At 39.3% G+C, this 57,671-nt stretch carries 55 protein-coding genes (2 of these 55 only partly in view); 32 read left to right on the plus strand and 23 right to left on the minus strand.

The genetic code is table 11. The features are described from left to right. Positions 1–1,575, minus strand: partial view of a coiled-coil domain-containing protein gene (locus tag CC99x_RS00965; protein WP_057623295.1) — the 5' portion only. It extends 1,641 nt beyond the left edge of the window; only the first 1,575 of its 3,216 coding nucleotides appear in the window; the start codon lies at positions 1,573–1,575; its stop codon lies beyond the left edge, outside the window. 219 nt (positions 1,576–1,794) lie between these two features. On the opposite strand from CC99x_RS00965, the gene CC99x_RS00970 reads away from it, so the two are divergent. Next, positions 1,795–2,559, plus strand: coding sequence for a glucose 1-dehydrogenase (locus CC99x_RS00970; protein ID WP_057623296.1), 765 nt, complete (start codon positions 1,795–1,797; stop codon positions 2,557–2,559). Between the two features lie 319 nt (positions 2,560–2,878). Here the strand turns inward: CC99x_RS00970 and CC99x_RS00975 are convergent, their stop codons facing one another. From CC99x_RS00975 to CC99x_RS01000, 6 genes are all read right to left on the minus strand, one after another. Further along, positions 2,879–3,769, minus strand: coding sequence for a hypothetical protein (locus tag CC99x_RS00975; protein WP_057623298.1), 891 nt, complete (start codon positions 3,767–3,769; stop codon positions 2,879–2,881). 176 nt (positions 3,770–3,945) lie between these two features. After that, positions 3,946–4,590 (minus strand): SCO family protein, encoded by a 645-nt coding sequence (locus CC99x_RS00980; protein ID WP_057623300.1) that lies wholly within the window; start codon positions 4,588–4,590, stop codon positions 3,946–3,948. 4 nt (positions 4,591–4,594) lie between these two features. Beyond that, positions 4,595–5,500 carry a heme o synthase gene (cyoE, locus tag CC99x_RS00985; protein WP_235528046.1) on the minus strand — a complete coding sequence of 302 codons (906 nt, stop codon included), beginning with the start codon at positions 5,498–5,500 and terminating at the stop codon, positions 4,595–4,597. 1 nt (position 5,501) lies between these two features. After that, complete coding sequence (locus CC99x_RS00990) at positions 5,502–6,518, minus strand: COX15/CtaA family protein (protein ID WP_057623304.1); 1,017 nt, start codon at positions 6,516–6,518, stop codon at positions 5,502–5,504. Positions 6,519–6,560: 42 nt separating this feature from the next. Further along, positions 6,561–7,184: a redox-active disulfide-containing membrane protein gene (locus tag CC99x_RS00995; protein WP_057623306.1), complete on the minus strand. Its 624-nt coding sequence runs from the start codon at positions 7,182–7,184 to the stop codon at positions 6,561–6,563. Beyond that, positions 7,181–7,849 (minus strand): SURF1 family protein, encoded by a 669-nt coding sequence (locus tag CC99x_RS01000; protein ID WP_057623308.1) that lies wholly within the window; start codon positions 7,847–7,849, stop codon positions 7,181–7,183. The genes CC99x_RS00995 and CC99x_RS01000 overlap by 4 nt, the downstream gene beginning before the upstream one ends. Positions 7,850–7,918: 69 nt before the next feature. On the opposite strand from CC99x_RS01000, the gene CC99x_RS13015 reads away from it, so the two are divergent. Continuing rightward, the gene (locus CC99x_RS13015; protein ID WP_077065334.1) at positions 7,919–8,248 is read left to right on the plus strand and encodes a DUF2909 domain-containing protein; all 330 of its coding nucleotides are present in this window, start codon (positions 7,919–7,921) and stop codon (positions 8,246–8,248) included. Here CC99x_RS13015 and CC99x_RS01005 read toward each other — a convergent pair. The 10 genes from CC99x_RS01005 to CC99x_RS01050 all read right to left on the minus strand — a co-directional run bounded on the left by CC99x_RS01005 (position 8,133) and on the right by CC99x_RS01050 (position 19,860). Continuing rightward, entirely contained in the window at positions 8,133–9,014 is an 882-nt protein-coding gene (locus CC99x_RS01005) for a cytochrome c oxidase subunit 3 (protein ID WP_057623309.1), read from the minus strand. The two genes, CC99x_RS13015 and CC99x_RS01005, sit on opposite strands and share 116 nt — an antisense overlap. Beyond that, the gene (locus tag CC99x_RS01010; protein WP_057623311.1) at positions 9,001–9,543 is read right to left on the minus strand and encodes a cytochrome c oxidase assembly protein; all 543 of its coding nucleotides are present in this window, start codon (positions 9,541–9,543) and stop codon (positions 9,001–9,003) included. The genes CC99x_RS01005 and CC99x_RS01010 overlap by 14 nt, the downstream gene beginning before the upstream one ends. 7 nt (positions 9,544–9,550) lie before the next feature. After that, positions 9,551–11,149 carry a cytochrome c oxidase subunit I gene (ctaD, locus tag CC99x_RS01015; RefSeq protein ID WP_057623314.1) on the minus strand — a complete coding sequence of 533 codons (1,599 nt, stop codon included), beginning with the start codon at positions 11,147–11,149 and terminating at the stop codon, positions 9,551–9,553. A 114-nt stretch (positions 11,150–11,263) separates the two neighbouring features. Next, positions 11,264–12,406, minus strand: coding sequence for a cytochrome c oxidase subunit II (coxB, locus tag CC99x_RS01020; protein WP_057623316.1), 1,143 nt, complete (start codon positions 12,404–12,406; stop codon positions 11,264–11,266). A 293-nt stretch (positions 12,407–12,699) separates the two neighbouring features. After that, a complete protein-coding gene (locus CC99x_RS01025) occupies positions 12,700–13,509 on the minus strand; it encodes a symmetrical bis(5'-nucleosyl)-tetraphosphatase (protein WP_057623318.1) in 810 nt (269 codons plus the stop codon). A 3-nt stretch (positions 13,510–13,512) separates the two neighbouring features. After that, positions 13,513–13,890, minus strand: coding sequence for a Co2+/Mg2+ efflux facilitator ApaG/CorD (gene apaG / locus CC99x_RS01030; RefSeq protein WP_057623320.1), 378 nt, complete (start codon positions 13,888–13,890; stop codon positions 13,513–13,515). A 282-nt stretch (positions 13,891–14,172) separates the two neighbouring features. Then, positions 14,173–14,946 carry a 16S rRNA (adenine(1518)-N(6)/adenine(1519)-N(6))-dimethyltransferase RsmA gene (gene rsmA, locus CC99x_RS01035; RefSeq protein WP_057623322.1) on the minus strand — a complete coding sequence of 258 codons (774 nt, stop codon included), beginning with the start codon at positions 14,944–14,946 and terminating at the stop codon, positions 14,173–14,175. 5 nt (positions 14,947–14,951) lie between these two features. Beyond that, positions 14,952–15,938: a 4-hydroxythreonine-4-phosphate dehydrogenase PdxA gene (pdxA, locus tag CC99x_RS01040; RefSeq protein WP_057623324.1), complete on the minus strand. Its 987-nt coding sequence runs from the start codon at positions 15,936–15,938 to the stop codon at positions 14,952–14,954. 6 nt (positions 15,939–15,944) lie between these two features. Then, positions 15,945–17,225 carry a peptidylprolyl isomerase gene (locus CC99x_RS01045; RefSeq protein ID WP_057623326.1) on the minus strand — a complete coding sequence of 427 codons (1,281 nt, stop codon included), beginning with the start codon at positions 17,223–17,225 and terminating at the stop codon, positions 15,945–15,947. An 88-nt stretch (positions 17,226–17,313) separates the two neighbouring features. Next, entirely contained in the window at positions 17,314–19,860 is a 2,547-nt protein-coding gene (locus tag CC99x_RS01050; protein WP_158003189.1) for an LPS-assembly protein LptD, read from the minus strand. Between the two features lie 182 nt (positions 19,861–20,042). Here CC99x_RS01050 and CC99x_RS01055 point away from each other — a divergent pair, with 182 nt between their 5' ends. The 3 genes from CC99x_RS01055 to djlA are packed head-to-tail and all read left to right on the plus strand — an operon-like array spanning position 20,043 to position 22,593. Then, positions 20,043–21,101, plus strand: coding sequence for an aminoglycoside phosphotransferase family protein (locus tag CC99x_RS01055; protein WP_057623331.1), 1,059 nt, complete (start codon positions 20,043–20,045; stop codon positions 21,099–21,101). Positions 21,102–21,104: 3 nt separating this feature from the next. Further along, a complete protein-coding gene (gene murU, locus CC99x_RS01060; protein WP_057623332.1) occupies positions 21,105–21,797 on the plus strand; it encodes an N-acetylmuramate alpha-1-phosphate uridylyltransferase MurU in 693 nt (230 codons plus the stop codon). Positions 21,798–21,807: 10 nt separating this feature from the next. Further along, complete coding sequence (gene djlA / locus CC99x_RS01065; protein WP_057623333.1) at positions 21,808–22,593, plus strand: co-chaperone DjlA; 786 nt, start codon at positions 21,808–21,810, stop codon at positions 22,591–22,593. A gap of 88 nt (positions 22,594–22,681) precedes the next feature. Here djlA and CC99x_RS01070 read toward each other — a convergent pair whose 3' ends face one another. Continuing rightward, positions 22,682–23,248 carry a TetR/AcrR family transcriptional regulator gene (locus tag CC99x_RS01070; protein ID WP_057623334.1) on the minus strand — a complete coding sequence of 189 codons (567 nt, stop codon included), beginning with the start codon at positions 23,246–23,248 and terminating at the stop codon, positions 22,682–22,684. A gap of 247 nt (positions 23,249–23,495) precedes the next feature. On the opposite strand from CC99x_RS01070, the gene CC99x_RS01075 reads away from it, so the two are divergent. From CC99x_RS01075 to CC99x_RS01095, 5 genes are all read left to right on the plus strand, one after another. Continuing rightward, positions 23,496–24,065: an acyloxyacyl hydrolase gene (locus CC99x_RS01075; protein WP_057623336.1), complete on the plus strand. Its 570-nt coding sequence runs from the start codon at positions 23,496–23,498 to the stop codon at positions 24,063–24,065. 114 nt (positions 24,066–24,179) lie between these two features. Next, entirely contained in the window at positions 24,180–24,854 is a 675-nt protein-coding gene (rpe, locus tag CC99x_RS01080; RefSeq protein ID WP_057623338.1) for a ribulose-phosphate 3-epimerase, read from the plus strand. A 36-nt stretch (positions 24,855–24,890) separates the two neighbouring features. Then, complete coding sequence (locus tag CC99x_RS01085) at positions 24,891–27,119, plus strand: thiamine pyrophosphate-dependent enzyme (protein WP_057623341.1); 2,229 nt, start codon at positions 24,891–24,893, stop codon at positions 27,117–27,119. After that, positions 27,112–28,272, plus strand: a complete 1,161-nt coding sequence (locus CC99x_RS01090; protein WP_057623343.1) for an acyl-CoA dehydrogenase family protein — start codon at positions 27,112–27,114, stop codon at positions 28,270–28,272. Before CC99x_RS01085 ends, CC99x_RS01090 begins: the two co-directional genes overlap by 8 nt. A gap of 99 nt (positions 28,273–28,371) precedes the next feature. Beyond that, positions 28,372–28,608, plus strand: coding sequence for a hypothetical protein (locus CC99x_RS01095; protein ID WP_057623345.1), 237 nt, complete (start codon positions 28,372–28,374; stop codon positions 28,606–28,608). A gap of 70 nt (positions 28,609–28,678) precedes the next feature. On the opposite strand, the gene CC99x_RS01100 is transcribed toward CC99x_RS01095, so the two are convergent. Both CC99x_RS01100 and CC99x_RS01105 read right to left on the minus strand, forming a co-directional pair. After that, positions 28,679–29,524 carry a hypothetical protein gene (locus tag CC99x_RS01100; RefSeq protein WP_057623347.1) on the minus strand — a complete coding sequence of 282 codons (846 nt, stop codon included), beginning with the start codon at positions 29,522–29,524 and terminating at the stop codon, positions 28,679–28,681. A gap of 181 nt (positions 29,525–29,705) precedes the next feature. Continuing rightward, complete coding sequence (locus tag CC99x_RS01105) at positions 29,706–30,905, minus strand: trypsin-like peptidase domain-containing protein (RefSeq protein ID WP_200953409.1); 1,200 nt, start codon at positions 30,903–30,905, stop codon at positions 29,706–29,708. 621 nt (positions 30,906–31,526) lie between these two features. Here CC99x_RS01105 and ccoN point away from each other — a divergent pair. The 11 genes from ccoN to speD all read left to right on the plus strand — a co-directional run bounded on the left by ccoN (position 31,527) and on the right by speD (position 41,895). Beyond that, positions 31,527–32,966: a cytochrome-c oxidase, cbb3-type subunit I gene (gene ccoN / locus CC99x_RS01110; protein WP_057623349.1), complete on the plus strand. Its 1,440-nt coding sequence runs from the start codon at positions 31,527–31,529 to the stop codon at positions 32,964–32,966. Between the two features lie 10 nt (positions 32,967–32,976). Next, on the plus strand, positions 32,977–33,588 hold the full coding sequence (gene ccoO, locus CC99x_RS01115; RefSeq protein ID WP_057623351.1) for a cytochrome-c oxidase, cbb3-type subunit II: 612 nt from the start codon (positions 32,977–32,979) through the stop codon (positions 33,586–33,588). After that, the gene (locus tag CC99x_RS01120; RefSeq protein ID WP_077065335.1) at positions 33,588–33,764 is read left to right on the plus strand and encodes a cbb3-type cytochrome oxidase subunit 3; all 177 of its coding nucleotides are present in this window, start codon (positions 33,588–33,590) and stop codon (positions 33,762–33,764) included. The genes ccoO and CC99x_RS01120 overlap by 1 nt, the downstream gene beginning before the upstream one ends. Continuing rightward, entirely contained in the window at positions 33,761–34,663 is a 903-nt protein-coding gene (ccoP, locus tag CC99x_RS01125) for a cytochrome-c oxidase, cbb3-type subunit III (RefSeq protein ID WP_057623353.1), read from the plus strand. Before CC99x_RS01120 ends, ccoP begins: the two co-directional genes overlap by 4 nt. Before the next feature lie 5 nt (positions 34,664–34,668). Continuing rightward, the gene (gene ccoG / locus CC99x_RS01130) at positions 34,669–36,078 is read left to right on the plus strand and encodes a cytochrome c oxidase accessory protein CcoG (RefSeq protein WP_057623356.1); all 1,410 of its coding nucleotides are present in this window, start codon (positions 34,669–34,671) and stop codon (positions 36,076–36,078) included. 5 nt (positions 36,079–36,083) lie between these two features. Next, positions 36,084–36,293 (plus strand): FixH family protein, encoded by a 210-nt coding sequence (locus tag CC99x_RS01135; protein ID WP_057623358.1) that lies wholly within the window; start codon positions 36,084–36,086, stop codon positions 36,291–36,293. Beyond that, complete coding sequence (locus CC99x_RS01140) at positions 36,290–38,713, plus strand: heavy metal translocating P-type ATPase (RefSeq protein ID WP_057623360.1); 2,424 nt, start codon at positions 36,290–36,292, stop codon at positions 38,711–38,713. The genes CC99x_RS01135 and CC99x_RS01140 overlap by 4 nt, the downstream gene beginning before the upstream one ends. A 19-nt stretch (positions 38,714–38,732) precedes the next feature. Then, positions 38,733–38,909, plus strand: coding sequence for a cbb3-type cytochrome oxidase assembly protein CcoS (ccoS, locus tag CC99x_RS01145; RefSeq protein WP_077065336.1), 177 nt, complete (start codon positions 38,733–38,735; stop codon positions 38,907–38,909). Next, positions 38,902–39,603, plus strand: coding sequence for a sulfite exporter TauE/SafE family protein (locus CC99x_RS01150; protein WP_057623362.1), 702 nt, complete (start codon positions 38,902–38,904; stop codon positions 39,601–39,603). The genes ccoS and CC99x_RS01150 overlap by 8 nt, the downstream gene beginning before the upstream one ends. A gap of 84 nt (positions 39,604–39,687) precedes the next feature. Further along, entirely contained in the window at positions 39,688–40,704 is a 1,017-nt protein-coding gene (locus CC99x_RS01155; RefSeq protein WP_057623364.1) for a hypothetical protein, read from the plus strand. Between the two features lie 384 nt (positions 40,705–41,088). Beyond that, positions 41,089–41,895 carry an adenosylmethionine decarboxylase gene (gene speD, locus CC99x_RS01160; protein WP_057623366.1) on the plus strand — a complete coding sequence of 269 codons (807 nt, stop codon included), beginning with the start codon at positions 41,089–41,091 and terminating at the stop codon, positions 41,893–41,895. Here the strand turns inward: speD and CC99x_RS01165 are convergent. Then, positions 41,892–43,058, minus strand: a complete 1,167-nt coding sequence (locus tag CC99x_RS01165; protein WP_057623368.1) for a PilT/PilU family type 4a pilus ATPase — start codon at positions 43,056–43,058, stop codon at positions 41,892–41,894. The genes speD and CC99x_RS01165 overlap by 4 nt on opposite strands. Before the next feature lie 167 nt (positions 43,059–43,225). Here CC99x_RS01165 and CC99x_RS01170 point away from each other — a divergent pair, with 167 nt between their 5' ends. Genes CC99x_RS01170 through glnE form a run of 3 tightly spaced genes read left to right on the plus strand, consistent with a single transcriptional unit; the run spans position 43,226 to position 47,450 of the window. Next, positions 43,226–44,146, plus strand: coding sequence for an SPFH domain-containing protein (locus CC99x_RS01170; RefSeq protein ID WP_057623370.1), 921 nt, complete (start codon positions 43,226–43,228; stop codon positions 44,144–44,146). A 4-nt stretch (positions 44,147–44,150) separates the two neighbouring features. Continuing rightward, positions 44,151–44,603 carry an NfeD family protein gene (locus tag CC99x_RS01175; RefSeq protein ID WP_057623372.1) on the plus strand — a complete coding sequence of 151 codons (453 nt, stop codon included), beginning with the start codon at positions 44,151–44,153 and terminating at the stop codon, positions 44,601–44,603. Further along, complete coding sequence (gene glnE / locus CC99x_RS01180) at positions 44,604–47,450, plus strand: bifunctional [glutamate--ammonia ligase]-adenylyl-L-tyrosine phosphorylase/[glutamate--ammonia-ligase] adenylyltransferase (RefSeq protein ID WP_057623374.1); 2,847 nt, start codon at positions 44,604–44,606, stop codon at positions 47,448–47,450. Here the strand turns inward: glnE and CC99x_RS01185 are convergent. Together CC99x_RS01185 and CC99x_RS01190 are read right to left on the minus strand one after the other, a co-directional pair. Beyond that, complete coding sequence (locus CC99x_RS01185; protein ID WP_057623375.1) at positions 47,447–49,825, minus strand: protein kinase domain-containing protein; 2,379 nt, start codon at positions 49,823–49,825, stop codon at positions 47,447–47,449. The genes glnE and CC99x_RS01185 overlap by 4 nt on opposite strands. A gap of 241 nt (positions 49,826–50,066) precedes the next feature. Next, positions 50,067–51,083 carry a hypothetical protein gene (locus CC99x_RS01190; protein ID WP_057623377.1) on the minus strand — a complete coding sequence of 339 codons (1,017 nt, stop codon included), beginning with the start codon at positions 51,081–51,083 and terminating at the stop codon, positions 50,067–50,069. A 233-nt stretch (positions 51,084–51,316) separates the two neighbouring features. Between CC99x_RS01190 and CC99x_RS01195 the strand changes: the two genes are divergently transcribed. The 8 genes from CC99x_RS01195 to hldE form a co-directional block, all read left to right on the plus strand. After that, positions 51,317–52,237, plus strand: a complete 921-nt coding sequence (locus CC99x_RS01195) for a branched-chain amino acid transaminase (protein ID WP_057623378.1) — start codon at positions 51,317–51,319, stop codon at positions 52,235–52,237. A gap of 148 nt (positions 52,238–52,385) precedes the next feature. Next, positions 52,386–52,595 (plus strand): zinc-finger domain-containing protein, encoded by a 210-nt coding sequence (locus CC99x_RS01200; RefSeq protein WP_057623381.1) that lies wholly within the window; start codon positions 52,386–52,388, stop codon positions 52,593–52,595. A gap of 30 nt (positions 52,596–52,625) precedes the next feature. Continuing rightward, positions 52,626–53,645, plus strand: a complete 1,020-nt coding sequence (gene waaF, locus CC99x_RS01205) for a lipopolysaccharide heptosyltransferase II (RefSeq protein WP_445971459.1) — start codon at positions 52,626–52,628, stop codon at positions 53,643–53,645. 2 nt (positions 53,646–53,647) lie between these two features. Continuing rightward, complete coding sequence (gene waaC / locus CC99x_RS01210; RefSeq protein WP_057623383.1) at positions 53,648–54,703, plus strand: lipopolysaccharide heptosyltransferase I; 1,056 nt, start codon at positions 53,648–53,650, stop codon at positions 54,701–54,703. Further along, entirely contained in the window at positions 54,696–55,943 is a 1,248-nt protein-coding gene (locus CC99x_RS01215; protein ID WP_057623385.1) for an O-antigen ligase family protein, read from the plus strand. The genes waaC and CC99x_RS01215 overlap by 8 nt, the downstream gene beginning before the upstream one ends. Next, complete coding sequence (locus CC99x_RS01220; protein ID WP_057623387.1) at positions 55,940–56,764, plus strand: glycosyltransferase family 2 protein; 825 nt, start codon at positions 55,940–55,942, stop codon at positions 56,762–56,764. The genes CC99x_RS01215 and CC99x_RS01220 overlap by 4 nt, the downstream gene beginning before the upstream one ends. Then, positions 56,761–57,456: a lipopolysaccharide kinase InaA family protein gene (locus tag CC99x_RS01225; protein WP_057623389.1), complete on the plus strand. Its 696-nt coding sequence runs from the start codon at positions 56,761–56,763 to the stop codon at positions 57,454–57,456. Before CC99x_RS01220 ends, CC99x_RS01225 begins: the two co-directional genes overlap by 4 nt. Positions 57,457–57,480: 24 nt before the next feature. Then, positions 57,481–57,671 carry the start of a bifunctional D-glycero-beta-D-manno-heptose-7-phosphate kinase/D-glycero-beta-D-manno-heptose 1-phosphate adenylyltransferase HldE gene (gene hldE, locus CC99x_RS01230; protein ID WP_057623747.1) on the plus strand. 1,258 nt of this gene lie beyond the right edge of the window, so 191 of the gene's 1,449 nt are visible here — the first part of the coding sequence; its start codon is at positions 57,481–57,483; the stop codon falls past the right edge of the window.

Raw genomic sequence — 57,671 nt, forward strand, 5'->3', positions numbered from 1 at the left:
AAGCTCATCATCTTTAAAATCTTTATGAAGGGTATAAAGATTATATTGAGCTTCTAAAGCGGCATAATTAGGATGTACGCTATCGTTTGTGGTAATATTTTTTAAGAGCTCGTTTGCGCTAAATCCAGCCCAGGTGCCTTTTTGGCGTTTGATCCTACCCTCTGCAATATCCATGAGCATGGTGAAATTGAGTTCTTCCACGAAACTAAGTTTCCCATCAATCGCAGTCATGAGTGCACGTTGTTGTTCGCGATTGGTGGGAAGTAATTCTTGTACATCCTTTGCTTCTGCTGCAAAAAAATAAGCAAGCCTTGCTTGTTGTGTGGCAGATAAAAAACGTATATTAAAGCTGCGATTTTTGCCATCAATTTCCATACAGCGAATGAACTCTGGATCTTCATTTGCAGAAACCTTCTGTTCATCCATTTTTGCGCCGATCTTCATGTTTTGGATAGATTTCCAGCTGCTTGGTTCTTCAAGCAAAGAGCGAATGGCTAATTTTTCTTTCACTTTTTGGTAACTATCTTTATATTTTTGTTCTGCTGCATCAATATTAGATTTTTGTTCTGCAGTTGCAGCGATTGCTTCTTGTAATTTTTCTTGTGCTGCAAGGAGCTCTATACCTAATGCGTCTACTTCTTCTTGTATCATACCGTTTGGATCTAAAATAGCATTCCCTGCATTTTTAGATTTTTGCGCTATCTCTGCATTGATACGATCAATTTCTTTCTGTGCATTTTGTTCCGCTGCTTTTAATACACCATAGCTTTGATTAAAACTTGCCTGATTTGAGTCTAAGCCTGCTTTGCTAACCACTATCTTTTTTTGTATGCTCTTTAATTGATCTACTTTTTCTTGCATTTGCGCTCTGAGCATTGCTAATTGCTCAAAAGCGCTAGCTTGTTCGTCGCCTGTTAAGAGCTTGGTTTGTTCTTTTATGTCTTGAAACTCTGTAAGTAGTGTTGCATATTCGTTTTGTAATTGTTTAGCGTTTTCTTTCGTTTGTAGGTAGTTTGGATTTTTTTCTGAATCTAGTTTTAAAAGACAATTCCATTTATATAAGCTATGATAGGCATTGATAAGTCCTCTGCTGTCTTTGTATCCTTTTAATTCTTTTTCTATCTCTGCTTTATAGGGATCCAATCTTTTTGGTGGATATCCATAGGCTTGATTGAGTAACTTCAATACTTCTGCTTGGTAGTATGCTTGGCTGGGCTGCTTGTGCTGTGCATTAGCAATCGTTTTTGATTGCATTGTTATGGTATTTGAAAATCCTAAATCTACTAATGTTCTTGCATCATCAGGATAAATATCATTGAATTTTAATTGATTTACCCAGGTCTTTCGTTCCGCTTCATTCATCTCGGCTAATGCTTTGTCAGCAATGGCTTTGGCACCTAATTTTCCAAGGGGACCCTTACCACCAGGAGGAGGTGGAATGTTCCCAGGCGGTGGCGGAGGAATCTTGCCAGGAGGTGGAGGAGGAGGTGGTGGTGGGCCACCTTGAGGACCATCATTCTGTAAATAGAGCGGGAAAATATTTGCATGAGATGGGGGCACTGGTTCTAAATGCATATGTGGATCCTATTTAAGTTATCGCTATACTACTTTACTCGGTTAGAGTATTTAAAACTTAAAAAGTTTCTTCTTGTAAAAGTGAGACGGCGATGATAGTAACGCTATGATTTGTATAGTGATTATGCAATAAAATAACTTAGACTGGTTTTGTTCTCTATGAAAGTGCTACGCTTACTAGACAGACCCTCTTTCTTTGGCGAGGCGTATAGAACTTTTATGGCCGAACAAGAAATGAAAAATCGTGTCATTTTTATCACTGGTGGTAATTCAGGCATCGGTTTGGAAACTGCTTTGCGTTTTGCAGAGGAGGGTGCGCATATTGCAATTTTTTCCAGACGAGAAAAACAAAATATGATTGCGCGTAATCAAATCATACCCTATGGGGTAGAATGTTTAACTTTTAGTGGTAATGTAACGAGAGAAGGTGAAGTAAAACTAGCTATTCAAAAAACCGTTGATAAGTTAGGACGTTTAGATTATGCCTTTAATAATGCGGGCTTAGAACAATTTCCCACTCCTATTTTTCAGCAATCAGAAAAAGAATTTCAAACCATTATGGATGTAAACTTAAAAGGTGTTTGGTTGTGCATGAAGCATGAGCTACCTTATATTGTGCAATCCGGTGGTGGTGTTATTGTCAATAATGCATCAGTGACAGGTATTGTTGCGACGGATATGGTTGCCGCTTTTGTTGCTGCCAAGCATGGTGTTGTGGGCTTGAGCAAAGCGGCTGCTTTGGAATATATTGCTGCCAATGTGAGAGTGAATGCAATATGCCCAGCGGGCGTTGAAACTCCTATGTTGGATAGACTCTTGGTAAAAAATCCTGATGCTAGAAAAGAGATCGATGCTTATCATCCCATAGGGCGATGTGCAACAGCGCGTGAAATTGCAGAAGCGGTATATTGGCTCTGTTCGCCTAAGTCGAGCTTTATCACGGGGCATGCTTTGGTGATTGATGGTGGTGCTTCTATCCGCTGATACCCTTCCTATTTTGACCTTATGCGTCGTTGGCTGCGATATCTCATTGCAGTCATGTATTGTTCATACACTCCTGCAATTCGAGTCTTGCCTGCCTTGCTTAAGGCCAAACTAGTTTGAGTATCTGATTTTTACAGTTTGGTTTAAGGCGTTGTTGCTTTCGCTCATTTGCAATCTTCATTTACTTGTGTCTTTATGACGTGTATTCCATACGCTTTGTGGTAGCGACCGGCCCTGAGTGCTCTCAACGCATTAGGAATTTGTCGTTGCGAGCAAAAGACGCAGGGAAAAGGTGAAATAAAGAATTTTCTCTGATCAATTATATATTTCTTAAACTATGCTGCTTAGCCTCTACCACTTGTTCAGCATGCTCAAGTATCTTTGCTTCTTCAAGCAATAAATCATACATTAATACAAGCGTAGCTTGATCAGGAATATGTGCATCTTCAACGAGGTTAAACTCATAAATAGCTTTATTTCTATCTTGTTCAGCAGGCTCTAATTGCATAGCTTTTTGTTGTAAGGCACGCTGCATGTGTTTTAATTCTCGATAAAAATCACGAGGAGCAATCGCTGCCTGTGCTATCTCTTCTATGGTATGCTCTACAGCGGGCAGAGGATTATGCCTATGTGTGTAGGCACCATCAACTTTACCATTATAGTGCGTCAAGATAATAGAATCTTTGCGGTGTTTAAAGTGTTGCATAAATTCGTGTGAAACATGGGCATCAAAATGATTGTTATTTGAGTGTTTGATCGTCAATCTTGGTCCTGGTTGTGGCCCTAGAATATCATAATGATCTTCAACACCATGATCTGTTTCTAGATCTAAATTAAAACCGAATTGATCGCATAACCATGTAAGTGCAGTAGACGTTTCGCAAATATGTCTGCGCATGGGGAGTTGTTCTAAAGCATCTTTTAATGCAATGCCGTTGTGGGTATGTTCATACCAAACACGTAACACAGGACTGATGAGCAATTCTATATCACGAACACTATTGCAATATTGATTGAGCCAACGCTTTAAATTTTCAATGGTTGTGGGCTTAAAATTAGGGTGAAAAGATGCAAAGTGCTGAAGAAAAGCATCAAAGCCTTCCTTTTTTTCATCTAATGCCAAAGTATCATTGAATAAAGCTTCATACAATGAGACAGATATAGTATGAAATAAGCAGGTTCCATCACCTGTGTTCTTTAGTAAGGGCATAAAATTCTCAATATTGCTTGTTAGCGTATTAACACTATAAGGGCACTTTTGAGAATTTAAATGAGAATGAGATAGTAGGCTTAATATTTAGGATGAGTGGCGATGCTCTCTTTTTATTTTTTTAGGCATTGTTGTTTTCGCACACTCATAATTCTCATGTGATTTTTATTCAAAGTCTAACTTCGTGCATAAACACTCATCAAGTCTTTAAAATCATGTGCAATGCGATGTGGGTTCTCTGCTGTTGTGAAGAGGGCAGAGAGTTCACCTTTGGGATTAACCAGCAAGATAGTACCGCTATGGCCAATATGTTCTATATTAATCCCTGTTTCATCAGCAATATAAATGCCTAATTGATTGGCAAGCGCTACAATATTTTTGTTTTCACCTGTTAAGCCAATAAACCGAGTTAGTTTGAATTGATCTTGCGCAAAAAAGGTTTTTAACTTTTCTGGGGTATCGATTTCGGGTGTAATAGAAACAAATAAATATTGCACCATTGGATTAGGGCCAACTCGTTGTGACACATTATTGAGTGCACCTAAGATTCTGGGACATTGTTCTGGGCATTGGGTATAGCCGAAGAATACAAAACTCCAATGATCTTTTAATTGCGCATTGTTAAAAGCGTGATTATCTTGGTCAATAAATTCAAAAGGGGGGAGTGCTTTGCTTTCAGGTAAGGCCGTGCCTGTGAGGAGCTGGGTTTCTTTGGGCGTAGTAGATACTTTATTGTTATGGCGTATGTGTGATTCGCGCCACATACCAATGCCAATGGCAAGTGTAATGACGATGGTAATGAAAATAGTATGTTTCTTCATTGGATTATCCTAAGCTTCTCATAAAATAGATTAAGTAATGTTCTATCAGCAAAATGATAAACAGCGCAAATAAATACACAATCGAGTACTGAAACAAACACCATGCAATGATAGCTTCGGAACTTGTAAACACTTTATAGGCGTAATATAAGAATCCGGCATTAAGGCCAATCATACAAACGGTATAGGTTGTGCCTGCTAAATGAAGTACAGGCAGTAAAAAGGTGACAAGGACAAGTAAAAAAGTGTATAGCAAAATGGATAATTTCGTGAAAGCGACACCATGCGTAATAGGCAGCATGGGGAGCTTGGCATTTTCGTAATCTTTAATTCTAAATAAGGCAAGCGCCCAGAAATGAGGGGGTGTCCACGTGAAGATAATTAAAGCCAGCATTAAGCCTAGTGCTTCGACTTGCCCTGTGATTGCAGTTTGCCCTAAGAGTGGTGGCAATGCCCCTGTTATGCCACCAATCACAATATTTTGTGGCGTTGCTTTTTTGAGGTACATCGTATAGATGAAAGCATATCCTATTAAACTTCCTAAGGTTAACCAAGCCGTTAAACTGTTCACATATAAGATGAGAATGGCTAGTCCAAGAACGGCAAGTACAAAAGAAAAGCGCATGGCTTGGTAGACGGTTACTTTACCAACCACTAGGGGTCGATACTGTGTTCGTTGCATTTTTTCATCGATATGGCGATCGACCAGATGGTTAATCGCTGCTGCGCTGCCTGCGCATAATGCAATACCGATGGATGCACAGAGAATGGTTTTAAATGGGAAAACATTTGGTGCACAGGCGAGTAACATACCAACCCAAGCTGTGATCATCATTAAAGCGACTACTTTGGCTTTGCACAGCGTTAAATAGTCTCGCCAAGGAAATTTGCTTAGTACCGCTGTGTTCATGTTATCTCCGAGCATGATAAAGCGTGAAATTGATAGTGATTAAAGTAATCAGTAGTAAAGCAGCAACGCCGTTATGTAAGACAGCAATGCTGATCGGCAACAAGGCCAATACATTAGTAATACCCAATGATACTTGGGTGATTAATAAAATAAATAGAACCAAAGCTAAGCGCTTTAACCAGCGTTTTGCCCGAGGATCGTAGGTTGTGGCGCTTTGCTTATAGATACAAAAAGAAAGTGAGGTTAATAGTATAAATGTAATGAGTGCACCCAAACGATGGAACATCTGTATGGCCATTCTGGCGTCTAAGCTCAGATTATCTGGCACTCGATGCAGATCCCAAAAAGGAAAGGCGCTGGCAAGGGAGGTTTCTGGCATCCAGCTACCTTGGCAAGACGGAAAATCTGGACAGATAAGCGCTGAGTAGTTTGTGCTCACCCAACCCCCTAAAATGATTTGTAAGATTAAAATGAAGAGTGAAACAAGACTCAGTATACTCAGCCCAGAATTAAAAAATAAAAAAGGTGCCGGTTTTTTGCGCATGTAGAGCCAACAGATCCACAATAATGAAAGCGTTGAAAAGCCACCTAATAAATGCAGAAGTACAATGCTTGGATTGAGGCGCATGGTCACCGTATACATGCCTAGCAGTGCTTGGCATGTAACAAGACCGATTAGGATAAAGGGTAATATAATAGGAAGTGGAATCATTTTCCTTGCTCTAAAAGAGAGAAAACCAACAGCCAAGATCAATAACCCTAAAGTACCGGCAAAATAACGATGCAGCATTTCTGTTTGTGCTTTATGTACTTCAACGGTTAGATGAGGAAAGGCACTGTTTGCTTTCGAAAGCGCAGCTTCACTGTTCGGCGCAATGAGTTGTCCATAGCAGCCCGGCCAATCGGGGCAGCCCAAACCGGCATCTTTTAGTCGTGTATAAGCGCCAAGCAGGATAACAACTAAACTCAAAATAAGGCTGATTTGTAAGAGTCGATTTAGCCAGAATGCATCGTTCATATTATTTTTATTTTTCCTACACTACTACACTGCCGCTATTTTCTACCCAATTTGAGAAACTTTGAGTAATCGCTTGAGGTCTTTTAAAATATATTGATGATTGATTTCCCCTGAATATCGCATCATCACAAAGCCACGTGGATCAGAAATATAGATCTCACCCACACGTTCTCTATCCAATTGCTCAGTGACGCCATCGAAAAAAGTATTAAAAGCTTTGCTATCCATATGTGCTTGCTTCATGGTTGGATAGTGTTCAAGGACGTAGTTTTCACAAGCTTGTACTTGGCAATCGGGTAAGCTTACAAATAAGGTAGAGACACGTTCACTGTCTTTACCTAGGGCTGTAATCATTTGCTTAATGTTATATAAGTTATCATGGCATTCTTGTTGGCATCTATTAGGGCTTACATACCATATCCACCAGCTACCTTTTAATTCACTGCCTAAGAATTGGGCTTCATTACTTGGATCTACCAGCGCTATATTTTTGATATCTCTGGCGGGGCGAATCAATTCACCGTGATTAACCAATTTAAATTCACGCACATCTTTACTTTGGTAGTAGTACCAAGCGAGTCCAAAAGGAACAATAAACAACAGAGCCAGGAGCAGCACAGTCCATGAAGACGGTTTGCGTGCAGACGGAGTTGTTGAGGTATTCATAGTTTTTTGGATCTCCAAAAAGTGATTAAAGTAAGCAACAATAATAGACCAGCTAAACTATACCACTGAAAAGCATAGCCAAAGTGTCGCTCTGGGCTAAGCCATTCGCCACTTTGAGGGATTGCTGAAAATATTCCTTCAGAGGGTGCTTCCAGCATCACAATGGCTGGTAGCACCGAAGTATTTAAAAGTTTATTAAACAACTCAAAATCTAGTGTTTGTATTCTTAAAGGCCAATGTATATCTGGCGTTTCTATAGCACTAGAAATGAGAGGGTTAACATATCCTTTTTCTATCCGGCCTTCAATTGTAAACACACCTTCTAAATGAAGAATCTCTGGTAGTGTTTGGCGTGATGTTCCCAGTGGAACCCATCCTCTATTGACGAGTATAAAAGTCTGCGGGTTGATTTCAAAAGGTGTAAGGACATGATAGCCTATTCTGCCATTATATGTTTGGTTATCTAACAGAAAGTTTTTTTCATTAAGAAAGCTGCCTTCTAGTTGTATTTTTCGATAGCGAATCCTATCAATGGTATTGTTTGCTAAGGTAGCTTCTGTAATAAATCCAGAATGCGAGGCATTATTTTGAGCCGCAATGAGTTGCTGTTTTTGATAACCACGCTTAAGCTGCCATGTACCTAAGACGCATAAGAATGTAGTCATGGCTAAAATGATGAATGCCAGTACTACAGACCGAAGCGACCATGATGAAATTTTAAAATAAGTTGGCAGATGAACACGCATTTCATTTTTCAGATATTAATTTATTTGTTTTTACTGAGTATCGCGATTACTTTGGTTACAGGATTATATTACATCGTTAATCCATCTAAGAGGCCTGAACGGGTAGCACAAGCACTCACTACCCGTATTAGTATGTCAATAGGCTTATTATTGATTATTAGCTTTGCTATTTTCATGGGCTGGTTTCAGCCCATGAGTTTGCTTACGATGCCCAAGGTCCCGTTGGAATCAAATATACAAACACAAAGAGACCTAACCAAACAAAATCTACAAAATGCCAGTACCAGGCCACAGCTTCAAAACCAAAATGATGCTTAGGACTAAAATGACCCTTGCGACTTCTTAAGAAGATAATGATTAACATAATGGTGCCGATGGTCACATGTGCGCCATGAAAACCTGTCAACATAAAGAAGGTTGAGCCATATATACCAGACGCAAGCGTAAGGTGTAAATCTTCGTATGCTTCAACATATTCAATGGCTTGGCATGCTATAAATGCTATCCCTAAAGCAATGGTTAAAAACAAACCTAATGTTAAATGGCCACGTTTGTTTTTTAGTAACCCCCAATGCGCCCATGTAAGTGTTGCGCCACTGGTGAGTAAAAGTGCGGTATTAATAAAGGGTAAAGGCCACCATCCCATTGGGTGCTTAGGGCCAGTAAATAGTTTTGGATCAGGATTATTTAAAAGAGGCCAATGTTGCTGGAAATTTGGCCATATTTGTTGATGTGTTTCTCCAGAAGATAACCACGGAATGGCTAGTTGTGTTGCATAAAACAAGGCGCCAAAAAAGGCACCAAAGAACATGACCTCAGAGAAAATAAACCAGATCATGCCCCAGCGGTATGATTTATCCATTTGTGCGTTATGAAGTCCAGTTAAACTTTCTTTTACAACGTCACTAAACCAGCCATACATTGTCCACGCAATCATGAGTGAACCCAAGAGAAAAAAATAATGACCAAATGTATTATCATGTAATAAATTTGCTATCCCTATAAACATTAACGCAAGGCCAATTGATGTCTTAATAGGCCAAGCGCTCCCTTCTGGGACATAATATTGATCAGCCTCTTTCATTCTTTTCCTCTTTGTCGGTAATATCAAATAAAGTATATGCCAAGCTCAATTGATTAATTTTATGAGACAAGGCCGGATCAATTGTAAACTTTAAGCTTAATTCAACTTCTTCATTTGCCGCTAAATATTGTTTTTGAAAGCAAAAGCATTCAATCTTTTTGATGTGGTTGGCAGCAATATTAGGGCTTACGCTGGGAATTGCCTGGACAACCATTGGACGACTGGTTAGATTTTTAACTCTAAAATGTGTTTGAACATATTCACCAGGATGGAGCGTAAATTTCTTATCGCCTGGTTCAAATTCTGCTGCTGTATTTTGATTTGTCATGCTGAGCAATTCAATCGTTACATTTCTGTTTTGATCAACGGTGCGAATCAACGGCTGCGGTTTATCAGTAGTCTTACCGTTTAAGCCTGTGACTTGGCAAAATACATTGTATAAAGGAACCAATGCATAGCAAAAAGCAAACATGGCGATCACTGCGAACGCCATGATGATAAGATGCTTGCGTAATTTTTTTGTTATCATAAAGCTGCTATTTCACTACAGGTGGTGTTGTAAAAGTATGGTAGGGTGCAGGAGAAGGCAGTGTCCATTCTAGACCATGTGCATTTTCCCATACTTGATCCGTTGCCTTTTTGCCGTTGCGAATAGTTTTGATAACGATGTATAAGAAGAATACTTGACTTGCTCCAAATACAAAGGCACCAATGCTTGCAATTTGGTTAAAGTTTGCAAATTGCAAAGCATAATCTGGGATTCTACGAGGCATGCCTGCTAACCCTAAGAAATGCATTGGGAAGAAAGTTACATTCATTGAAATGACAGACAACCAAAAGTGGGTTTTGCCTAATATTTCGCTGTAGTAGTGGCCAGTCCATTTAGGGAGCCAGTAGTAGACTGCGGCGAAAATAGAGAATAGGGCGCCTGGCACAAGGACATAATGGAAATGTGCCACTACAAAGTAAGTATCATGATATTGGAAATCTGCTGGCGTAATCGAGAGCATCATCCCTGAGAACCCGCCTAATGTGAATAAGAAAATAAAGGCAAGTGCAAAGAGCATGGGAGTTTCAAAAGAAAGAGAGCCTCGATACATGGTTGCTGCCCAGTTAAATACTTTTACACCTGTTGGTACAGCAATGAGCATAGTCGCATACATAAAGAATAATTCACCTGCCAAAGGCATACCAACGGTGAACATATGATGGGCCCATACTGTAAAGGAAAGTAATGCAATAGCACATGTTGCATAGACCATTGAAGCATAACCGAATAAAGGTTTTCGACTGAAGGTTGGTAATATTTGAGAAATAATACCAAAAGCAGGCAAAATCATAATATATACTTCTGGGTGACCAAAGAACCAGAAAATATGTTGGAACATGATGGGATCACCACCACCGCCTGCACTGAAGAAACTGGTGCCAAAATGCCTGTCGGTTAACATCATGGTCACAGCGCCGGCTAATACTGGCATAACGGCAATGAGCAAGAAAGCCGTAATTAACCAAGTCCAGCAGAAAATAGGCATTTTCATGAGTGTCATACCTGGTGCACGCATATTTAAAATGGTAGCAATAACATTAATCGCACCCATGATCGATGAAATACCCATCATATGTATAGCAAAGATAAAGAAATCGGTACTGGGAGGGCCGTATTCTGTTGATAAGGGCGCATAAAAAGTCCAACCAAAATTGGGGGCAGAACCTTCCATAAATAAAGTGCTGAGTAACATGCTGAAAGCAAAAGGCAGAATCCAAAAGCTCCAGTTGTTTAAGCGTGGGAGCGCCATATCTGGGGCACCTAACATGATGGGGAGTAGCCAATTTGCCAAACCTACAAAAGCGGGCATGATGGCACCGAATACCATGATTAAACCATGCAAAGTGGTAAGCTGATTAAAAAATTCAGGATTTACCAATTGCATACCGGGTTTAAAAAGCTCCATCCGAATCAATAAAGCAAGTACACCACCAATTAAGAAGCTTGCAAAACTGAGCCACAAATAGAGTGTACCGATGTCTTTATGATTTGTTGTTAAAACCCATCGCATTAGGCCTTTTCGGGGGCCATGATGATGATCATGATCATCTTTAGTATGTAGGTGGGATGCCGTGCTCGCACTCATCGTCGTTCCTTCTCTTTAATGCTAATTAATATGCAATCGCAAGACTATGTGCATTGCTCCCTCTTTGTTTAAAAGTTGGGGCAATGCACGTAAAATTCATCTGAGAATTTGACCTTAGCCTTTTTGTCTTTGTTCTTTGACTTCCTGTGGTTGAACCATTTCTTTGGTTTCGTGTCCCCAGGCATTACGTTCATAGGTAATGATGGCAGCAATTTGCACATCTGATAATTGCTCGCCAAATGCAGGCATTGCATTTTTACCATAAAGAACGTTTCTAATATGGTGTATCCGCTGATCTTTTGTTCTAACAATCGGACTATCCACCAGCGATGGGAAGGTGGGGGGAAGACCTTTACCACTGGCTTGGTGGCACATTGCACAAACCATGTTGTATTCCTTTTCACCTTTGACCATTAATTCGTCATAACTCCATTCTTTATCTTCATCTGCAGATGCTGCGGCTTGTTTTTGCTTTTGTTCTTCAAGCCATTTGACATATTCATCATAAGGTTTGGCTTCTACCACAATAGGCATGTAACCATGCTTTGCGCCACATAGTTCGGCGCATTGCCCTCTGTAAATACCCGGTTTATCAACATCAATTTGAGTCCAAATTTGTCTGATAAAACCTGGAATAGCATCTTTTTTTACCCCAAAGGCAGGAACCCACCAAGAGTGAATCACATCTTTAGAGCCAATGAGGAAACGAATTTTTTTACCAACTGGGACAACTAAATGATTATCTACCTCTAACAAATAGTGCTCGCCCTTCGGTACGAGGTTATATACTTGATCATCGGGGGTCGTTAATCGGCTAAAGAAACTAATATCTTCGTCTAGATAATCATAGTGCCAATACCAGCGGTAGCCTGTCACTTTAATGGTAAGATCAGAGTCAGACACATCTTCCATGTCAAAGAGTGTTGATGTGGCAGGTATCGCCATAGCAATCAAGATAAAGAAGGGAATGATGGTCCAGATAATTTCTACTGTGGTGCTTTCATGGAATTCTGCGGCTTTGTAGCCTCGTGATTTGCGATGGCGGATGATTGAATAGATCATAACGCTATATACCAGGATAGCAATGATGGTGCAGATCCAAAAAATGATCATATGCAAATCATAAATGCGCGCGCTTACGGATGATACACCTTGGGTCATATTCAAGGTGTAGTCAGCCCAGGTGCTACTGGAAAAGCCAAACGATAAAACTGCGCCCAAAAATACTTTTAAGGATTTCGTCCAAGTTAAGGACATGCCACGTTACTCCATTAGTGATGAATGCGCCTACAGCCATTATTATGACTGACTACAAGATTGATGCGCGTACTTTACCTTGCTTTAGGTCAAATCGGAATAGGCTATCATGAACTGGCGACTCTTTTAAGAGCTACGATAAAATCCAATCTACTAACTATTTCTGTTTGCCTTGCGATATGAATGCACCCACACAATCAGAGTGGAAAGTATACCAGCTAATCACATGCTGAATAGTATTCATGTTTTTTAAGAGTGAGGGATAATTTGAATGTAATCTAGCTATACATTACTTATAAAGTGCATTCCACAGAAATCTTTTCTTTGCTTTCCAAACAGAAAGCAGTAAGCGCATTGCCCCATACACAACCAGAATCTAGCGCATAGATATTGTTAACGGGACATTGGCCTTGTAAGGCAGCCCAATGTCCAAAGAGTATTTTTTCTTGAATGGGAATGCGTTGTGGCAAAGAGAACCAAGGCAGGAGTGAGGATAAAGGACTCATGCTAGATTCTTTGAGAGAAAAATCTAAGCCCCCGTTTGTATCACAAAATCGCATGCGCGTGAAAGCATTAATGATAAAACGAATTCTGTCCCACCCGGTCAGATCTTCATACCAGTAGGAAGGTTCATTACCATACATGTGCGCTAAAAGCGCAATTAGATTATTTTGTAAACAATCTTCAACTTCTCGTGCACAAGCTTTGGCTCTATTTAAATCCCATAGTGGATAAACACCGGCATGACACAAAATATAGCCTTGTGTTTCATCATGAAAAAGTAAAGGCTTTTTGCTTAGCCATTCGATTAATTCCTTTGCATTGGGTGCCTTGAGTATTTCTGCATAGGTATCCCCTGGTTTAGGTTGGATGATGTCGTAATAGGCAGCTAAGAGGGTGAGATCATGGTTGCCTAATACACAAACGGTATTTTCAGGTAAGGATTTTATGAATTCTAAAGTTGCAAGTGATTCATTGCCCCTATTAATGAGATCGCCTGTAAACCAAAGCCTATCGTGTTGGGGGTGATAATTAATTTTTGCGAGTAATTGCATGAGTGGAGAAAGACAGCCTTGTACGTCTCCAATTGCATAGGTTGCCATATTTTAATGCACAAGTTCTGGCATAGCGAGACGAAAAGGCTGGATGATTGCATCAAAAGTGACGCCATCTTCTGTGATCATCTCATAGCTGCCTTGCATGGTGCCAACGGGGGTTGAGAGCAAGGTGCCACTGGTATAGCGAAAGAAGCGCCCAGGTTGTATGAGAGGTTGTTCGCCAATAACGCCTTTACCATGTACTTCTTGTACTTTGCCATTTGCATCCGTGATAATCCAATGTCTAGTAAGTAATCTTGCTGGGACATTACCACGATTGCTGATCGTGATTGTGTAGCTAAATGCAAAGCGTGCTTGGCTTGCATCAGAATGTTCTGATAGAAACTCTGCAAGTGCAGTAACTTGGATGATATGAGAAGTTGGCATATGTGATGTAACTATATTGAATTTATTTTCCTCAGGATACGATTTAGGTTGCTCTTTTGCAACACGCTTTATTTATAGTATTTATCAGGACAGCCAAGATAAGTTAATTGTCTTATATTTTTTAGATTAAATGATTGTTTACGAATAGCGCTATTTAGCTATGATTTAGCTTCATGCGATCACCTAAGCAATCACCTAAGAATTCGTTGTCTTTGCTGTCGCTTCTTGTCTGGTATTTTATTGTCACTCTAATGAATATTGATGGTTGGGTAGCCTGAATATTTATAGAATTAGATTACTGATACGCACATAATCTTCGACAGAAAGTGTTTCTGCTCTTTGTTGTGGATCGATCTCTATGGCAATTAATTGAGATTTAGAGATAAACGCATGCAAGGCATTGCTGATGGTTTTACGGCGTTGCTGAAAAGCTGCATTTACAATATTTTTAAAAGCACTGTAATTAAGTGCAATATCATCGCGTTGATAAGGTGTTAATCTTACAACTGAAGAATTTACTTTAGGTGGTGGCGTGAAAGCACTGGGTGGAATGTGAAAAAGAGACTGTACTTTGCAGTGATATTGTACCATAACAGAGAGACGACCATAGGTTTTATCACCGGGGGGCGCTGCCATTCTGTCTACCACTTCTGTTTGTAATAAGAACAACATATCTTGGACATGGTCTTTGAATTCTAAAAAATGAAAAATAAGCGGAGTAGAAATATTGTAGGGCAAATTACCAAAAATTCTTATTTTTCTTTCGTCTCTAATCAGGTTGTTAAAATCAAAATCTAAAGCGCTTTGGCCATGAACCGTTAATTTATGTGTTTCAAAATTGAGTGTTAAATATTCAATAAAACGCTTGTCGATTTCCACTACGTGTAAATGATTGCAATGTGGCAGAACGACTTTGGTTAAAGCGCCCATGCCTGGTCCCACTTCTACAAGTAGATCGTTCTCTTGAGGTGCTAAAGCATTTAAGATCTTCTCAAGATAGTGAATATTGTTTAATAAATGTTGACCAAAATGTTTAAGGGGGCGATAAGAAGACATAAAAATTACTTAATAAGTTGATGAGTTAATTCAAGCGCACGCAATAGACTATTGGGGCGTGCTTTTCCGCTACCAGCCAAGGAAAGTGCTGTTCCGTGATCGACGGAAGTTCTTAAAAAAGGTAAGCCAAAAGTAATGTTGACCAGCTCTTCAAAATAAAGTGCTTTCATGGGAGTTAAGCCTTGATCGTGGTACATGGCAACATAGGCATCAAAATACTGGCGATTTTCCTGAGAGAAAGCAGTGTCAGCCGATAAAGGGCCGGTTAAAGCAAGACCTTGTTGTTTCAATTTTTCGATAACAGGCAGCATGAGATCTTGCTCTTCATGGCCGATATTGCCATTTTCACCTGCATGTGGGTTTAGACCTAAAATAGCGATATTGGGTTTAGCTTTTTGAAAATGGCTTTGCATGCCAGTGTGCAATTGTAAAATAACCTTTTCTAATCGCTGCGGCGTGATATGAGCAGCCACTTTATTCAAAGGGAGGTGCGTGGTTACGAGTGCCATTAAACAATCCGCACTATGAAAGACCATTAAGGTATCTTTGACTTGGCTGCATTGGCCTAAATATTCTGTGTGCCCTGAAAAAGGTTGACCGCTTTCATTTAACAGTGCTTTATGCACAGGTGCGGTAACCATGGCTTGAACCTTTTTTTCCAAACAGAGATCGGCTGCGCGTTTTAGCATCTCTAATACATAAGGTGCATTATGGATATTCAAGCTTCCAGCAACACAGTTATCGCGCAGTGAGATAGGGTAGATCGCAATGTGACCATTGCCGTTTGCCCTGCTAGCAGTGGTATTGTCTAGATTAGTTTTGTAAAAGCTAAGATCTAAGTTGAGTTGTGTTGCTCGAGCTTTCAATAAATCTTCATCGCCCATCAAGATAACTTCAATGGGCAGGCGATGAAAGGCTGCATGCAACGCAACATCAGGTCCAATACCGGCAGGTTCGCCGGTTGTAATGATAATTCGGGGGCAATCCTGCATGGATAATTACAAATACACTTTAACAAAGGCTTCATCGCGCAACTGGTTTTGCCAGGCTTGCAATTTTTCTTCAAATTTTCTTTGTTGTAGCATTTCTCGTGCTCTCATTTTGAGCGCGTTGTCACTGTCATTCACCGTCTTTTTATCTAAGACTTGTAAAATATGCCATCCGAAAGGACTTTGAAAAGGTTCACTGATTTCTGCGAGTGGCATGTTTTCCATGACTTTGCTGAATTCAGGCACTAATACATCTTTGGTAACCCAGCCGAGGTTTCCGCCTTTCATGCTAGAGGCTAAATCATTAGAATGGGTTTTAGCCAATGCTTCAAAATCATCGCCAGCTTGGATTTGCTGTTTGATAACGTTGAGTTTCGTTTTAGCTTCTTTATCAGAAACATAATCATTGGTTTGCACTAAAATATGGCGTACCTGATATTTGGTTACATGTATTATCGCGTCATTAGATTGACGTTTATCTAAGAGCTTAATGATATGAAATCCACTGGGGCTTTTTATGGGATTGGCCAATTCGCCTTGTTTTAAGCTTGGTACAATATTCACAAATAAGGTGGGTAGTTCACCTTGTTTGCGCCACCCTAAATCACCACCTTTAAGTGCCAGTTCGCCTCTGGAAGTTTTGAGTGCCAGATCGTGAAAGTCCGCGCCTTCTTTGAGTTTGGTCATGACATCTGTAGCGTTGCGTTCTGCTTCATCTAGCTCTTCGGGGGAAGGATTTTCTGACACGGGGATTAGGATATGTCCCAAATGGTATTCATAAGACATAGCACCCAAACCATTGGGGGCATTTAAAAATTGTTGTAATTCTTGATCAGAGATTTGAATACCTTGGTAAATATCACGTTGTTGCAGTTGCTGTATCGTAAGTTGGCGTCGAATGGTTTGGCGATATAGTTCGTATTCGATACCTTCTTCTTCTAATTTATGGCTAAATTCAGAGAGTGTTAAATGATTGTCTTTAGCAATGTTGCTAATGATTTGGCTTAACATAGGCTCATCGATTTGTATGCCAGAACGTTCAGCCATCTGTAATTGGATTTCTTGTAAAATAAGGTGTTCAAGTACTTGTTTGGTCAGTGCGGCTTGGTCTTGAGGATGTTGTCCTTGTGCCATTAAATTTTGATGAAATAATTTGACTTGCTTGGTGAGCTCGCTTTGCGTAATGATTTTGTCATTGACAACAGCCGCAACCTTATCCAATGGTGCGACAGACGCGGTGCTGGGTGTTGCAAAAGCAAGCATACAAAGAAGGCAAACAATCTTACGCATTTTTATGTCCTACAAAATAAAACCTGAAAATTATAATACAAATACCATAAAAACAAAAAATTTTGCCCCACTGGAGGGCGCTCAAAACTTAAAAGTCGATGGGTCTATCAGTCTGTTGTGAGTCACCCAACTTTCTTTTGCTTTGGTTGACCTGTGGTAAGCTAACGCGTTCTGATAGAGGCACAAAGCCAGGTATTTTCTGCTTTAATTTGCGATCAGGTTGGTTAAATCCAACACTACTTAAGCCCTTAAAGACGAATTGTAGCATGATTTGGTTCGCATATTCTCGCCCTAAGAGCGCATTACCGAGTTGACGATATCGGCTCATGACGAGCTGAGTGGCAAAACAGCAGCTATTGTATTCAAGCCCGCCCAAAAGCTCCACGAATTGATCAAATTGAAAATCATAGTGAAAGCGGGTTAATAAATTAAATTGATAAGAAAGTGGAATCAATAGTGAGATATCGCCTTGATTTAATTTACCTAAAGTGTCTGCTCTTAAGTCTAAGTTTTTATTATCTTTACGGGTAAAGTAATAATTTAGATTAAAGAGCGCGTTATCACTGATTTTTGATTGAAAGAAAAGCGAGGCTTGCTGAATAAATTCAGCATTCATTCCCCATTCTATAAAAGCCCCTGATTGCCAGTTTTGTGGAGAAGAGAACACAATTTCACTCAATAAGTTTGAATGTCTTACGGATGTGCGATTGATATCAGATTGACTGCAAAATTGAGAAGGGGAAATACCATCACAGATTTCAACTTTTTCATCTTTAAAGTAGAAAATTTCACCGATCCCAAAACGAAGCCATTCAAAATTATTCTGTTTGTCTAAAATGCTGGAGTTCACGCTCAGAGAAAGTTGATTGGCTTCATTTAAGCGATCTTTACCACTAAAGCGATTGTATCTGAACAATTGCGCATAGCTAAATTGAATGACGCCACTATCAAAATTGGGAAAGTAATTTTGATTTCGATAAGGGATATAAACATAAAAGGCGCGTGGTGTTAATGTTTGTATAAAATCAAAATGATGTAGTTGTAATGGACGCTCAAAATAGAGCTTTCCATCTATGGTATAAATAGGTGCAATGCGATTTGGATTATGGTTAAAACTATTACCATTTTCAAAGGTTTCTGATGGTAATTTCAAATCATAGGATAAAAGATCGAGATAGACGCTGGGATTAAGCTCTCCCCAAGCGCGTCGAATAGGATAGCTTAAAGAAGGTTGTAGATAATAACGTTTGCCTTCTGCTTTGCTTTGAGAAGAAGCAGGAGCGCTTGGATAGATAAATTGCACTGCTTCACCAGATAAGTTGAAATACAAAGATTTCCAAATATTTGGATATAGCGCTTCAAATAACCATTGTGGCTGCCTGCGATAAATTTCTTCTACAATGCCACCTTTATAGGCTTGTAATACTTGATACTCTTCTGTTCTAAAGGTATGGATCCAATGTTGTCCTTCATACAGTAATTGTACACGTTGCGGTAAATGTAAAGTGCTGGTTGTATGAATGTCATTTCCAAGGTCAACAAAAAAATTATCATCACTGACGCGGTGGTAATTAATATCCGCCGACCAAGATGTGCCTATTTGTAGGTGATGATTAAAGCCTAAACCTAGCCTATAGTTATGATCTTGTATGCCCTTAATACGTGGATCGATGGTCGTATAGCCACTGGGAATGGTTTGTAAGGTTTCTTCACGAAAAATTCTATAAGCGTTATCGTTTGGTAAATAATCTAAATAAAACTCACCATTTGTGCGTTTACTTAGATAGCGAAGATGAGATTGTAGCCCTGCGCCTCGTTTGGCAAAACCTTGTATGCCAAGCGTGAGATCATAATTAGGTGCCAAGTTAAAGTAGTAAGGAATCGTAAATGACAGACCTGATTGGCTAGAGCTTGAATAAGAGGGAAATAAAAAGCCACTGTGGCGTTGGTTATCAATTGGATAATTCAGATAGGGCCAGTAAAAAATAGGCACATTTTTAGATTTTAAATAGATGTGCTTTGCCTTGGCTCGACCTTGCCTAGGATAAAGTGCAATCTCGCGTGCATTGAGCTGCCAGCTTTGGTGAGTGGGTGGGCAGGTTGTGAAGTTAGAATGGTGCAAGACTACTTTTTTCTGCCCAAATATTTCAATAGATTGCGCTTGGGCGCGTGCATGTCGTGGATACCATCTAAAGTCACCACAGCTTAATTGCAAGTATTCATCTTCATTGTTATAAAAAGCCTTGTCTGCCCATATGCCCATATTAGGTTGATGAAAACTAAGGTGTCCATCAGCAAGAACCGACCAATTCGTTGGGCTGCGTTTTAGGGTAAGCTTATCTGCGTGTAGCCAGCGTTGTCCTTGCTCTAAACTGACACCGTGTAAATAAGATTGGCCTTCCCAGAGAATATCACCCTTATCAAATTCAATATTAACAGGCATATTGGTTGGTTGGCTAAAATTTGTAATGGGTGGGTAAAAAGGTTTATAGTGCCCGCCACAGAGGTTGAATGGCTCTGTGCTTATTTCCCAGTCAGTTGGCGTAAGATTAAATTGGCAGCTTGAGGATCCATGTACAACGTGAAGCCAGCATTGTAAAAGAAACGCTAGTAAGTATATTAGCTTTTTTTGCAATCGAGCGCCTACTTCCATTATTTGTTTATCATTGGCTAGTTTAAGAGGGTGAAAGAAAGCCTAGCCTCTTTCAATGACATCAAGTACATAAGGTGGGTATATTTGCATAGTGACTCCTAGCTGTAAACTCAAATACACTCTAACATGTAGGTTAGGGCATTTAATCAAAAAAGATTAATACGATGAATGAAACAGATGATAAAACTAACATATTAAATAGTTGGCTTTTTAACTACTTGAAAGATGAACCAAAGAAGGTCTTTCCTTTAAAAGGTGATGCAAGCTTTAGGCAATATTATCGCGTGCAATCTGTGCATGGCAATTTAATTGCGATGGCCTCACCCAGTCTTTCTGAGCCCATTTTACCCTTTGTCTCTATTGCGAATAGTTGGTATAAGCAAGGTATCGCAGTTCCAAAAGTATTGCATTATAACTTGAAATTGGGTTTTGCACTGTTAAGTGATTTTGGTGATGTCCTCTTACAAGATACATTAGATAAGAGCACTGTCGATGCCTATTATAAAAATGCATTAGAATTGTTGCCTGCGATTCAAGCCTCTTCACGTACCAAAGATTATAATTATCCCTTATTTGATGAAAAGCATATTCATTTGGAGCTAAGCTATTTTAAAGAATGGTTTATCACTAAACTATTAGGGCTGGAAATGAGTGCCGCAGAGAGCAAAATGTTGGACGTATTTTTTGCGCAATTGGTTGATGCTTGCCTTCAACAACCACAAGTAGTGATACATCGTGATTATCATTCTCGAAATTTAATGGTCTTAGAAAATAATGCGCTTGGTATTTTAGATTTTCAAGATGCCATGTTAGGACCCATTACCTATGATGCTGTTTCTTTATTAAGAGATTGTTATATTGATTGGCCGCTCGCTTCCGTGTATCGATGGCTCACGCATTTTTATGAAGTGTATTATGAATCACAGCTTGAAAAGCATTCTTTTCAGCAATTCCAAGAATGGTTTGATAAAGTCGGTTTGCAGCGTCACATTAAAGTATTAGGCATTTTTTCAAGACTTAAAATTCGAGATGGCAAAGCAGGTTATTTGAAGGATATCCCTAGAATATTAAATTATGTTTTGCAAGTAACAGCACAGTATCCAGCGTTGCAGCACTTTGAACAGTGGTTTATCACACGCATTATTCCATGTTGGGAAGAATATTTTGTAAGCATGACGGCATCCTCACAGGATTTGGCATATCAGCAAGCAGGGAGCGCTTAAATCATGAAAGCAATGATTCTTGCTGCTGGTCGTGGTTCAAGATTACGCCCCTTAACAGATAGTTGTCCCAAGCCTTTAATTAAGGTGCTTGCTAAGCCACTCATTGCCTATCATATTGAAAATCTTGCTGCTGTTGGCATTACAGATATCGTTATTAATCTGTCTTATTTAGGAGAGCAGATTATTGATTATGTTGGTACGGGGGAAAAATGGGGCGTGCATGTTTCCTACTCCAGAGAAGAACGGCTCTTAGAAGTGGGAGGAGGGATCTTTAATGCTTTGCCTTTATTAGGTCAAAAACCTTTTCTCGTTGTAAATGCAGATATCTGGACAGACTATGATTTCACAACGCTTCCCAAAGAGCCTGGTGGTCTTGCACATTTAGTGCTCGTTAAAAATCCTGCCCATCATTTGAATGGCGATTTTAGTCTAAGAGCAGATGGTATGATTGTTGCTGATCCCGCATTGTCTAAATATACCTATGCGGGCATCAGTGTGTTGCGTCCTGAGTTATTCTATGGTTGTCAGCCAGGTGGCATTTTCCCTCTAGCGCCCTTATTGGTGAATGCAATGAAAGAAGGCACCTTGGTGGGTGAATATTATGCAGGTATTTGGAATGATGTCGGCACGCTCGATCGCTTGCAAAATTTAGAAGCCGCATTGAATTATCACACAACGCTTAGAAAAATATCATAAGTCACCCTACATGCGAATTATTGGAAAATTATCAGGTGCACTGATTGGAGGCGTTGTTTCAGGCCCGATAGGTGCTGTGCTTGGTTTATTGCTTGGACATTTCTTTGATCTTGGGCGCGCAGAAAATAAAGCCATTCAGAATGACAGCCGGATACGCCAATCAAGAAAAGTTTTTTTCCAAACTACCTTTGCGGTGATGGGGTATTTGGCAAAGGTGGATGGCCGTGTGAGCGAAAAAGAGATTGCTGCGGCTCGAGAGGTTATGCGTAGGTTAGGGCTTTCTGAAAAGCAAAAATTATTGGCAATCGAATACTTTAATTTTGGAAAATCCACACAATTTAATTTTGACAGACAAATAGGTCTTTTTTTTGATTATTGTGGTAATAATCCCTACCTGGTGCGTTTGTTTGTTGAGATCCAGATTAAAAATGCAGCTGCAGAGCATTTTGATAATCGCTATAAGCAGTATGCCTTAGAGCGTATTTGCAATCGATTAAAAGTGCCTAAAGATTTGATTGATAGTATAAAATATCAATTAAATTCTGAGCGAGAATCCGTACGTGCTAAAAGAACCCCGGAAGATGAACTGTCTCATGCTTATTTAGTATTGGGTATTTCAAAAGATGTTGATAACGCAGCGGTTAAAAAAGCATATAAGAAATTAGTGAGTCAGAATCATCCGGATAAATTAGTAGCAAAGGGGTTACCAGAAGAAATGATTAAACTAGCAACGGAGAAAATGCAATCCATTCAAAAAGCTTATGAATTGATTGCAGCAGTTAGAGGTATTAAATAAAATTGGGCGCTTTTTAGGTGAAGGATTTTCAAAAAGATTTAAAGTGGGATTCTTCCCCTGCAAGCAAGGGAAGAACACATTCTTGAATTTATACTGCCTGTAACCAGTCTTCTAAATTGACAGACTGACGTTGTAAGTATTCTGGTGAGTTGAAGGTGACAGACAATAAGGTCATGCCTTGGACATTAGACAAAAAGAATTCTGCCAATTGTCTAGAGCGATCGCCTTTACCCATTTGTGCAAACTGAGTTTCCAACCATTTGAGAATGTCGTTGAGTAAGGTTGATGCTGCTTGAGCAATGGCGCCACCTTGTTTGCCAAGTTCTTGGCATAGGCTGCCGATCATGCAACCAAAACGGCATAAGGTGTCAGATTGTTCAAGATGGTGTTTAAGCATAGCAACCAATCGTTGCTTGGTGTCTGGAATTTGTTCCCACTGTTGGAATAGGACACGCCATTCGCTGGCTCTTTTATGTAGGACCGCGTCCATAATTGCTTCTTTGGTTTTGAAGTAATAATAAACATTACCAAGCGGAACATCCGCAACTTTCGCAATATCTGCTAAAGTCGTGGTATGGAATGTTTGTTCATAAATAAGTTTATCAGCTGCCTGAATTAAGCGCTCTCTTTTATCATTTCTTGGTGTTCTTGTCATGGTGCAACCCCCGCATAGCTGAATTGACTTGTTGTTGTTGTGACTTAGTTACTCAATAAAGGCTGGAATCTTAACATAGGTTGGCTTACTTGTCATAGCAAGGAGAAGAAATTTTCTGGTAATTTAGCTAGTTATTTTTTTGCTTGTAACGCGTTATAACATAAAGGAAGAATGCATGCATCTTGCTGATAACTAGGGCTAAGTTCTTAACTAAACTTTAATATATGTGCTTATGATAGAATACAATATGTCAGTTAAAAAACAAATTATTGCGCTTTTTATAAGCTCTACTTTTTTATCTATCCCACCGCTACAGGCTGCTAATATAGGCTTGGCCTTTAGTAGTGGAGATGGCATCCTAGATATTTCTCCTTATCGCTTCGCAATGTCTTTGGATTTTGGCAATATCTGGCGAGAAAATTACGATTGGGGCTTAAATTTTATTTGGGAATCAAGCGTAGGTTATTGGCAAGGACGACGTGATTATGCGGTTGGCACCCCAAATAGATTGGATGTGGTGACTTCTGGCCCCCTGTTTCGCTGGCAACGACAATCTCCGCTTTATCCTTTTCATATGACACCTTATGTTGAGTTGGGCGTAGGTGCTTCTTGGCTATCAGAGACAGAAATAGGCGGTAGGCAATTATCTTTGCATTTTCAATTTGAAGACAAACTTGGATTGGGTACGCGCTTTGGTAAAAAGCAACAATATGATGTTGCGCTTCGAGGTATTCATTATTCTAATGCGTCTATCAAACGACCCAATAGCGGTGTAAATTTGCTTATGGTTAGCGTAGGAATGTGGTTTGTTGATTAAGGTCTAATCAAATTTTTCTCATTGCTCATGCTTATTGCTCATCCTGAGCAACTCAAGTACATTGCAATCCCATGCATTTTTGCTCACACATCCAAATAATTTATTAAGTTAACTATGAAAAATAAACCCCTTATTGCGCCTTCTATTCTTTCTGCGGACTTCGCTCGTTTAGGTGATGAAGTGAATGCTGTTTTGAGTGCGGGCGCAGATATTATTCACTTTGATGTCATGGATAATCATTACGTGCCTAACTTAACTATTGGGCCACTGGTTTGCCAAGCACTCAGAAAACACGGTATTACAGCCCCCATTGATGTGCATTTAATGGTTGAGCCTGTTGATGATCTCATTCAGTTATTTGCCCAAAGTGGAGCAGATTATATTTCCTTTCATCCTGAAGCCAGCCGGCATGTAGATAGAAGTTTGCAATTGATTAAAGATTTGGGTGCTAAAGCAGGCCTTGCTTTGAATCCTGCAACCCCCTTATCCTCATTGAGTTATGTCTTGGATAAATTGGATTATGTTTTACTCATGTCTGTGAATCCGGGCTTTGGTGGACAATCCTTTATTCCCAGCGTGTATGAAAAAATTAAAGAAACTAGGATTTTACTGGATAAGGTGAATCCACAAATTCGCTTAGAAGTAGATGGTGGGATTAAAATAGATAATATTGCTAAAGTTGCTGCTTTAGGCGCTGATATGTTTGTTGCAGGCTCTGCCATTTTTAATAGCACTGATTACGCTAAAACCATTCAGGCGATGAGAGAGGCAATTAAAGCGGCAATGTGATTATGACTTAGGCTATGGTTCAGGCAAGGAATACAGATGGATCTCAATCGTGCCAAAATTATTGATGAACAATGGATACATTGCCTAAAAAATGCAGTGTATCCCGCATTAACCAGTCATGTGCTACCTGATTCTGTTGGTTTAACGAAAGATGTATTTCTGGATTTATTTCATTCCCAATGTGTCAGCCGACACTTAGATTTAATTGCCAGAACACTCAAAGAAGGGGGCAAAACTTTTTATACCATTGGTAGTAGTGGTCATGAAGGTAACGCTGCTCTTGGTTATATTTTTCGTTTGGATGATACTGCCTTTTTGCATTATCGAAGTGGTGCTTTTATGGCACAACGCGCGAAAAAACTTCCTGAGATAAATTATATTTACGATCAATTATTGTCATTGATGGCCTCAAGAGAAGATCCCATCTCTGGTGGTCGTCATAAAGTCTTTGGTAGTTTTTCCTTAAACGTGCCTCCACAGACATCGACCATTGCTTCACATTTACCTAAAGCATTGGGCGCAGCATTGTCTCTCGTCCTGTCAAAAAAATTAAAAATTTCAAATTCTTTTACAAAATTAAAAGAAGATGGTGTTGTGCTTTGTAGTTTTGGCGATGCTTCTTCGAATCATTCAACAGCGCAAGGTGCTTTTAATGCCATTGCATGGATGTTGCATCAAGGACTCAAATTGCCTTTAATACTTATTTGTGAAGATAATGGTTGGGGTATCTCAGTGCCAACACCGTCGGATTGGATTGAGAAAGTATTCAGTTCTAAACAATCTCTTCATTATATTGCCTGTGATGGTCGCAATTTATCGGATGTCTATCAAGCTGGGTTAAAAGCGCAAGCAATAGCGCGGCGTAAGCAAGAGCCTGTGTTTTTACATATGAAAACAGTTCGTTTAATGGGGCATGCGGGTTCTGATATCGAAGCACACTATAGACTGCAAAAAGAGGTAGAAAACACAGAAAAAGAAGATCCTTTATTGCATTCTGCTCATATCATAAGATTACATGATTGGCTCACAGAACCCGAATTAATAGACATTTATGAGTCAGTCCGTGAGAGCGTCAGAGTACAAAGCCAAGCGGCTTTACTAAGGCCTAAACTCAGTTCTTTGGCAGACATTCAGTCCAGCATTGTGCCCCCCAAACGTAGTTCACGGAAAATCTCCCTAACAGAAGAAGCTCGTAAAAGGGCGCTTGGTAAAAATTATCAATGGTTAAATGAAGACAGAAATATGGCTCAACATATTAATTTAGCATTAACAGATTTGATGATTGAATATCCACATTTAATGTTGTTTGGAGAAGATGTTGCTAAAAAAGGCGGGGTTTATCGAGTAACGCAGGATTTGCAGGCTCGATTTGGACAGCAACGTGTTTTTGATACACTCTTAGATGAACAAACTATCTTAGGCATTGCTCTTGGTTTTGCACAAAATGGTTTGATCCCCATGCCTGAGATACAATTTCTTGCTTACACGCATAATGCGGTAGATCAAATCAGAGGAGAGGCAGCGACGCTTTCTTTCTTTTCAAAAGGACAATACAGCAATCCCATGGTGATTCGTATTCCTGCTTTGGCGTATCAAAAAGGCTTTGGAGGACATTTTCATAATGACAATGCCTTTGCCTTTCTAAGAGAGATCCCAGGGATTATTGTTGTTACCCCCAGCCAAGCTAAAGATGCAGCACTCCTCTTAAAAGAGAGTGTGCGATTGGCGGAAGAAGAGCAACGGGTGGTTGTTTTCTTAGAGCCGATTGCTTTATATATGACCAAAGATCGCTATCAAGAAAATGATCACTTGGCTTTGCAACATTATCCCATGATGGATGAGTGTCTTGCTTACCCGGAGATTGGTGTTGAAGGAAATGTGCACTCAGACATTGTGATTATGAGTTATGCGAATGGAATGCATCTTTCTCGACAGGCTGCGTTTATTCTGAAAGCACACTATAATTTAGAGGTATTATTATTAGATTTGCGTTGGCTGCATCCGATCTCTTTTGACAAAATACAGCCATGGGTGAATTGCAAGAGAATAGTGTTGGTTGTAGACGAGAGTAGACAGACGGGTAGCCTCAGTGAAGAGATATTTACTTGGTTTGTTGAAAATGTGCAGCCTTTACCCACCTTATCACGATTGTGCGCAGCAGATTGTTTTATTCCATTAGGCGATGCTTTTGAAAAAGTATTGCCTTCCAAAGAAATGATTGTTAACCGAATATTATCGCTTTTACAGGGAAAAAATTATGCATGATCTATTTCAAGTCGATGACTTGCTTGATGCAGAAGAAAAGATTATCAGAGAGGCTGTCACTAAATTTGTTCAAGCAGATGTGTTACCTATCATTGAAAAACATTATGAAAACGCCAGCTTTCCAGCAGAGTTGCTGTCTAAGATAGCAGATTTAGGTATTTTGGGAATGACTTTGCCAGAAGAATATGGTGGATCGAATGCTTCCCATGTTGCCTATGGTTTGGTGTGTCAAGAATTAGAGAAAGGAGATAGTGGATTAAGAAGCTTTGTTTCTGTACAGAGTTCACTCTGTATGTATCCTATTTTTGCTTACGGTTCTGAGACACAAAAGAAGAAATATTTACCGGCCATGAGTACGGCGAAGAAAATAGCTTGTTTTGGCTTAACAGAGCCGAATTCTGGTTCTGATCCTGCCAGCATGAAAACAAAGGCGGTTAAAACAGAAGGTGGGTGGCTATTAAATGGTTCAAAATTATGGATCACCAATGCAACTGTTGCAGATTTGGCCATTGTGTGGGCAAAAATTGATGATACGCAAGTGCGAGGCTTTATTGTAGAAAAATCTTTTCCTGGATTTTCTACACATGAAATTAAAAATAAATTGTCGTTAAGAGCCTCTACAACCGGCGAAATCAGTTTGCAAAATTGTTTTGTTCCTGATGAAAATTATTTGCCAGGGAGTGAAAAAGGTTTAAGTGCTGCTTTAGGCTGCTTAACCAAAGCGCGCTATGGTATTGCATGGGGGGCAATGGGTGCTGCACAAGCCTGCTTTGATGCTGCACTTTCTTATACCAAAGCAAGAAATCAATTTGGAAAGCCCTTAGCTTCTTTTCAATTGATTCAGAAAAGCTTAGCTGATATGTATACAGAAATTGTAAAGGCGCAAACCTTAAATTTACAATTAGGTCGGCTTATGGATAAAAATAAAGCAGATTATGTCAATGTGTCATTAGCAAAGATGAATGCATGCCGAGAAGCGTTAAAAATTGCGCGGGAAGCAAGAAATTTATTAGGCGCAAATGGTATTAGTTTAGAATATCATGTCATGAGACACATGAATAACTTAGAATCTGTCTTTACTTATGAAGGCACAGATAATATGCATCATTTGATTGTCGGGCGTTATCTTACGGGATTGAATGCTTTTAGTTGATGTATTTGCCATTGCTCAAAACAAGATGTCCTTATTTACAAATATTATCAAGTGTGACAGGATGGCTTGCCTTGTAGTAACTTTAAGGAAGAAATCAAAATGAGAGAATTACATTCTGTTGAAGCAAGCCAAGTATCCGGTGGTTGGTATGCATCAGCTATTTTAGAAGAAGCAAGTTTTGGAGCTTTGGTTGGTCTTTTAGCGGCAGCAACAATACCTGAATTAGCGCTTGCAACAGGTATGAGCTACGGTGCTGCAATTGGTGCTGGCGTTGGATTAACCTATGCAGTCGCCTTTGAATTAGATTACTATTTGTGGACTAATTACCCACTTTAGTCTTTTCTATAAACGGGCAAGCATTATCATAAAAATGTTTGCCCGTTTTTCTATCAGCTCACTTTTTTATCTATCTCTTTAATACTGCTTTTGTCTGATGTGTCATTGACGCGTCTTCGCTTTCGTCTATCTTTTGTGTTTCTTCTGGTACTAAGCTAATACTATAAGGTAAAAAGCCTAGTGGTTGCGGTACTAATAAGCTGGGGGTATCACTGGCTGAAGGTAAAAAACCTGCGAGCTTTTCTACCCATGCATCAGAGGCTTCAATATTATGTTGAACCATAGGTTCAAAGACAGAATGCATGAGTAGGCGCCAACCTGGGACATAAGTTTCTAAGGCAGTATTTATTTGGCTTGCGCGAGAGGGTTCAGCTTTTGTTATTAGCTTGTGTGCTTGTAAGGGGATTTGATCAAGTGCTTCTTCCTCTTCTGGAAGTGCACTGAAATCCCATTCAGACACATTAGATTTTTTAGGAGGGATGTGTGTTGCCTGCTCTGATTCAGTCACAGTGTGTGATGCTTTTTCAGGATCCGGTAGGCTAGATGCTGTTGTTAAGGTTGGTATGAGCACTGGCGCAGATAGCGAGGAAACTGTTTTTGTTTGCGGATGGTGTGGACTGGATTTTTCTGATGTCTGTGATGTAGTAAGTGGAAGAGGAGAGCTTATTATCTGTTCCATTTCAAGTGGGTGTTCTGCCATCAACATGCTGGCTGTTGGTTTTATAGGAGGTGGTGTTATCCGCTGTATTGTGTGAGAAGCTAAATGAGAAGGCGCTGTATGCGTTGTAGTTTTCTCCGATTTTTTTTTGTGTTTTTTATGTCCTAACCCCATGATTTTATTTTTTATTATTTTAAAAGGGTTATGTGTCTTTTTTTTCTTTTTTTCTGTTTCGTCTGTTGTGTGTGTATGTGGCATAAACGCTCCTAAGTTTATCGTTTTGCTGAATCTATAGTATAGTCACAGCACATGAATTTTAGGGGCATCTATAGTCTTCACATTCGATATGAGTTGTAGTGGTTTTAGGTGCAGTGCTGATCGGTGAATAAAAAAAGCCGAAGTTGTGGCTTCGGCTTTCTTAGGGAGCTTTTAATTAGGCCTATTTTTTAGTATCAGGTTGTGCTGTGGGTTTTTGCGTTTCTAGTGTTGGACGTTTACCCACCTCAATTCTAAAATCATGCGTATCACCATTGCGTACCACGGCAATACTATGTGCTGTGTCTGGTTTGAGCCTGGATGCAAACTGTAAAACATCGTTTGGGTCGACAATATTTTTGTCATCAAGGCTGATTACAATATCACCTGAACGTATACCGGCTTTAAAAGCAGGGCCACCACGGATAACGCTCGCAATGACTGCACCATCGCCCTTAGGATAATTCAGCGACTTGCGTAAATCATCTGTTAACTTATGTACGGTAATGCCTAACCAGCCACGTGTAACATGACCTTTATCAATTAATTGACCCATGATGTCTTGAGCCATTTCAACAGGAATAGCAAAACCAATACCTTGATAGCCACCCGTACGTGTATAAATCGCATTATTGATACCGATTAAATTTCCATGCGCATCAATGAGTGCGCCACCTGAATTGCCTGGATTAATGGCCGCATCGGTTTGAATGAAGTTTTCAAAGGTATTGATGCCTAATTCAGTACGATGGGTTGCACTGACAATGCCTTGCGTAACGGTTACGCCCACATTGAAAGGATTGCCAATCGCAAAAACGACATCGCCTACTCGAACATTTTCTGAACTACCTAAGGCAACAACGGGTAAATTATCAAGATCAACTTTTAAGATGGCCAGATCGGTATCTAAATCAGCGCCCACCACTTTGGCGATGCCGGCTCGTCCATCGGCTAAGCTGATTTTGATTTCATCTGCGCCAGCAATAACGTGGTTGTTGGTTAATATATAGCCATCTGCTGTAACAATGACGCCTGAACCTATGCCAGATTGTAGTTCTTGTGGCATTTGGCCACCGCCACGCATGTCGCCAAAAAATTGTCTAAAGAAAGGATCTTTGAAGATAGGATGCATTTCTTGCGGTATTTGTTTAGTTGAATGAATACTGACGACGCCAGGTGAAGCGCGCGAGATGGCTTCGGCATAAGAGAGCGGGGCACCTTGGTATTGTATAGGCGCATAAGCCGCCTTAAATTTGGGACCTGTACTCGCTGCTGCAAAGCTATTTTCCCAGAAGCCTAGTTTTGCCAAAATAAATGGCGAAACAGCAACAAGTGTAAAGAAAACAGCAAATATTTTAATTTGTTTTTTGATTAAAGCCATCATCGTAGTGTCCACCATCCATATCTCTAATTAACTAACAAATAATTATGCATTGTAGAAAAATATCTTGCAACGTAAGAAAAAATTGTTAGTCGACTAATAATTTTTTATTGAAGCTTTTGCTATTTATACTGTAAAAAAACAAGGAAGTTAATAAGAATGATTCTACTTTTCATTTAAATAGTTGATTTGACAAGAAATTATTTTAGTATACTATTTCCTTATCTTGTTTTCCTTTTGAAATATACGCTTCGCATTTGAATTTTATAGTGTTGCTGCTTTCGCTACCTTCGCAATTTTCATGTGTTTTCTATACACTTTGGTTGCTTGTGCGAAGACTATATGCATTGCCCTTTGGGGGTAAAATCACCTGTTGTTGAGTATAGTGTCCTCGCAGAGAATCGATGTTTTTCTGTGCGGGCTTATCTAATAGGCTTCGCAGATGAATGTTCGGCGCTTGTTGCCTTCACCATCTTGCGATCCTCGCATGGATTTTGGAATGCCTGTTAAGGCATTACTGTGTAGTGTTTCTTAAAATCAGTCATAGATAGTTCTCATGGGTGAGAAATATCCATGAGTTCTATAATTCGGACATATAATCGGACAAAAGGCGCTTCAAATAGAATGAATGAATCAGAGAATATTCTTTATAACTATAAAGTGGTGAAGCAATTCACAATCATGGCTGTGGTTTGGGGAATTGTTGGCATGTTGGTTGGATTGATTATTGCCGCCCAATTAGCATGGCCACATCTTAACTTTGATACCCCCTGGTTTAGCTATGGCCGTTTAAGACCATTGCATACAAATGCCGTTATCTTTGCTTTTGGGGGATGTGCTTTATTTGCCAGCTCTTATTATGTTGTTCAAAGAACGTGTAAAGCTCCCTTGGCCTTTCCAGGCTTAGCATCCTTTACTTTTTGGGGGTGGCAACTGGTCATTCTTTTAGCCGTCATTAGTTTACCCATGGGTTTTACGTCTACAAAAGAATATGCAGAACTGGAATGGCCCATTGATATCTTGATAACGATTGTTTGGGTTTGTTATGCAATCGTGTTTTTCTCGACCATTGCACAGCGCAAAATATCACATATTTATGTAGCAAATTGGTTTTTTGGTGCTTTTATCATTACCATCGCTGTTTTGCATATCGTTAATAATTTAGAGTACCCTGTTTATTGGATGAAGTCCTATTCCATTTATGCCGGTAGCGTGGATGCGATGGTACAGTGGTGGTATGGGCATAATGCAGTAGGATTTTACTTAACAGCGGGATTTTTGGGTATGATGTACTATTTCATTCCCATTCAAGCTGAGCGACCCGTCTATTCTTATCGTCTTTCTATTGTCCATTTCTGGGCTTTAATTGGTGTTTATATGTGGGCTGGCCCACACCATTTACATTACAGCGCATTACCCGATTGGGCACAGTCTTTAGGCATGGTGTTTTCTATTATTTTGCTTGCACCTTCTTGGGGCGGCATGATTAATGGTGTGATGACCTTATCAGGTGCTTGGGATAAATTAAGGACTGATCCCGTACTGCGTTTCTTAATCGTAGCTTTAACCTTTTATGGTATGGCAACCTTTGAAGGTCCTGTTATGTCGATTAAAACGGTCAATGCTTTGTCTCATGATACGGATTGGACGATTGGACATGTGCATTCTGGTGCGCTTGGATGGGTTGCGATGATCACCATCGGCAGTATTTATGTGCTGTTGCCTCGCTTATTCAATACTAAAATGTATAGTCAGTCTTTAATTTATCTACATTTTTGGTTATCAACCATTGGAACGGTATTTTATATTACGGCGATGTGGATTGCGGGCGTGATGCAGGGATTGATGTGGCGAGCCATGAATGATGATGGCACTTTAACCTATACTTTTGTGGAAGCATTAGAGGCAACGCATCCTTATTATATCATACGACTCTTAGGTGGTGTTCTATTCTTTTTAGGTATGCTTGTGATGGCGTATAACATGGTAAAAACAATTCAAAGTCGAAGACCTTGTGCTGAAGATCTCGCTCACGCACATCATTTTAAACAAGTGATGGTGTAGGGAGAATAATATGAGACACGATAAAGTTGAAAAGAATATTGGCCTCATGATTATCTTAATTATTGTGGTGATTAGCTTTGGCGGTTTGGTTGAAATTGTGCCACTGTTTTTTCAAAAGCAAACACAAGAAGCCATTCCTAACTTAAAGCCTTTAACAGCATTGCAATTAGAAGGTAGAGACATTTACATTCGAGAAGGTTGCCATGTGTGTCACACCCAAATGGTTAGACCCTTATTCTCTGAAACACAACGATATGGTCACTATACTGTAGCAGGTGAGCAAGTTTATGAGCATCCTTTCCTATGGGGTTCTAAACGAACAGGACCAGATTTAGGGCGTGTTGGCAAGCGCTATAGTGATGAGTGGCACCGTGTGCATTTGGTGAATCCTCGTGATGTAGTACCTGGCTCAAATATGCCAAGCTATCCATGGTTAGAAAAAACGATTTTAAAAACCACTCACACTGAAGATAAAATGCGTGTCTTGAGAAAATTAGGTGTGCCTTATTCTGATCAAGACATTGAGCAAGCGCAAGATGAAGTTGCTAACAAAACAGAACTAGATGCCTTGGTTGCCTACCTGCAACAGTTAGGATTAGCCATGAGTGCAGGGAAACAGTAATGGATATTAATTTTCTACGTGGTGTTTTAACAGTTGTTTTAATGTTTTTGTTTTTAGGGCTGGTTTTTAAAGTCTATAGCCCTTCACAGAAAAAAAAATATGAACAAGCAGGGCTGTTGCCTTTGGACAAGCAAGCACCTGATTCTCAAGCAACGGGGAGTGAGAAATTCAAATGAGCCATTTCTGGAATTGGTATGTCATCATCATTGTTTCAGTTGCAATCATTGGATGTGCTTGCTTATTGCAATGGACTAAAACATATAAAGTAAAAGATATTAAAGAAGGCGAAAAGCTGGATCATGAATTTGATGGTATTGTTGAACTCAATAACCCCTTACCAAGGTGGTGGTTTGGTTTATTTTGGTGCACCATCCTTTTTGCCTTAGTTTATTTAGCACTTTATCCAGGCATGGGTAGTTTCAAGGGGTTGTATAAATGGTCTTCTGGCCAAGCCTGGCAAACGGAAAAGCAGATTTTTAATGAAAAATATGGACCTATCTTTGCTGCCTATGCAAACACGCCTATTGAAGATTTAGCAAAAGATACAAAAGCGATGGAAATAGGTAGACGTCTATTTTCTAATCATTGCTCAATGTGCCATGGGGCAGATGCGCGTGGGATGTTTGGCTTTCCTAATCTTGTTGAAGGGACCTGGATCTATGGTGGACGCCCTGAAGATATTAAAACAACGATTTTGTATGGTCGTAATGGTGCAATGCCTGCGATGGGTAAAGTTATTCAAAGTGATGAGAGTATAGAGCAGCTTGTTCAATATATTTTATCTCTCAATGGTAGAAAAGCAGACGCGCAAAAAGCAAAGCATGGTGAAGTGCTCTTTAAGCGCTCTTGCGCACTTTGTCATGGTGAGGATGCCAAAGGCAAAAAAGAAATGAGTGCGCCAAACCTTACTTCAAATGTATGGACCTATAGTGGAACACCTTTAGGAATAGAAATGACGATTCGTAATGGTCGTCAAGGACAGATGCCTGCGCATATAAATATATTGGGTGAAGAGAAAGTGCATTTGCTCGCTGCTTATATCTATGGCATTTCCAACAAAACTGAGAGTCGATAAATGTAATGTCAAAAAAAAATCAGCCGACGATCGAACCATCAGGGGATGATGTAGTTGATTTGTATATAAAACGGAAAAAGATTCACCCACGAGAAGCCGTGGGTTTTTTCCAAACGGTCCGCGTATTGACGATCTGGTTAACCTTAACTTGGTTTTATTCAGCACCTTGGTTATTGTGGGATAAGCGCCAAGCTTTATTGTTTGATTTACCAGCACGTAAATTTTATATTTTTGGATTTACTTTTTGGCCGCAAGATTTTGTATATTTGGCTGTATTGTTCATCATTGCTGCGATTGCCTTATTCTTTTTTACGGCATGGGCAGGTCGTGTTTGGTGTGGTTATACTTGTCCGCAGACAGTATGGACACGGTTATTTATATGGATAGAACGTCTCACCGAAGGGAATCGCAATCAGCGTATTCGCTTAGATAATAGTCCTTGGAGCCTCAATAAGTTTGTGCGTCGAAGTTGCAAACATCTGCTCTGGGGCTTACTTGCCTTTTTAACAGCCTTCACTTTTGTTGGTTATTTCACTCCTATTCGTTACTTAAGCTTCGAGATCATTGAGTTCTCGCTTAGTTCATGGGAAATGTTCTGGATTGGTTTCTTTAGTATTGCAACCTATGTAAATGCGGGTTGGATCCGTGAACAAGTTTGTTTATATATGTGTCCTTATGCGCGATTTCAAAGCGTGATGTTTGATTCTAATACTTTAGTCATTTCTTATGACAAAGCTAGGGGTGAACCCAGAGGTCAGCGTAAGAAAGAGGCGGATTATAAGACACAAGGTTTAGGTGACTGTGTAAGCTGTAACCAATGTGTTTACGTGTGTCCCACAGGAATTGATATTCGTGATGGACTACAAATGGCATGTATTGGCTGTGCTGCTTGCATTGATGCTTGTGATAGCATCATGGATAACATGAACTATCCAAGAGGGCTGATTCGCTACACAACAGAAAATAAATTGAACAATAAGAAAAGCAAAATTCTAAGACCAAGATTGATTATATATGGCTTACTATTATTTTGTTTGAGTGTGAGCTTAGCTGCTGCATTGATTACACGCGTGCCTTTTGATCTTGAAATCATTCGGGATAGAAATCAGCTCTATCGTGAAACCGCAGACGGACTGATTGAAAATGTTTACACACTTAAAATAATGAATAAATCTCAACAACAACAAAGTTATGAGATAATCTTGTCAGGTATCAATGGTATGGTATTGGTTGGTCATTCACAGATTAGTACAACGCCTGGTCAGGTTTTGTTGCATCCTATTCGTATACAAGTAGATCCAGATAGCCTGACAGAAAAAAGAAATAAAATTACAATTAAAATAATCAATATCACACATGCCAAGCAAACAGTTGAAAGAGAAACAACACTGATATCTCCCGTATTCAGAAGGTAAATGATATGAAAATGTTTGATCAAAAAGCTTGGTACTTACATGCTTGGCCTTGGTTTATTATTGGGCTTCTGAGTGTTACAGTTGTTGGTTGTTTTGTTACGATCTATTTAGCCATTAAATATCCAGATACACCCTTAGATGATCAATACTACAAAGTGGGGTTATCTGTATATGAAACAGAACCCAATCGAGATGAAAGAGAATCAGTAAAATGACGCAACAGTGTTATCATTGCGATCAATTGATCCCAAATGATTTTCAGTGTTCGTTGTATTTGCAAGGTGCTGAAAGATTCTTCTGCTGTTATGGATGTCATGCTGTAACACAAACTTTATTAGATTTTAATTTAAGTGATTATTATCGATACCGTGATAGCCCAAATCCTAAGGCAGAACAACTGCCAGAAGATTTTTTGCAAGATCTAGCTCGTTACGATCAGCCCGCCTACCAACAACAGATTGCTGTTTCGCACCCAGAAGATAATAGTCATGAAATTTTGCTGATGATCCAAGGCATTCATTGTGCTGCATGTATCTGGTTGATTGAAAAGCGACTAAGTCAAATTGCAGGGATTAAAAAAATATCCGTTAATTTAACAACACAGCGCGCCATCATTATATGGCAAGAGAGCGAGATAAAACTCAGTAAAATTATTGAGATCATTTATCGGCTTGGCTATCAAGCATTGCCTGACTTACAGATCGAACAGAATAAAATCAGTCGACAAGAGAAGAAGCAAGCTTTGATCCGTGTCGGTTTATCTGGCTTGATGATGATGCAAGTCATGATGTTTTCTATTGCGCTCTATTTGGGGGGATGGTCAGGGATTGATAAAGCACACGAGCAATTTATTCGTTGGTGTTCTTTGTTTTTAACCATACCTGTGCTCTTCATTGCAGGGCGTCCTTTCTTTACTTCCGCTGCGCGTGCAATACGGAACCGTTATTTGAATATGGATGTACCTATTGTCGCTGCGCTCGTACTCAGCTTTATCGCGAGTATTTGGATGACGGTACAAGATGGAAAAGAAGTTTATTATGATTCAATTTGTATGTTTATCTTCTTTCTGTCTGTTTCTAAATATCTTGAAATTACTGCGCGCTATAAATTATCTGCACCTTTTATGTATCAAGCACTGATGCCGCTGACAGCAACCATTTGTCATGAAATGAGTGAGTCTTTAATTTCAACAGCGAATATCAAAGTCGGTGATATTCTTTTGGTGAAGCCTGCGGAGGTTATTCCGGCGGATGGCGTGATTGTACAAGGCGATACAACGGTCTCAGAAAGCATGATGACCGGTGAATCATTTCCAAAAGCGAAATGCGTTGGGGACGCCGTGCTCTGTGGCACGCATAATATTGATCAAGTGTTTAAGATGCGTGTGACAGAAATTGGCACACAAACTTTGTTGGCTGAGATATTGCGATTGGTTGAAAAAGCGAGCCTTTATAAACCACAAATTATTGAAACCACACACAAAATTGCAGGCTATTTTGTTGGTGCGGTTTTACTTATTGCCGCCTTTACAGCTTGGTTTTGGAGCCAAGTATCGTGGGAAGAGAGTTTTAGAAATGTGATTTCTGTGTTGGTGATTACCTGTCCTTGCGCGCTTTCTTTGGCGGTTCCAACCGTGGTGACATGTGCAACCTATGAGTTCATGCGTAATGGTTTATTGATTATTAAAAATCATGTTTTAGAAGGGATGAATCAGATCACCGATCTTGTTTTTGATAAAACAGGAACATTGACGCTTGGCTTGCTTGAAGTCATCGATTACCAATTACTCAATACAGACACAATCCACGATCCTAAAGCGCTTGCTTATTTATTGGAGAAGCATAGTGAGCATCCTATTGGTTGTGCTATTACGGCGTATTGTAAGCCATACGCCAGTCAAATGGCTGTTTCTGATTTAAAAATACATATCAATCAAGGTATCGAAGCTTTGATTGATGGGCAGAAATTTCGTATTGGAAAAAAATCTTTTGTAAGCGCACTTTTCGCTAAGGGAAGAGATGAAGCGCAGATACAAGACCTGAAGAAAAGTTGTTATATTGGAAATGAATCTGGTTTCTTGGCTTGTTTTACCTTGATAGATCCTTTACGGCCGCATGCAAAAGAGTTGGTTGCTTATTGTCAGCAGCGTGGCATCACGACTCATATTTTGAGTGGCGATCCTTCCTTAGAGCCTGTAGAAATTAAAGAGCAGTTGGGCATTGATTTTGTTAAACACAATGTAACCCCAGATGAGAAAGTTGCTTATTTAGAAAATTTATATGCGCAGTCCAAAAAAGTATTGATGATCGGAGATGGTATTAATGATGCACCCGTTCTAAAAAGTGCGCATGTTTCTATTGCAGTACATTCTGGGACAGCATTGGCTAAGACCAGCGCAGATGCTGTGTTATTATCAAATGCATTGAAAGATATTGTGCAAGGCTTTGAAGTGGCTGCCAAAGCACGAAGATTGATGATACAGAATTTGACTTGGGCCGTTGTTTACAATGTTGTTGCATTACCCATGGCCATTATGGGGTGGATAGAACCGTACCAAGCCGCTTTAGGTATGTCAGCGAGTTCGTTAGTGGTTATTTTTAATTCTCTGCGCTTGGCTCAAAAAGCAAGACACTAAGGAAAAGGAACTAAGAAATATGATGATGATTTATGTTTTAATACCCATTAGCATATTGTTGTTGTTTATTTCCTATTGGTTTTTCAAATGGGCTGTGAAAAAAGAGCAATATGAAGATTTAGAGAGTCCGGCACACCAAATTTTATTTGATGATAAAGTACATAAAAAAGCATTAAGTAGTTTTCCTGATGAGTAATATTGAATTGATGATGAGTTGTTTTTTAGTGGGACTGATGGGTTCAGGCCATTGTATTGGTATGTGTGGTGGAATTGCAAATTCTCTTGGTTTTGCCTTGCCATCCTCTTTGAGAACAGCGGGACACTTGGTGTTTTATCAGTCTATTTATAATCTAGGGCGCATTTCATCTTATACTTTAATGGGTGCTGTTGTGGGTGGAATGGGCGCTACACTTGTGCACCATGCAGGCACACCCGCTTTACTTTTTTTACGTGTCCTTTCAGCAGGCATGATTGTATTGCTTGGCCTTTATTTGATGGGGATAGGGCGTATTTTGCAGCGTTTGGAAAAATTGGGTAAAACACTTTGGCAAACACTTCAACCCCTCATGAAAAAAATATTACCTATTGACCATCCAATAAAAGCATTTTCACTTGGCATGCTATGGGGATGGTTACCCTGTGGACTTATCTATAGCACCTTAACGGTTGCCTTAAGTTCAGGGGCAATGGCTTCAGGCGCGCTTGCTATGTTTGCTTTTGGTATGGGTACGATGCCAGCAATGCTGTTAACAGGTTCGTCACTTTCTATTATGCAGCAATGGCTTAAACAACCGATTGTAAGAAAAGCCATTGGTTTAACAATGATTGCTTTTGGTCTATTAGCTTTTAGCCATTTGTTGCCCGCTACTACGCACGCAACTTGCCATTGAAAATCCAGGACAGCCACATTAAGTTGCTTCACCCAAAATTTTTGCGCTAGAATTCCTTTCAGTAATAGGGATATTTTTTAAGTTATGACTTTAGCTCGCTCAGAACAAATTGATTTGAATGCAACACCGTATTATCACGTCATGAACCGATGTGTGCGTCGCAGCTTTTTGTGTGGTTTTGATAAACTAACACAGAAAGATTATTCTCATCGTAAAGCATGGATTGTCGATCGATTAAAATATCTAGCAGATATCTTTGCTATCAAAATCTGTGCCTATGCCATCATGAGCAATCATTATCATGTTGTGTTATATGTGGAAGAAACACAAGCGCAAGCGTGGTCAGAAGCAGAAATCATTCGTCGTTGGGCAGCTATTTTCCCCAAAGATGCCGAAGAAAATAAGCATTTAAAGCAAAAGATTCAACTTTGGAAAGAGCGACTCACCAGCATCAGCTGGTTTATGCGTTGCTTAAATGAACGAATAGCGCGCGATGTAAACGAAGAAGATGATACTGCAGGGCGATTTTGGGAAGGGCGTTTTAAATCTCAAGCGCTATTAGATGAAGGGGCGTTGTTGAGCGCAATGGTTTATGTTGATTTAAATCCAGTCAGAGCAGGAATTACAGAAACGCCTGAAGAATCAGAATTTACCTCTATTTATGAACGTATTCAGCATATTTCTAAGCAATTAAAAATCAATAAGCCAAAATCCATTAAACAGCTTAAGCGTGAAAAAGCTGATATATATAATAATCTTGCACAACCCAAGTTCTTAGTGCCTTTTTCAAACGTCTCAAAAAATCATTCAAATGCTATTGATTTTAAACTGGTCGATTATTTAGAGCTTGTGGACTATACAGGCAGAGTGATTCGCGATGATAAAGAAGCGGGTTCTATTCCAGAACATCTAGCGCCCATTTTAAGCAGATTACAATTTGAGCCTCAAAACTGGATATCTTTAGTCAAAAATTTAGCTAAAAGTTTTTCTCATGCAGTGGGGAGTGAAATCTTACTGCTTAATTTTGGCAAAGAGAGAAGGAAAGCTTTAAAAGGCATTACTCAAGCAAAGAAATTATATTCAAGTACACACGTCGCTTAATTCAATATCCTAATTCTATCCTGTTAATCATTTCGTAGATTATTCACAATCAATCGATGATGGTAGTAATGGCTAATTCACTCTTTCAATTCTTGTATTCTTATTATTGGTATAAAGAATTTTTAAGTGCGGCTGTCCTGATTTTATATGGCTGTCCTATTTAGAACATTGCTGCAAAATAAGCTTTTATGCTGTATTGCTAACAGCCTAGGCCTTATATTTTTAGGTGTAGCATCATTGGTTATGATTTCAAATAAGTTATCTAAATAATTATTAAAAAAGTTGTTTATTTAGTAGATTATCTATGTATAATCTCGTCTTTTGAACCCAAGCTATTTGGGTTTTGCCTTATTTTTTAGGCCAGATTATAGGTAGGGCAGGAGATTGAAGAAACTGAAACTTCATGGGTTTAATAACCTAACGAAGAATTTAAGCTTTAATATCTACGATATTTGTTACACAATTACTGAAGCACACCGTAAAGAATATATTGCGTATATTGATGAAGCGTACAATGCGACACGTTTAACGCAAATATTAACGGATGTATCGAAAATTATTGGTGCCAATATATTGAATATTGCGTATCAAGATTATGATCCTCAAGGTGCCAGCGTTACGATGTTGATTGCAGAAGAGCCTGTAGAGCCTACAGGTGGGACGCAAACAGAAGCGCCTGGTCCATTACCTGAAAGTGTCGTTGGGCATTTAGACAAAAGTCATATTACCGTACATACCTATCCTGAAAGTCATCCTCATAATGGTATTTCAACCTTCAGAGCAGATATTGATGTATCTACCTGTGGTGTAATTTCTCCACTTAAGGCATTGAATTTCTTACTGCATACCTTTGAGTCGGATATTGTCACCATTGATTATCGTGTGCGAGGCTTTACACGAGATGTGAGTGGTAAAAAGCATTTTATTGATCATAGCATCCAGTCAATACAAAATTATCTTTCTAAAGATACATTGAAAGCCTTTGAAATGATTGATGTGAATGTATATCAAGAAAATATTTTTCACACCAAGATGTTATTAAAAGAGTTTGAGTTGAATAATTATCTTTTTGGCACAGGCGAAGATGCCTTAACTGCGCAAGATGCTAAAATGATAAAAGAACGACTACGACGAGAAATGTTAGAAATTTTCTATGGTCGAAACTTTGTGGCTCAGGCTGAGCTTATTTAATCTTCCACAATACTTAAACCATTTTGATCTTTGTCATCCTTGTCTTGCGAAAAAGGTTTGTGAATAGATGCAGTAGGTACTGCGATCTGATTGTTTTCTAGGCCTTTTTCCGCAAGTTGTATTTTCAAACGCAGATTGTTTTTTGAGTCTGCATTTCGAATGGCTTCTTCTAAACTAATTTTCCCTTCAAAATAAAGCGCTTCAAGGGCTTGATCAAAGGTTTGCATACCAAGATTTTTTGATTTTTCCATAACTTCTTTGAGTTGTGATATTTCACCTCGATTAATCAAAGAAAGTATCAAAGGGGTTCCAAGCAAAATTTCAACAGCAATGGTTCGTTTGCCATCTTTGGTAGGAATGAGGCGTTGTGAAATAATTGCCTTGAGATTAAAAGAGAGATCTAAGAGCAACTGATTTTTGCGCTCTTCTGGGAAAAAATTAATAATTCTGTCTAATGCTTGATTTGCACTGTTGGCATGCAAAGTAGAGATACAAAGATGGCCGGTCTCAGAAAAGGCAATGGCGTGCTCCATCGTTTCTCGAGAGCGAATTTCACCGATTAAAATTAAATCAGGTGCTTGTCGCAATGTGTTTTTAAGCGCATCTTCATAGCTGTCTGTGTCCACACCCACTTCACGTTGATTAATGATGGATTTCTTATGCGTATGTACAAATTCAATAGGATCTTCAATGGTAATGATATGACCTGCTTGTTGCTCATTGCGATGATTGATAAGTGCTGCCATAGAGGTCGATTTACCTGATCCTGTTGCACCGACAAACAACACTAAGCCACGTTTTTCTGTAATAATTTCTTTTAAGATGGGAGGGAGGTGGAGTGTTTCCAAAGAGGGGATCTCAGTATGAATTCTACGAATCACCATTCCCACTTCACTGCGCTGTACAAAAATATTAACCCGAAATCGGCCAATGCCTTTTAGCGATAGTGCAAGATTCATTTCTGGTTTCATTTCAAAATGTTGTCTTTGTTCGGCATCCATGACTTGGTAAGCCATTTTTTTAACTTCTCCGACCTCAAAAACAGTGTTAGAAATGGGATGTAGTTTGCCATGAGCCTTAACAGAGGGAGGAGCACCTGTTGTTAAATACAAATCTGAACCTTCCATTTGCTGCATTTGGATTAACAGTGCTTTTAGATCCATGTTTGCTCCCTATTAGTACATAGTCGTAGCTGAAAAACTCATGTGCTGTGACTATGTATACCTCTTTTCGGCGTGTTTAAAAGTTTATGTTAGAATTTAAGTATAGACTTATCTGTTATTTGTTGTTTAGCTTGCAAATATGAATTATAAGCCAGGGAAAGAAAATCATGATGAATTTTGGAACGCTTGTCTTTTTAGTAGTCATTTTAGCGATTGTGGTATTACTTATGGCGGTCAAGCAGGTACCACAAGGGTATCAGTGGACCATTGAGCGCTTTGGTCGCTATGTTCAAACCCTTCGTCCTGGATTGTCTCTCATTATCCCCTTTATAGATCAAGTGGGCGCAAAACTTAATATGATGGAGCAAGTCTTAGACATTCCTTCTCAAGAGATCATTACACGTGATAATGCAATGGTAAAAGTAGATGGTATCTGTTTCTTTCAACTGGTCGATGCTGCAAAAGCTGCATATGAAGTCAGCGATTTGCAAAGAGCGATTCGAAATTTAATCATGACCAATATTAGAACGGTATTAGGTTCAATGGATCTCGATGAGGCATTATCCAATCGCGACATGATCAACACCAAATTATTAGGGGTGGTTGATGATGCAACGACGCCTTGGGGCATTAAGGTGACACGTATTGAAATTAAAGATATTTCTCCTCCTAAAGATTTAATAGATGCAATGGCCGCACAAATGAAAGCAGAGCGGGAGAAACGTGCCAAAATTTTAGAAGCAGAAGGTTATAGACAAGCCGCTATCTTAAAAGCAGAGGGTGAAAAGCGTTCTGTAGTTCTTGATTCTGAAGGGCGTAAAGAAGCCGCGTTTCGTGATGCAGAAGCCCGAGAAAGATCGGCAGAAGCAGAAGCCAAAGCAACAGAAGTCGTATCTCATGCCATTGCAAAAGGGGATGTGCAGGCGATTAATTATTTCGTTGCACAAAAATATGTAGAGGCTTTGCAAGAAATCGCGACCAGCCCCAATCAAAAATTAATTTTAATGCCACTGGAAGCAAGTAGTGTGATTGGCTCAATTGCAGGGATTGGTGAGATTGCAAAACAGGCTTTTACTAAGAAGGAATAAGTAAATGGATGCATTTTTTTCTCAACTTGAGTTTTGGCATTGGTTTGCTTTTGCTGTTTTATTAATTATTGTGGATGTTGCAACCGGAGCCAATTTTCTTTTCTTGTGGGGCGGCATTGCTGCCGCCTTTGTGGGTGTATTATTACTGATAATGCCCAAGATGGGATGGGAATACCAACTCATGATCTTTGGCTTAGGTGTCATGTCGAGTATCTTGGTTTGGTTTTTCTTCTTAAGAAAGCATAAGCCAGCTACGGATCAACCTAAGTTGAATTTAAGGAACGAGCAATATATTGATAGAGTATTTAATTTAGATGAACCCATTGTGAATGGACGTGGCAAAATAAGAGTAGGAGACACTTGGTGGAAAGTTAAAGGTGCCGATCTGCCACAAGGCACAAAAATAAAAGTCGTTGCCGTCGATGGGGTGATTTTAATTGTTGAGAAAGTAGAGTGAATGAATGATCTCGCATCGACGAATCAGGCTCCCAGTGTCTTGCAAGATGCTGCAAAAAGACACTGGGAAAAATATAGTCAAGCATGCCTAAATGCAAATATTCCCATAGAATTAATCACTTCAGCATTCAAAGAAGACATAGCAAAAATCTTTGCTACAAGCGATTTTGTTTCTGATGTTTTTTGTAAATATCCCCAATTGCCATTAACGGCATATCACAAAGGCTTGCCAGAATTTAGTTTAGCGAATGTAAAAGAAATATTAAAAGCATCCTTAAGTGGGATTGATGAGCTGGATGCCTTTAAGCGTATCTTGCGCCAATTGCGTGCACAGCAAACCAGTTTAATTATTTGGCGATTTTTGTTGCATAAAGTAAGCTTGGAAACGCATTTGCGAGAGCTATCTTTATTGGCAGATATGCTGGTGAAAAAAACTTGTCACTTTATTTTGAAAAAAATAATGATAGATATTGGGAGGCCAGAGACAGTTGATGGCCAGGAGATTTCCTTTGTTGTGATTGCGCTTGGTAAATTAGGTGGACAAGAGCTTAATTTTTCTTCTGATATTGATTTGATTTTTGCCTACACAGATAAAGGCGTTGTGGCAGATAGCAAGAGTCCAATCAATGTCGAACAGTATTTTACGCGTGTTGCACAATTAGTGATCTCCATTTTGTCAGATAGGACAGAAGATGGCTTTGTGTATAGAGTCGATATGCGTTTGCGCCCTTATGGAGAAAGTGGGGCTTTGGTTTTAACCTTTGATCAATTAGAACAATATTACCAATACCAGGGTAGAGATTGGGAGCGTTATGCTTTGATTAAAGCAAGGTTGATTACTGGTGATAATCTTGCACGTAAGCGATTGAAATCAATAATACAACCCTTTGTCTATCGGCGGTATTTAGATTACAGCGCTTTTGAGTCTTTAAGAGAAATGAAATCTAAGGTTGAATTAGATGTTAGGAAAAATAATAGACAGAATGATATAAAATTAGGCAAAGGTGGTATACGTCAAATAGAGTTTATTGCGCAAGCCTTCCAGCTCATCCGAGGTGGAAAAAACATTGCTCTGCAAAAGCGTAATTTATTGAGAGTGCTCAAAGAACTTAAATATTATCAAATTATTAGTGAAACTAAATATACTGCCTTGAAATCAGCTTATTGTTTTTTGAGAGCACTAGAACATTTTTTGCAGATGTTAAGAGATGAGCAAACGCATCAATTGCCAGCAGATGAGATAGACAAAAGCAAAGTGGCTTTGCTCATGGGCTTAAATCATTGGGAAGAACTTTCGCAGCTATTAATACAACATCTTAAAGAAGTTACTTTTTATTTTGAAACTTTGTCTGCAGTACCAGCTATTCAAAGCAATATAGCCAGCGAGCAATTTAATTTTGGCAAGAATATATGGATGAATCCATCTATAAGCTTAAGCGCTGTTCAATGCTCTGATACTTTTATTGAACAGATACATCAGTTTAAAGAAAGTGCTTTGGTGCGTGGTTTGAAAGCAAAAGCAAGAAGTCGTTTGGATCAAGTCATGCCGGTTGTTTTAGACATTATTGTACAATCTGAAGCGCCAGATATGTTATTAGCGAGAACCTTGAAATTCTTAAGAGCAATTGCAAGGCGTTCAGCCTATCTTGCTTTTTTGATTGAAAAAGAAGGTGCACTCAGTTATTTGCTTAAAGTGTTTGATAAAAGTGAATGGATCAACTCTCAACTTTGTCAATATCCTGTTCTATTAGATGAGATTTTAACGCCTGTTAGTATTGCACAAATTCATTCCAAACTATTTTGGCAACAAGACTTAACCCAGAAAATGAAAGGGGTGAAGCAAGATGATTTAGAGCAACAAATGGAAAAGTTACGGCAGTTTAAGCTGGGTGGTTTTTTGAGTATTGCTTTGCATGAACGGCTTACAAAAAAAGAAGTGGATGTTTCATTGGCCTTGAATCATTTAGTTGAAGTTATTTTAGAAAAAACCTATTTCCTCTGTTTACAATTTATCCTCCAAAATTACAATATAAAAAATTCAATCAGTGAAATGCTAGATGAATTCCCGTTTGCACTGATAGCGTATGGGAAATTGGGTGCCAAAGAGCTGAGCTATTTGTCCGATCTGGACTTGGTCTTCTTGTATGATGATAGTTCTTTATTGCTAGAGAAAGAGATCCAAGGGGTTGAGGTTTTTGTTCGTCTTGCGCAGCGAATGATTCATATGTTAAGCACCCAAACATTGTCAGGAAAATTGTTTGATGTTGATGTTCGTCTGAGACCGGGGGGTAGTGCTGGCATGCTGGTAGGTTCTTTGTCTGGTTTTCAACAATATCTAACAAATCAAGCCTGGGTGTGGGAACATCAAGCATTGGTGAATGCACGCTTTATTTTAGGCGCTCCAGAGTTAAAAGAAAAATTTGAAGCTATACGGAAAAATACACTCGTATTTTTGCGTAATCAAGATACACTCAGAAAATCGATTGGTGAGATGCGTCAAAAGATGCTGGATAATCAATATAAAGCAAGCTGGAATATTAAAACCGTTCCAGGTGGCATGATAGACATAGAATTTATCGTTCAATATGCAGTGCTGTATTATGCACATCAATATCCCTATTTAGCAGAACAATATGGTACCTTGAATGTATTGATGGTATTGAGAAGAACGCCACTCTTATCAGAAAAAGAAGTAGAAATACTCATTTGTGCTTATGCATATTATCAATATTTACAAAACGATAGGTTGCTTCAGCCCGATGAAAAGCCCAATCAAGAAGAAATAAGCGCCTATCAACAACAAGTGATGGCGCTTTGGCATAAAATATTTTTAAGCAGTGAGTTTTAGAATTCAAGTTTTCCCCTTTTATCTTTGTCTAATTTGAGATCTATATGCTCTATTCCTTTTGTTTTTGCGGATTGGCAGTGTTGTTGGTGCTCGCTCTCATTTAATAACACACTGTGTCGGTTTTCGATGGCATTATCAATACACCGTATTAAATGTGGATAGATTTTGACCTCAAGAGTGCTAGTGCTTAATGATAAGGTTGTATATCTATTTAGAGACTCAATGATTCTTTTCAAATCACCAATACTTTGGCCTTCTAGCACAAAGTTGAATAATATGGGATCAGCTGTTCTTAATTTCTCCAAAGTTTTGATGAATTTATCTCTCTCTTGTCTGCCAGTGGGTTCTGATAGCTTTGCTAACTCGAGAAAATTGTATATTAGCAAGTTTTTGCATTCGCTATAATCAATAGCCTCTGTTGTCATAGAGGTAATGGCGGTGGAGGGCGCAGACATGTGACTGTTCATTGTGCCAAAGAGTAAGGGAGCGGATTGTTCAGGTAAATTTATTGTAGAAAGCTTAATGGCATCTACACAAGAGATTCTATCTTCACGTTTAATAGCTAATAATCCGCGTAATAAAGGATCATTTTGTATTTTTAACTCATCTTGAGAATAGCCAAGCCTTGGCAAATGACCATGATTTAATTCAAAGAGCAGAATGCCTAGCGCCCACATATCGTTGGCAGGGTGTGGTTCTCTAAAGTTTAAAGCTTCAGCAGAAGTGGGTGCTCGGTTCATATTGTTGCGGTTGATTTTATAACCATAAGAGTGCTGTGCGATAAAGGCTGATTCGTGATAATAGCCATGATATGCTGCGTCAGGCGCTTCATTTGCCAAAACTATCTCAGGAGATTCATAGCCACCAGAAGCAAGAGAGGGCTTATGCAAAGGCGATTGTGGATCGTAGGAGATGCCAAAATCAGCAATTTTTGCATAATAGCCACGTTCATCGCGATAGATAAAAACATTGGGCAGTTTGATATCTTGATGCACTTTTCCTTGGGCATGCATCAGCGCGATACCCTCTAAGATATTTTGTGTGATCCGTGTCTTATCTGCTGGGCTTAAGATAATATTGGGGTTGTCGATTACTTGTTTTAAATCACCGATAGCACGTTTTGAATATTGACTACGTTTGACAACATCTTTGCTAGTAAATAACTCTCCGAGTAAAGTGACATTCAGGGTATCTGCCTTATCTTGACCTAATTCATGCGAGTTAATTAATTTTTGAGAGAATAAAGCTTCATAATCTGCTTCTTGGGCTGATTCCCCCTTAGAAACCTTATTGACCCATTCTTCTGGTGCGAAACAGTCAATGCGCCATGCAGGTTTCACCGTGCCAAAGGTGCCTTTGCCAATCATCCGGGTTCCATCTTTACTGCCATCGGCAAGTTTGCGTTTGGTTTCTAGCATCAACATGTAATCACCATTGGGATCACGCACTATGTTGAGGGTGCGTATGAGTGTTGAAAATTCCTTTGAAATTCTAAAACCTTCGCCCCTTGTTAATTGTGCAACGACATATGGATTGTTCAGCATATACTGGTAAATATCAAGCATAGCACTTTTGCTGATGAGTTGATTAAAAGCAGCTGGGAGTAAAGATGCGTCTAATTTATCCTTAGTTTTAGCAATGTTCTCTAAAAATTCAATTGCTTGACTATCCAGAAACAGCTCATTTTTTTTATGCCAAACACATTTTTCAATGTTGTCTAATTCAATATAAGGAGCATCTGGATGATTTGTGTGAGCTAGAACTTTATATTCTCCTGAAGCAGTACACAGGACTTCTATGTCATGATTTCGATTCTTTGTTGCATCTGCGGGAATAGCTAAGCTTGTATTTTTTTTAAGATTTTTTATCGCATCCATATTTTCATTAATGCTGTCAAAATAATTTGCAAGATCTTCTTCGATGTAGGCTGTAAGATGAGCGGGGGGAGGGGCTTGTGTGGATAAAAAGTTCATCCGTGTTGCAAGTGCCATATTTTGTTGCCAGACGAGATGGGGTGGTTTTGTGATCTGATAACTAATGTCTTGTTCAGCTTTATGTAAAATAATTTGAAAGGCACCTGAGGCATCACGTGTCGCATAAATAGTAATACCTAACGGTGGGGTGATCATGGATGAAAGTTTGATCAGTTCTCCTGGCATGCGATTGTAGAATTTGTATAGTTGTAATTCTATGTCTTCAAGGACAAAAGCAATATCATTCCGAGAATGAAAGCCTAATTCTCTAAATAGGGGGTCGATTGTACCGCTTTTCAGGAGATTTATCGTTTCTTTTAGATTATCTTTGAGCGTTTTAATTTGTGGATTTTCTGCATCTAATCTTACATTTGATTGTGCGCTTGCACCATTATTAGCCATTTTGTACCTCAGCATTTACTTGCATTATTTGGATAGACCTAGGGTTTGGTTTTTAGTTCGTTATGATGTGTCTAAAAAGGTGTATGCTCATCAAAATGGGACAGCCACACTTAGAAATTCTTTATATCAATAATAAGAATACAAGAATGGAAAGAATGAATTAGCCGTTACTATCATTATCAATGGCTTTGATTGTGAATAATCTATGAAATGATTAACAGGATAAAATTAGGATATTGAATTAAGCGACGTGTGTACTTGAATATAATTTCTTTGCTTGGGTAATGCCTTTTAAAGCTTTCCTTCTCTCTTTGCCAAAATTTAACAGTAGGATTTCACTTCCCACAGCATGAGAAAAACTTTTAGCTAAATTTTTGACTAATGAAATCCAATTCATGGGTTCGAATTGCAATCTGCTTAATATGGGGGCTAGATGTTCTGGAATAGAACCCGCTTTTTTATCGTCACGAATCACTCTGCCTGTATAATCCACAAGCTCTAAATAATCGATAAGTCTAAAATCAATGACATGTGAATGATGTTTTGAAATGTTTGCAAAAGGCACTAAGAACTTGGGTTGTACAAGATTATTGTATATATCGGCTTTTTCGCGCTTGAGCTGTTTAATGGATTTTGGCTTATTGATTTTTAATTGCTTAGCAATGTGTTGGATACGCTCATAAATAGAGGTAAATTCCGATTCTTCCGGTGTCTTTGTAATACCTGCTCTGACAGGATTTAAATCAACATAAACCATTGCGCTTAAAAGTGCCCCTTCATCCAATAAAGCTTGGGATTTAAAGCGTCCTTCCCAAAATCTCCCAGCGGTATCATCCTCTTTGTTTACATTGCGCGCAATTTTTTCGTTTAAACAACGCATAAACCAACTGATACTGGTGAGTCGCTCTTTCCAAAGCTGAATTTTTTGCTTTAAATGCTTATTTTCTTCGGTATCTTTGGGAAAAATAGAAGCCCAACGACGGATGATTTCTGCTTCTGACCACGCTTGCGCTTGTGTTTCTTCCACATATAAAACCACATGATAATGATTGCTCATGATGGCATAAGCACAGATTTTGATGGCAAAGATATCTGTTAGATATTTTAATCGATTGATAATCCACGCTTTACGGTGAGAATAATCTTTCTGTGTTAGCTCATCAAAACCGCACAAAAAGCTGCGACGCACACATCGGTTCATGACGTGATAATACGGCGTGGCATTCAAATCTATTTGTTCTGAGCGAGCTAAAGTCATAACTTAAAAAATATCCCTATTACTGAAAGGAATTCTAGCTCAAAAATTTTGGGTAAAGCAACTTAATGTGGCTGTCCTGTATTTATGGTCCTGGGTTTATGAAGTTGGTTTTATTGATTAGAAAATGAAGTGGGTTTTTAAGTTGACCCTCTACAATAAGCCAGCCACAATTACTGGATTATTGATAATAATGATTTCATATTAATAAAAAAATCCAGTAGGAGATAAATCGCATGTCAATGGCAGACAAAGATGGCCAAATATGGATGGATGGGGAGTGGGTTAAATGGCGTGATGCAAAAATTCATGTGCTCACACATTCACTACATTATGGAATGGGTATATTCGAAGGTGTACGTGCCTACGAAACACAACAAGGTACGGCTATTTTTAGATTGAATGCACATACGGATAGATTTTTTCGTTCTGCGCATATCTTAAATTTACCCATCGCTTTTGATAAAGAAACATTAAATCAAGCACAAAAAGAAGCTATCACACGTAACAATTTGAAATCTGGTTATATTCGTCCGCTTTGCTATTACGGCAGTGAAGGTATGGGTTTAAGAGCAGATAATTTAAAAACACACGTTGCGATTGCTGCTTGGTCTTGGGGGGCATATTTAGGCTCTGAATCACTGGAAAAAGGCATTCGAGTGAGAACTTCTTCTTTGCAACGCCATCATATCAATGTTTCATTTTGTCGAGCAAAAGCAACAGGGAACTATATGAATTCTATGTTGGCTTTACAAGAAGCTTTGAGCTGTGGTTATGACGAAGCATTACTGTTGGATACACAAGGTTATGTTGCAGAAGGGAGTGGTGAAAATATATTCTTAGTTAAGAACAAGAAATTATATACACCCACCTTGACCTCTTGCTTAGAAGGAATCACGCGAGATTCCATTTTTGAATTTGCAAAAGCACTGGATATCGAAGTGAGTGAAACCTTATTAACACGAGATGATGTGTATTCATGTGATGAATGTTTCTTCACGGGCACAGCAGCAGAGCTTACACCTATTCGTGAAGTCGATAATAGAGTGATTGGCAAAGGTAAGCGTGGACCTATAACAGAAAAATTGCAAACACTATACTTTGATACGGTTCAGGGTAAGAATGCACAATTTAAAGAATGGCTTACCTTCGTTTAAGCCTTTGCCTTAGATGCTGTAGGGGCCAGCTCCTGTGCTGGTCACTTTAGCCGTCAAACTTACTTTCGATATATTCTGAATTTAGCTTAACACCTGTGATAAAATATGAATTACCATTATTAAGTTTGTTAGTTTTCATAGGTTGCATATGTCTGAATTTTCCAAGGAACCTGCTAGTGCGCAAAAGGAATATTACGTTAGCAAAAAAGATCTGCCCCTTTCTTGTCCAATGCCGCAGATGACATTGTGGAATGCACACCCAAAAGTGTATTTGCCGATCGAAAAAAGCAAAAAAGTAAGCTGTCCTTATTGTGGTGCCACTTATATTCTTCAAGATGCGCCATCGCATTCTTCTTAAAATAAATTACCAGGGTTTTTAGATTTGGAGTTGAAGTTGGAAGATAGAGCTTTAGTAATTGGCCCATCATGGGTGGGTGATATGGTGATGGCACAGGCTTTGTTTAAAGCGATTAAAGTCAAATATCCGACAACGCGCTTGGATGTTTTGGCGCCTGAATGGAGCCGCCCTTTAACCGACCGTATGCCTGAAATTGATCTTAGCTTATCCATGCCTTTGAAGCATGGTGAACTAGACTTAAAAAAAAGATATCAGATTGCTAAACGTTTGCCGCATGCCTATCAACGTAGTTTTGTATTACCTAACTCTTTCAAGTCCGCCTTAATTCCTTTTTTTGCAAAAATACCACAGCGTATTGGTTGGCGTGGTGAATGGCGCTATCCGCTTTTAAACGATGTCAGGATCTTAGATAAGCAGCAATTGCCCTTAATGGTGCAGCGTTATGTTGCCTTGGCATATGAAAAAAAGACATCTTTACCCAGTGTATTGCCTAAGCCCCAATTGCTTGTTCAAGCAGAAAATGTAGAGTTTGCCTTAAAAAAACACCAGTTGTCCTTACAGGCCGGCAAAATTATTAGTTTATGTCCAGGGGCAGAATTTGGGGCTTCTAAACGTTGGCCGATTGAATACTATGCACAGATAGCCAACTTTTTTATAAAAGCAGGTTATCAAATTTGGATCTTTGGTTCAGAAAAAGATAAACCCGTTGCAGAGCAAATCAATCAAGCGACTTCGTTACAGTGTGTTAATTTATGTGGCAAGACCTCTTTGGCAGAAGCGATTGATCTGATGTCTTTGAGTACGTGCGTGGTGAGCAATGATTCGGGTTTGATGCATATTGCTGCTGCCTTGAATAGGCCGGTAGTGGCTATTTATGGCTCAACTGATCCAAGTTTTACGCCACCGCTCAGTGATAAGGTGAAAATAATTCGCTCAGATATGCACTGTAGTCCTTGTTTTAAACGGGAATGCCCATTACAACATCATTTATGCATGAAAAACCTTCTGCCAGAGCGCATAAAAGAGGCTGTTTTGGAGTTAGTGGCATAGAAATGAAAGTTTTAATTATTAAGATGTCTTCGCTTGGAGATGTGATTCATACCTTACCGGCTGTCACTGATGCAGCAAAAGCGCTGAAAAATGTGCATTTTGATTGGGTGGTAGAAAGCGCCTTTCAAGAAATTCCTAAATGGCATCCCGCTGTGGGGCGTGTTATAGGCATTGATATGCGTCGTTGGCGCAAAAATATAATGCAAGCATTGCAGCAAGGTGAAATTAAAAGCTTTATTAAGCAACTTCGTACGTCGCAATACGATCTTGTTTTGGATGCCCAAGGTCTCATTAAGAGTAGTAGTGTGGCATTCTTAGCAAAAGGGCATCGAGTAGGTTTGGACAAGCATTCTGCGAGAGAATCGATAGCCAGTTTGTTTTATCAAACAAAAATTGCGGCTTCAAAAAATCAGCATGCCGTAGAAAAGCTTCGACAATTATTTGCAAGAGCTTTGGGTTATTCTTACCAGGCCTCTGCCTTATCCTATGGGATTGATGAAAGCTGTCTTAAAGCAGTCACTGTACCGGATGAGTACGTGATGTTTTTGCATGGTACAACATGGTCGACCAAACATTGGCCAGAACAATATTGGTACGATTTGGCTGCGTTACTATCCGAACAGGGTAAGCAAGTGATGCTGACTTGGGGCAATGAGCTTGAAAAACAACGCGCAGAAAAAATACGCGCCTTTTGTGAGCAACGTGCCTTGACGTTATTGCCCATTATTTTGCCCAAACTATCACTTGGTGAAATAACTTATGTAATTGCGAAAGCGCAAGCAGTTGTTGCGGTTGATACAGGTTTAGGACACATTGCCGCCATGATGAATGTGCCCACTGTATCCTTATATGGCCCTACCTTCCCTGGATTTACAGGTGCTTACGGCAATCATCAGAGACATTTAAGTGTGAGCAAGGACTGTCATCCTTGTTTTGAGAAGCAATGTCCCATAGCAAAAGAAAACATGTTATATCCTCCTTGCTTTGAAAGTTTGCCACCTGCAAAAGTTTCTGAGATATTGAAGCAAATAATGCAGCAAGAGCCACAGTATGGTTAAGCAATTATTCTTCAGCCAAGCAATTGAAAAAAAGTGTATCCCTGTATTGCTGCTATGTTTTGCCTTTGCAATACCCGTATCGACAGCCCTGACAACAGGAACCATGTTAGCCATAGGACTTTTATGGCTGTTGGGATATGAAACATTCCCGCAGAAAATAGGCTTTTACTATCGACACCCTCTGGGTATTGCAACAACCGCCTTTATCTTATTAAGCCTATTAGGCTTGTTGTATTCACAGGTTTCGTTGCATGAAAGCACACATACGCTTAGGGATTATGTGCGTTTAGCTGCGATTCCAATACTGGCTTTTTATTTGCAAGAGAAAAAATTGCAATCTATCGTTGTAAAAGCTTTTGTTGTGGCTATGATCCTGACCCTTGTCCTTGGCTATTTAAAAGTATTTGTGCATTTGCCGATTGGTTTAAAATACACGATGGGTGCAGTATTCAAAAGCCACATCAAGACTAGTTATTTTATGGCAATTGCTGCCTTTATTTTATCTGTGTATGGATTACATACGCCAGCGCATCGATGGTGGGTTTCTCTCCTTGTGTTGGCAATGATTTATTATTTATTTTTCCTAAGCGTGGGAAGAATTGGGCATATATCACTGCTTGTTTTAATACTTTATGTGGCTTGGCATCGATGGCGGATAAAGGGATTATGGATAGGGTTTGTTGGCATATTCTTATTGTTTGCTTTGATGTACAGCCACTCAGAGGTATTCTCAAACCGCATTAATTTACTAAAACAGGATTGGGTTTTTTATCAAGAAAGAAATCTGGAAGCCTCTTCTTTAGGTTCTCGTATTGAATTTTATAAAACGAGTTTGGCAGTATTTGCTGAACATCCTTGGATAGGTATTGGGACAGGCGGTTTTGAAAAAGCATATGAGCTTTATCACAGTGGAAGTAATATCTTATTAACAGATAATCCACATAATCAGTATTTAAAGGCAATGGTTGAACTAGGGATGCTAGGATTATTCAATTTAATGGCACTTTTTTATTTACAATGGCGATACTCAGGATTGTTATCCTCAGAGAGAAGCCTTTTAATACGCGGTTGTTTACTTTCTTTTTATATTGGATGTTTGCTTAACTCATGGTTGAGTGATTTTACAGAAAGTTATTTTTACGTATTATTGTCGGCGTTGATATTTGCGCAGTTTAGTATGAAAAAAGATGTCATTGAACATCGTCCCTTCAAAAATTTAGCTGTGAAGACTTTATCATGAGAAATATAACGATATCGCTCATTATTACAACCTATAACTGGCCCAGTGCATTGAGTGTTGTTTTTCATTCTATTCTTCAGCAAACTTTCCCATTCGCGCAATTAGAAATTATTGTGGCGGATGATGGATCGACAGAGGAAACGCGCGCACTGGTTGAAGAATGGCAATCTAAATTTGATTGCCCTTTACTACATATTTGGCATGAGGATTGTGGTTTTAGAGCGGCTAAAATTAGAAATTTAGCGGCCAAATCAGCCTGCCATGATTATATGATTTTTCTGGATGGAGATTGTATTTTAAGCCCTAATTTTCTTAAGCAACATGCTGCATTAGCAGAGCCGAATTGGTTTGTGGCCGGAAATCGAGTGTTGCTTTCTGAAGCCTTCAGCAAAGAAGTACTGATGGGGGTGCCTGCTTATACATATGATTGGCTACAATGGATGTGTGCTTGGAAGCAAGGAAAAATTAATCGTTTTTTACCGACTTTTAGCTTACCGCTCTTAGGCTTAAGAAAGATAGCCAAAAGGCGCTGGCAAGGTGCAAAAACCTGTAATTTAGCGGTTTGGCGAGAAGATTTCTTTGCCGTTAATGGTTTGGATGAGGTTTATGAAGGCTGGGGATTTGAAGATTCAGATTTAGCTGTACGCTTAATCAATAACGATATTTATAAGAAGATGGGGCAGTGCTGTGTTCCTGTCTATCATTTGCATCATAAAGAAGCGAGCAGACAGCTTGCAAAGTCAAATTATGAAGCACTTCAACATACTATTTTGTCTCACCGAACGTGGGCAAATAAAGGCTTGAATCAGTACAGCAAATGAAAGTCTTAAAAAGTTTCAAGCAATATATTCAATGGGATGAATCTTTTAAAGCACAATCAATATTGGCTGTGCTGTCAAATATTGAATATCACATGACATATCCAGAAAGAGTTTTAAAAAACGATCCAACCTCAACCGTTGTTGTGATTGTGGTCGATGGCCAGCAATGGGTGATCAAACGCGCAAACACAAAAGGTATTTTGCATTGTATTCGACGTGCATTCTTGCCTTCTCGCGCTTTTAAAAATTGGAACAATGCTAAAAAATTGCTGTCCATGGGGGTTGATACAATGCGCCCGATTGCACTATTGGAAGAGCGTTGGGGCATTATCAGAGGTCGTTCCTATTTTATCAGCAATTATATTGAAGGTGTGGATGCACTACATTTTTTTGCCTGTGGTGCTAAGCCCAATCATTTATGGCAGAGCGTAGCAGAAAATATCTGCAATATGATGAAAAAATTGGCTACCCATCGTGTGAGTCATAGAGATTTGAATTTAAGTAATATTCTGATCAATGCGCAACAAAAGCCTTTTTTAATAGACTTAGATGCAATGTGTCAATACAAATGGCATGTATTTGCAAAGCGCGCTGCAAAAAAAGAGCGTAAACGATTTATGGAAAACTGGAGCGAAGCCCCGAATGTTCATGAACAGGCTGAGCAGCTTTTTTCTCAATTATTACAAAATTAAGATAAAGAATAAGAGATGAGTGTTATGCATTATCCAAATTTTTCAGAATGTAAGGTTGTCGTGATTGGAGATGTGATGTTAGATCGCTATTTGCACGGCGATACCTCGCGCATTTCACCTGAAGCCCCTGTGCCGGTTGTCAATATTCATGGCGAAGAGGAGCGCGTAGGAGGAGCGGCAAACGTTGCAGTTAACGTTGCTGCATTAGGTGCTCG

This window comes from Candidatus Berkiella cookevillensis, assembly GCF_001431315.2.
GTDB classification, from domain to species: Bacteria; Pseudomonadota; Gammaproteobacteria; order Berkiellales; family Berkiellaceae; genus Berkiella_A; species Berkiella_A cookevillensis.

Coding starts and splice junctions, on each gene's coding strand:
- CC99x_RS00970 (WP_057623296.1), top strand. CDS start 1,795: ATGGCCGAACAAGAAATGAAAAATCGTGTCATTTTTATCACTGGTGGT.
- CC99x_RS00975 (WP_057623298.1), bottom strand. CDS start 3,769: ATGCCCTTACTAAAGAACACAGGTGATGGAACCTGCTTATTTCATACT.
- CC99x_RS00980 (WP_057623300.1), bottom strand. CDS start 4,590: ATGAAGAAACATACTATTTTCATTACCATCGTCATTACACTTGCCATT.
- cyoE (WP_235528046.1), bottom strand. CDS start 5,500: ATGAACACAGCGGTACTAAGCAAATTTCCTTGGCGAGACTATTTAACG.
- CC99x_RS00990 (WP_057623304.1), bottom strand. CDS start 6,518: ATGAACGATGCATTCTGGCTAAATCGACTCTTACAAATCAGCCTTATT.
- CC99x_RS00995 (WP_057623306.1), bottom strand. CDS start 7,184: ATGAATACCTCAACAACTCCGTCTGCACGCAAACCGTCTTCATGGACT.
- CC99x_RS01000 (WP_057623308.1), bottom strand. CDS start 7,849: ATGACTACATTCTTATGCGTCTTAGGTACATGGCAGCTTAAGCGTGGT.
- CC99x_RS13015 (WP_077065334.1), top strand. CDS start 7,919: ATGAACACGCATTTCATTTTTCAGATATTAATTTATTTGTTTTTACTG.
- CC99x_RS01005 (WP_057623309.1), bottom strand. CDS start 9,014: ATGAAAGAGGCTGATCAATATTATGTCCCAGAAGGGAGCGCTTGGCCT.
- CC99x_RS01010 (WP_057623311.1), bottom strand. CDS start 9,543: ATGATAACAAAAAAATTACGCAAGCATCTTATCATCATGGCGTTCGCA.
- ctaD (WP_057623314.1), bottom strand. CDS start 11,149: ATGAGTGCGAGCACGGCATCCCACCTACATACTAAAGATGATCATGAT.
- coxB (WP_057623316.1), bottom strand. CDS start 12,406: ATGTCCTTAACTTGGACGAAATCCTTAAAAGTATTTTTGGGCGCAGTT.
- CC99x_RS01025 (WP_057623318.1), bottom strand. CDS start 13,509: ATGGCAACCTATGCAATTGGAGACGTACAAGGCTGTCTTTCTCCACTC.
- apaG (WP_057623320.1), bottom strand. CDS start 13,890: ATGCCAACTTCTCATATCATCCAAGTTACTGCACTTGCAGAGTTTCTA.
- rsmA (WP_057623322.1), bottom strand. CDS start 14,946: ATGTCTTCTTATCGCCCCCTTAAACATTTTGGTCAACATTTATTAAAC.
- pdxA (WP_057623324.1), bottom strand. CDS start 15,938: ATGCAGGATTGCCCCCGAATTATCATTACAACCGGCGAACCTGCCGGT.
- CC99x_RS01045 (WP_057623326.1), bottom strand. CDS start 17,225: ATGCGTAAGATTGTTTGCCTTCTTTGTATGCTTGCTTTTGCAACACCC.
- CC99x_RS01055 (WP_057623331.1), top strand. CDS start 20,043: ATGAATGAAACAGATGATAAAACTAACATATTAAATAGTTGGCTTTTT.
- murU (WP_057623332.1), top strand. CDS start 21,105: ATGAAAGCAATGATTCTTGCTGCTGGTCGTGGTTCAAGATTACGCCCC.
- djlA (WP_057623333.1), top strand. CDS start 21,808: ATGCGAATTATTGGAAAATTATCAGGTGCACTGATTGGAGGCGTTGTT.
- CC99x_RS01070 (WP_057623334.1), bottom strand. CDS start 23,248: ATGACAAGAACACCAAGAAATGATAAAAGAGAGCGCTTAATTCAGGCA.
- CC99x_RS01075 (WP_057623336.1), top strand. CDS start 23,496: ATGTCAGTTAAAAAACAAATTATTGCGCTTTTTATAAGCTCTACTTTT.
- rpe (WP_057623338.1), top strand. CDS start 24,180: ATGAAAAATAAACCCCTTATTGCGCCTTCTATTCTTTCTGCGGACTTC.
- CC99x_RS01085 (WP_057623341.1), top strand. CDS start 24,891: ATGGATCTCAATCGTGCCAAAATTATTGATGAACAATGGATACATTGC.
- CC99x_RS01090 (WP_057623343.1), top strand. CDS start 27,112: ATGCATGATCTATTTCAAGTCGATGACTTGCTTGATGCAGAAGAAAAG.
- CC99x_RS01095 (WP_057623345.1), top strand. CDS start 28,372: ATGAGAGAATTACATTCTGTTGAAGCAAGCCAAGTATCCGGTGGTTGG.
- CC99x_RS01100 (WP_057623347.1), bottom strand. CDS start 29,524: ATGCCACATACACACACAACAGACGAAACAGAAAAAAAGAAAAAAAAG.
- CC99x_RS01105 (WP_200953409.1), bottom strand. CDS start 30,905: ATGATGGCTTTAATCAAAAAACAAATTAAAATATTTGCTGTTTTCTTT.
- ccoN (WP_057623349.1), top strand. CDS start 31,527: ATGAATGAATCAGAGAATATTCTTTATAACTATAAAGTGGTGAAGCAA.
- ccoO (WP_057623351.1), top strand. CDS start 32,977: ATGAGACACGATAAAGTTGAAAAGAATATTGGCCTCATGATTATCTTA.
- CC99x_RS01120 (WP_077065335.1), top strand. CDS start 33,588: ATGGATATTAATTTTCTACGTGGTGTTTTAACAGTTGTTTTAATGTTT.
- ccoP (WP_057623353.1), top strand. CDS start 33,761: ATGAGCCATTTCTGGAATTGGTATGTCATCATCATTGTTTCAGTTGCA.
- ccoG (WP_057623356.1), top strand. CDS start 34,669: ATGTCAAAAAAAAATCAGCCGACGATCGAACCATCAGGGGATGATGTA.
- CC99x_RS01135 (WP_057623358.1), top strand. CDS start 36,084: ATGAAAATGTTTGATCAAAAAGCTTGGTACTTACATGCTTGGCCTTGG.
- CC99x_RS01140 (WP_057623360.1), top strand. CDS start 36,290: ATGACGCAACAGTGTTATCATTGCGATCAATTGATCCCAAATGATTTT.
- ccoS (WP_077065336.1), top strand. CDS start 38,733: ATGATGATGATTTATGTTTTAATACCCATTAGCATATTGTTGTTGTTT.
- CC99x_RS01150 (WP_057623362.1), top strand. CDS start 38,902: ATGAGTAATATTGAATTGATGATGAGTTGTTTTTTAGTGGGACTGATG.
- CC99x_RS01155 (WP_057623364.1), top strand. CDS start 39,688: ATGACTTTAGCTCGCTCAGAACAAATTGATTTGAATGCAACACCGTAT.
- CC99x_RS01165 (WP_057623368.1), bottom strand. CDS start 43,058: ATGGATCTAAAAGCACTGTTAATCCAAATGCAGCAAATGGAAGGTTCA.
- CC99x_RS01170 (WP_057623370.1), top strand. CDS start 43,226: ATGATGAATTTTGGAACGCTTGTCTTTTTAGTAGTCATTTTAGCGATT.
- CC99x_RS01175 (WP_057623372.1), top strand. CDS start 44,151: ATGGATGCATTTTTTTCTCAACTTGAGTTTTGGCATTGGTTTGCTTTT.
- glnE (WP_057623374.1), top strand. CDS start 44,604: ATGAATGATCTCGCATCGACGAATCAGGCTCCCAGTGTCTTGCAAGAT.
- CC99x_RS01185 (WP_057623375.1), bottom strand. CDS start 49,825: ATGGCTAATAATGGTGCAAGCGCACAATCAAATGTAAGATTAGATGCA.
- CC99x_RS01190 (WP_057623377.1), bottom strand. CDS start 51,083: ATGACTTTAGCTCGCTCAGAACAAATAGATTTGAATGCCACGCCGTAT.
- CC99x_RS01195 (WP_057623378.1), top strand. CDS start 51,317: ATGTCAATGGCAGACAAAGATGGCCAAATATGGATGGATGGGGAGTGG.
- CC99x_RS01200 (WP_057623381.1), top strand. CDS start 52,386: ATGTCTGAATTTTCCAAGGAACCTGCTAGTGCGCAAAAGGAATATTAC.
- waaC (WP_057623383.1), top strand. CDS start 53,648: ATGAAAGTTTTAATTATTAAGATGTCTTCGCTTGGAGATGTGATTCAT.
- CC99x_RS01215 (WP_057623385.1), top strand. CDS start 54,696: ATGGTTAAGCAATTATTCTTCAGCCAAGCAATTGAAAAAAAGTGTATC.
- CC99x_RS01220 (WP_057623387.1), top strand. CDS start 55,940: ATGAGAAATATAACGATATCGCTCATTATTACAACCTATAACTGGCCC.
- CC99x_RS01225 (WP_057623389.1), top strand. CDS start 56,761: ATGAAAGTCTTAAAAAGTTTCAAGCAATATATTCAATGGGATGAATCT.